The organism is Clostridioides sp. ES-S-0001-03 (assembly GCF_020676075.1).
GTDB lineage: Bacteria > Bacillota > Clostridia > Peptostreptococcales > Peptostreptococcaceae > Clostridioides.
In genome coordinates, this window is record NZ_JACVWJ010000005.1 from 346,029 (window position 1) to 403,699 (window position 57,671).

59 protein-coding genes are annotated in these 57,671 nt (G+C 27.2%); 26 read left to right on the forward strand and 33 right to left on the reverse strand.

Annotated features, from left to right (window positions below; translation table 11 throughout):
* Nucleotides 1-837 precede the first annotated feature (837 nt).
* The gene (locus IC174_RS12630) at nucleotides 838-2,244 is read right to left on the reverse strand and encodes a sensor histidine kinase (protein ID WP_227483038.1); all 1,407 of its coding nucleotides are present in this window, start codon (nucleotides 2,242-2,244) and stop codon (nucleotides 838-840) included.
* Nucleotides 2,245-2,283: 39 nt separating this feature from the next.
* Complete coding sequence (locus IC174_RS12635; RefSeq protein ID WP_227483039.1) at nucleotides 2,284-2,991, reverse strand: response regulator transcription factor; 708 nt, start codon at nucleotides 2,989-2,991, stop codon at nucleotides 2,284-2,286.
* A gap of 193 nt (nucleotides 2,992-3,184) precedes the next feature.
* On the opposite strand from IC174_RS12635, the gene IC174_RS12640 reads away from it, so the two are divergent.
* The 9 genes from IC174_RS12640 (at nucleotide 3,185) to IC174_RS12680 (ending at nucleotide 8,809) form a co-directional block, all read left to right on the forward strand.
* Entirely contained in the window at nucleotides 3,185-4,099 is a 915-nt protein-coding gene (locus IC174_RS12640; protein WP_227433510.1) for an ABC transporter ATP-binding protein, read from the forward strand.
* On the forward strand, nucleotides 4,099-4,860 hold the full coding sequence (locus IC174_RS12645; RefSeq protein ID WP_227483040.1) for an ABC transporter permease: 762 nt from the start codon (nucleotides 4,099-4,101) through the stop codon (nucleotides 4,858-4,860). Before IC174_RS12640 ends, IC174_RS12645 begins: the two co-directional genes overlap by 1 nt.
* 11 nt (nucleotides 4,861-4,871) lie before the next feature.
* Nucleotides 4,872-5,609 carry an ABC transporter permease gene (locus tag IC174_RS12650; protein WP_227483041.1) on the forward strand — a complete coding sequence of 246 codons (738 nt, stop codon included), beginning with the start codon at nucleotides 4,872-4,874 and terminating at the stop codon, nucleotides 5,607-5,609.
* Between the two features lie 182 nt (nucleotides 5,610-5,791).
* Nucleotides 5,792-5,962, forward strand: coding sequence for a hypothetical protein (locus tag IC174_RS12655; RefSeq protein WP_227483042.1), 171 nt, complete (start codon nucleotides 5,792-5,794; stop codon nucleotides 5,960-5,962).
* A 200-nt stretch (nucleotides 5,963-6,162) separates the two neighbouring features.
* The gene (locus IC174_RS12660; protein WP_227483043.1) at nucleotides 6,163-6,654 is read left to right on the forward strand and encodes a GNAT family N-acetyltransferase; all 492 of its coding nucleotides are present in this window, start codon (nucleotides 6,163-6,165) and stop codon (nucleotides 6,652-6,654) included.
* Nucleotides 6,655-6,846: 192 nt separating this feature from the next.
* Nucleotides 6,847-7,563, forward strand: coding sequence for a hypothetical protein (locus IC174_RS12665; RefSeq protein ID WP_227483044.1), 717 nt, complete (start codon nucleotides 6,847-6,849; stop codon nucleotides 7,561-7,563).
* A gap of 117 nt (nucleotides 7,564-7,680) precedes the next feature.
* Nucleotides 7,681-8,196: a GNAT family N-acetyltransferase gene (locus IC174_RS12670; protein WP_255619085.1), complete on the forward strand. Its 516-nt coding sequence runs from the start codon at nucleotides 7,681-7,683 to the stop codon at nucleotides 8,194-8,196.
* A 55-nt stretch (nucleotides 8,197-8,251) separates the two neighbouring features.
* A complete protein-coding gene (locus IC174_RS12675) occupies nucleotides 8,252-8,509 on the forward strand; it encodes a TfoX/Sxy family protein (protein WP_227433515.1) in 258 nt (85 codons plus the stop codon).
* A gap of 15 nt (nucleotides 8,510-8,524) precedes the next feature.
* Nucleotides 8,525-8,809 carry a DUF3795 domain-containing protein gene (locus tag IC174_RS12680; protein WP_227433516.1) on the forward strand — a complete coding sequence of 95 codons (285 nt, stop codon included), beginning with the start codon at nucleotides 8,525-8,527 and terminating at the stop codon, nucleotides 8,807-8,809.
* 189 nt (nucleotides 8,810-8,998) lie between these two features.
* Here the strand turns inward: IC174_RS12680 and IC174_RS12685 are convergent, their stop codons facing one another.
* The 9 genes from IC174_RS12685 to IC174_RS12725 form a co-directional block, all read right to left on the reverse strand.
* Nucleotides 8,999-9,244 carry a helix-hairpin-helix domain-containing protein gene (locus IC174_RS12685; RefSeq protein ID WP_227483045.1) on the reverse strand — a complete coding sequence of 82 codons (246 nt, stop codon included), beginning with the start codon at nucleotides 9,242-9,244 and terminating at the stop codon, nucleotides 8,999-9,001.
* 432 nt (nucleotides 9,245-9,676) lie between these two features.
* Nucleotides 9,677-9,982 carry a hypothetical protein gene (locus IC174_RS12690; RefSeq protein ID WP_227483046.1) on the reverse strand — a complete coding sequence of 102 codons (306 nt, stop codon included), beginning with the start codon at nucleotides 9,980-9,982 and terminating at the stop codon, nucleotides 9,677-9,679.
* A gap of 342 nt (nucleotides 9,983-10,324) precedes the next feature.
* The gene (locus tag IC174_RS21395) at nucleotides 10,325-10,504 is read right to left on the reverse strand and encodes a hypothetical protein (protein WP_413927190.1); all 180 of its coding nucleotides are present in this window, start codon (nucleotides 10,502-10,504) and stop codon (nucleotides 10,325-10,327) included.
* Nucleotides 10,505-10,831: 327 nt separating this feature from the next.
* Complete coding sequence (locus IC174_RS12700) at nucleotides 10,832-11,440, reverse strand: class I SAM-dependent methyltransferase (protein WP_227483047.1); 609 nt, start codon at nucleotides 11,438-11,440, stop codon at nucleotides 10,832-10,834.
* Between the two features lie 447 nt (nucleotides 11,441-11,887).
* Nucleotides 11,888-12,670, reverse strand: coding sequence for a helix-turn-helix domain-containing protein (locus IC174_RS12705; protein ID WP_227483048.1), 783 nt, complete (start codon nucleotides 12,668-12,670; stop codon nucleotides 11,888-11,890).
* A 396-nt stretch (nucleotides 12,671-13,066) separates the two neighbouring features.
* A complete protein-coding gene (locus tag IC174_RS12710; RefSeq protein ID WP_227433521.1) occupies nucleotides 13,067-13,510 on the reverse strand; it encodes a GNAT family N-acetyltransferase in 444 nt (147 codons plus the stop codon).
* Nucleotides 13,511-13,744: 234 nt separating this feature from the next.
* Entirely contained in the window at nucleotides 13,745-14,671 is a 927-nt protein-coding gene (locus IC174_RS12715; RefSeq protein ID WP_413927191.1) for an SPL family radical SAM protein, read from the reverse strand.
* Complete coding sequence (locus IC174_RS12720; protein WP_227483049.1) at nucleotides 14,664-14,873, reverse strand: DNA alkylation repair protein; 210 nt, start codon at nucleotides 14,871-14,873, stop codon at nucleotides 14,664-14,666. Before IC174_RS12720 ends, IC174_RS12715 begins: the two co-directional genes overlap by 8 nt.
* Nucleotides 14,874-15,002: 129 nt before the next feature.
* Complete coding sequence (locus IC174_RS12725) at nucleotides 15,003-15,539, reverse strand: PadR family transcriptional regulator (RefSeq protein WP_227433523.1); 537 nt, start codon at nucleotides 15,537-15,539, stop codon at nucleotides 15,003-15,005.
* 124 nt (nucleotides 15,540-15,663) lie between these two features.
* Between IC174_RS12725 and IC174_RS12730 the strand changes: the two genes are divergently transcribed.
* From IC174_RS12730 to IC174_RS12755, 6 genes are all read left to right on the forward strand, one after another.
* A complete protein-coding gene (locus tag IC174_RS12730; RefSeq protein ID WP_227483050.1) occupies nucleotides 15,664-17,034 on the forward strand; it encodes an MATE family efflux transporter in 1,371 nt (456 codons plus the stop codon).
* Between the two features lie 361 nt (nucleotides 17,035-17,395).
* A complete protein-coding gene (locus IC174_RS12735; RefSeq protein ID WP_227433525.1) occupies nucleotides 17,396-18,073 on the forward strand; it encodes a Crp/Fnr family transcriptional regulator in 678 nt (225 codons plus the stop codon).
* Nucleotides 18,074-18,717: 644 nt separating this feature from the next.
* On the forward strand, nucleotides 18,718-20,130 hold the full coding sequence (locus tag IC174_RS12740; RefSeq protein ID WP_227483051.1) for a DASS family sodium-coupled anion symporter: 1,413 nt from the start codon (nucleotides 18,718-18,720) through the stop codon (nucleotides 20,128-20,130).
* A 36-nt stretch (nucleotides 20,131-20,166) separates the two neighbouring features.
* Complete coding sequence (locus IC174_RS12745) at nucleotides 20,167-21,306, forward strand: amidohydrolase family protein (RefSeq protein WP_227433527.1); 1,140 nt, start codon at nucleotides 20,167-20,169, stop codon at nucleotides 21,304-21,306.
* Nucleotides 21,307-21,320: 14 nt separating this feature from the next.
* Nucleotides 21,321-22,304: a hydroxyacid dehydrogenase gene (locus IC174_RS12750; RefSeq protein WP_227483052.1), complete on the forward strand. Its 984-nt coding sequence runs from the start codon at nucleotides 21,321-21,323 to the stop codon at nucleotides 22,302-22,304.
* 33 nt (nucleotides 22,305-22,337) lie between these two features.
* Nucleotides 22,338-23,036 (forward strand): RraA family protein, encoded by a 699-nt coding sequence (locus IC174_RS12755; protein ID WP_227483053.1) that lies wholly within the window; start codon nucleotides 22,338-22,340, stop codon nucleotides 23,034-23,036.
* 126 nt (nucleotides 23,037-23,162) lie between these two features.
* Here IC174_RS12755 and IC174_RS12760 read toward each other — a convergent pair whose 3' ends face one another.
* The 4 genes from IC174_RS12760 to IC174_RS12775 form a co-directional block, all read right to left on the reverse strand.
* Nucleotides 23,163-25,052: a sigma 54-interacting transcriptional regulator gene (locus tag IC174_RS12760; protein WP_227483054.1), complete on the reverse strand. Its 1,890-nt coding sequence runs from the start codon at nucleotides 25,050-25,052 to the stop codon at nucleotides 23,163-23,165.
* An 813-nt stretch (nucleotides 25,053-25,865) separates the two neighbouring features.
* Entirely contained in the window at nucleotides 25,866-26,780 is a 915-nt protein-coding gene (locus IC174_RS12765) for a hypothetical protein (RefSeq protein ID WP_227483055.1), read from the reverse strand.
* Nucleotides 26,767-27,522, reverse strand: a complete 756-nt coding sequence (locus IC174_RS12770; RefSeq protein ID WP_227483056.1) for an ATP-binding cassette domain-containing protein — start codon at nucleotides 27,520-27,522, stop codon at nucleotides 26,767-26,769. The genes IC174_RS12765 and IC174_RS12770 overlap by 14 nt, the downstream gene beginning before the upstream one ends.
* Nucleotides 27,522-28,214 (reverse strand): GTP-binding protein, encoded by a 693-nt coding sequence (locus IC174_RS12775; protein WP_227483057.1) that lies wholly within the window; start codon nucleotides 28,212-28,214, stop codon nucleotides 27,522-27,524. The genes IC174_RS12770 and IC174_RS12775 overlap by 1 nt, the downstream gene beginning before the upstream one ends.
* A gap of 190 nt (nucleotides 28,215-28,404) precedes the next feature.
* On the opposite strand from IC174_RS12775, the gene IC174_RS12780 reads away from it, so the two are divergent.
* Genes IC174_RS12780 through IC174_RS12795 form a run of 4 tightly spaced genes read left to right on the forward strand, consistent with a single transcriptional unit; the run spans nucleotide 28,405 to nucleotide 31,445 of the window.
* On the forward strand, nucleotides 28,405-29,055 hold the full coding sequence (locus tag IC174_RS12780) for a Crp/Fnr family transcriptional regulator (protein ID WP_227433534.1): 651 nt from the start codon (nucleotides 28,405-28,407) through the stop codon (nucleotides 29,053-29,055).
* Between the two features lie 49 nt (nucleotides 29,056-29,104).
* Nucleotides 29,105-30,112, forward strand: a complete 1,008-nt coding sequence (locus IC174_RS12785) for an ABC transporter substrate-binding protein (RefSeq protein WP_227433535.1) — start codon at nucleotides 29,105-29,107, stop codon at nucleotides 30,110-30,112.
* Complete coding sequence (locus IC174_RS12790) at nucleotides 30,081-30,848, forward strand: ABC transporter permease subunit (protein ID WP_227433536.1); 768 nt, start codon at nucleotides 30,081-30,083, stop codon at nucleotides 30,846-30,848. The genes IC174_RS12785 and IC174_RS12790 overlap by 32 nt, the downstream gene beginning before the upstream one ends.
* Nucleotides 30,849-31,445, forward strand: a complete 597-nt coding sequence (locus IC174_RS12795; protein ID WP_227433537.1) for an ATP-binding cassette domain-containing protein — start codon at nucleotides 30,849-30,851, stop codon at nucleotides 31,443-31,445.
* Nucleotides 31,446-31,646: 201 nt separating this feature from the next.
* Here IC174_RS12795 and IC174_RS12800 read toward each other — a convergent pair whose 3' ends face one another.
* The 8 genes from IC174_RS12800 to IC174_RS12835 form a co-directional block, all read right to left on the reverse strand.
* Nucleotides 31,647-31,796 (reverse strand): type I toxin-antitoxin system toxin, encoded by a 150-nt coding sequence (locus tag IC174_RS12800; protein WP_227433538.1) that lies wholly within the window; start codon nucleotides 31,794-31,796, stop codon nucleotides 31,647-31,649.
* 356 nt (nucleotides 31,797-32,152) lie between these two features.
* Entirely contained in the window at nucleotides 32,153-32,734 is a 582-nt protein-coding gene (locus IC174_RS12805) for a 4Fe-4S binding protein (RefSeq protein WP_227433539.1), read from the reverse strand.
* Nucleotides 32,727-32,957, reverse strand: a complete 231-nt coding sequence (locus IC174_RS12810) for a 4Fe-4S dicluster-binding protein (protein ID WP_227433540.1) — start codon at nucleotides 32,955-32,957, stop codon at nucleotides 32,727-32,729. The genes IC174_RS12805 and IC174_RS12810 overlap by 8 nt, the downstream gene beginning before the upstream one ends.
* A gap of 250 nt (nucleotides 32,958-33,207) precedes the next feature.
* Complete coding sequence (locus tag IC174_RS12815; RefSeq protein ID WP_227433541.1) at nucleotides 33,208-33,483, reverse strand: Mor transcription activator family protein; 276 nt, start codon at nucleotides 33,481-33,483, stop codon at nucleotides 33,208-33,210.
* Nucleotides 33,484-33,549: 66 nt separating this feature from the next.
* Nucleotides 33,550-34,851, reverse strand: a complete 1,302-nt coding sequence (locus tag IC174_RS12820; RefSeq protein WP_227433542.1) for a DnaB-like helicase C-terminal domain-containing protein — start codon at nucleotides 34,849-34,851, stop codon at nucleotides 33,550-33,552.
* A 272-nt stretch (nucleotides 34,852-35,123) separates the two neighbouring features.
* Nucleotides 35,124-36,518 (reverse strand): conserved phage C-terminal domain-containing protein, encoded by a 1,395-nt coding sequence (locus IC174_RS12825; protein ID WP_227483058.1) that lies wholly within the window; start codon nucleotides 36,516-36,518, stop codon nucleotides 35,124-35,126.
* Nucleotides 36,519-36,969: 451 nt separating this feature from the next.
* The gene (locus IC174_RS12830; protein ID WP_227433544.1) at nucleotides 36,970-37,227 is read right to left on the reverse strand and encodes a Mor transcription activator family protein; all 258 of its coding nucleotides are present in this window, start codon (nucleotides 37,225-37,227) and stop codon (nucleotides 36,970-36,972) included.
* 314 nt (nucleotides 37,228-37,541) lie between these two features.
* Entirely contained in the window at nucleotides 37,542-38,312 is a 771-nt protein-coding gene (locus tag IC174_RS12835; protein ID WP_227483059.1) for a nucleoside phosphorylase, read from the reverse strand.
* Nucleotides 38,313-38,735: 423 nt separating this feature from the next.
* On the opposite strand from IC174_RS12835, the gene IC174_RS12840 reads away from it, so the two are divergent.
* From IC174_RS12840 to IC174_RS12865, 6 genes are all read left to right on the forward strand, one after another.
* Entirely contained in the window at nucleotides 38,736-38,957 is a 222-nt protein-coding gene (locus tag IC174_RS12840; RefSeq protein ID WP_227433546.1) for a DUF1659 domain-containing protein, read from the forward strand.
* A gap of 309 nt (nucleotides 38,958-39,266) precedes the next feature.
* Nucleotides 39,267-39,491 carry a DUF2922 domain-containing protein gene (locus IC174_RS12845; RefSeq protein WP_227433547.1) on the forward strand — a complete coding sequence of 75 codons (225 nt, stop codon included), beginning with the start codon at nucleotides 39,267-39,269 and terminating at the stop codon, nucleotides 39,489-39,491.
* A 16-nt stretch (nucleotides 39,492-39,507) separates the two neighbouring features.
* Entirely contained in the window at nucleotides 39,508-39,657 is a 150-nt protein-coding gene (locus tag IC174_RS12850; protein WP_227433548.1) for a YvrJ family protein, read from the forward strand.
* Nucleotides 39,658-39,913: 256 nt separating this feature from the next.
* Entirely contained in the window at nucleotides 39,914-40,351 is a 438-nt protein-coding gene (locus tag IC174_RS12855; protein ID WP_227433549.1) for a LytTR family DNA-binding domain-containing protein, read from the forward strand.
* Nucleotides 40,352-40,602: 251 nt separating this feature from the next.
* Entirely contained in the window at nucleotides 40,603-41,376 is a 774-nt protein-coding gene (locus IC174_RS12860; RefSeq protein ID WP_227483060.1) for a CPBP family intramembrane metalloprotease, read from the forward strand.
* A 100-nt stretch (nucleotides 41,377-41,476) separates the two neighbouring features.
* Nucleotides 41,477-42,160: a MerR family transcriptional regulator gene (locus tag IC174_RS12865; RefSeq protein WP_413927192.1), complete on the forward strand. Its 684-nt coding sequence runs from the start codon at nucleotides 41,477-41,479 to the stop codon at nucleotides 42,158-42,160.
* Nucleotides 42,161-43,637: 1,477 nt separating this feature from the next.
* On the opposite strand, the gene IC174_RS12870 is transcribed toward IC174_RS12865, so the two are convergent.
* From IC174_RS12870 to IC174_RS12915, 10 genes are all read right to left on the reverse strand, one after another.
* Nucleotides 43,638-45,380 carry an ABC transporter ATP-binding protein gene (locus tag IC174_RS12870; RefSeq protein WP_227433552.1) on the reverse strand — a complete coding sequence of 581 codons (1,743 nt, stop codon included), beginning with the start codon at nucleotides 45,378-45,380 and terminating at the stop codon, nucleotides 43,638-43,640.
* The gene (locus tag IC174_RS12875; RefSeq protein ID WP_227433553.1) at nucleotides 45,367-46,038 is read right to left on the reverse strand and encodes an ABC transporter ATP-binding protein; all 672 of its coding nucleotides are present in this window, start codon (nucleotides 46,036-46,038) and stop codon (nucleotides 45,367-45,369) included. Before IC174_RS12875 ends, IC174_RS12870 begins: the two co-directional genes overlap by 14 nt.
* 39 nt (nucleotides 46,039-46,077) lie before the next feature.
* Nucleotides 46,078-47,067, reverse strand: a complete 990-nt coding sequence (locus tag IC174_RS12880) for a S8 family serine peptidase (protein WP_227483061.1) — start codon at nucleotides 47,065-47,067, stop codon at nucleotides 46,078-46,080.
* 47 nt (nucleotides 47,068-47,114) lie between these two features.
* The gene (locus IC174_RS12885) at nucleotides 47,115-48,359 is read right to left on the reverse strand and encodes a radical SAM/SPASM domain-containing protein (RefSeq protein WP_227433555.1); all 1,245 of its coding nucleotides are present in this window, start codon (nucleotides 48,357-48,359) and stop codon (nucleotides 47,115-47,117) included.
* A 38-nt stretch (nucleotides 48,360-48,397) separates the two neighbouring features.
* On the reverse strand, nucleotides 48,398-50,947 hold the full coding sequence (locus tag IC174_RS12890) for an ABC transporter permease (RefSeq protein WP_227483062.1): 2,550 nt from the start codon (nucleotides 50,945-50,947) through the stop codon (nucleotides 48,398-48,400).
* A 204-nt stretch (nucleotides 50,948-51,151) separates the two neighbouring features.
* On the reverse strand, nucleotides 51,152-51,313 hold the full coding sequence (locus IC174_RS12895) for a hypothetical protein (protein WP_227433557.1): 162 nt from the start codon (nucleotides 51,311-51,313) through the stop codon (nucleotides 51,152-51,154).
* Between the two features lie 55 nt (nucleotides 51,314-51,368).
* A complete protein-coding gene (locus tag IC174_RS21400) occupies nucleotides 51,369-52,385 on the reverse strand; it encodes a radical SAM/SPASM domain-containing protein (protein ID WP_227433558.1) in 1,017 nt (338 codons plus the stop codon).
* Complete coding sequence (locus IC174_RS12905) at nucleotides 52,382-53,680, reverse strand: radical SAM/SPASM domain-containing protein (protein WP_227433559.1); 1,299 nt, start codon at nucleotides 53,678-53,680, stop codon at nucleotides 52,382-52,384. Before IC174_RS12905 ends, IC174_RS21400 begins: the two co-directional genes overlap by 4 nt.
* A 443-nt stretch (nucleotides 53,681-54,123) precedes the next feature.
* Nucleotides 54,124-55,443, reverse strand: coding sequence for an ATP-binding protein (locus IC174_RS12910; protein ID WP_227483063.1), 1,320 nt, complete (start codon nucleotides 55,441-55,443; stop codon nucleotides 54,124-54,126).
* Nucleotides 55,437-56,147, reverse strand: a complete 711-nt coding sequence (locus tag IC174_RS12915; protein WP_227433561.1) for a LytR/AlgR family response regulator transcription factor — start codon at nucleotides 56,145-56,147, stop codon at nucleotides 55,437-55,439. The genes IC174_RS12910 and IC174_RS12915 overlap by 7 nt, the downstream gene beginning before the upstream one ends.
* Nucleotides 56,148-57,051: 904 nt before the next feature.
* On the opposite strand from IC174_RS12915, the gene IC174_RS12920 reads away from it, so the two are divergent.
* Nucleotides 57,052-57,633: a TetR/AcrR family transcriptional regulator gene (locus IC174_RS12920; RefSeq protein ID WP_227433562.1), complete on the forward strand. Its 582-nt coding sequence runs from the start codon at nucleotides 57,052-57,054 to the stop codon at nucleotides 57,631-57,633.
* Nucleotides 57,634-57,671 lie beyond the last annotated feature (38 nt).

Genomic DNA, 57,671 nt, shown 5'->3' on the forward strand with positions numbered 1-57,671 from the left:
CTAAAGTTAGCTATTTGTACATAATAAACATGTGTAAATAGTGTCAGAATTACTTTATATTGCTTAAGTTTTATGAAATATCTTGTACTCAGCTATATACTTCTGGATACTTGTCTCAGTAGCTCTCCCTTCTTTTAAATTTTTCTTTCTAGTTTTAAGCATTTATATTTTAGTAATCTTACTTCTTTTAATTTTGACTTATTGCTTCTCTAGCTTTTAAAAAAAGAATCTCTCATTTATGATTTTTATAATCCAAACCTTTTCCTCAACAGCTCTTTATAGCTCTAATTTAATTCAACATATCTAGACATCTATACTTTATATCACTAAAAATCAGACACCAAAACTCTACTTTAGTAGAGTTTATATGGTCAAAAAATGTCTATTTAAGATGCTCTTTCGCTCTAAATACAAGGTTCTACTAAAATATTCCTCTAATAATTACATAAAAGTTCTTCTAATTAAATCTGCTCTTAAAATCTGATTCTCTTCTTCTCAAAATTAAAAACTACTATATTATAATTCTATTTTAGTAGAATATTTTTGTCAATAATATTTTAAGTATTATTGAAAAATATTAAAAAAAAGGGAACTATTTAAAGAGTTTAACAGTCTTACAATAATTCCAAAATATATTATTCCTATGAAAATTTTGATACCATGAGTAACTTAGCTCTAAGCGCATAAAGCAAAAGTTACTATTTTATTTAATAAAACTTGACAAGAAAAGAATTTATATTTATTCTACTACGATAGAACATTTTTGTCAATAAATAATAAAATTATTTTCAAAATATTTTCATTGTTCACGCTTATTTATTATTTTATCATAAAGTTTTACTTTACTAGTGGTAATTTTAAAGTTATTTTTAGACCATGACAATCATCACTTGTGATATTTAATTTACCTTTATGTGCGTTTATAATACCTGCTACTATTAAAAGACCCAGACCATGATTCTGACCTTTAGCATATGCATCACTCAAATTATATTGATTATTCAATAAATAACTAATTTTATCTTTGCTCATACCTTTTCCATCATCTTCAATAGTTATATAACAAAAATCTAAATCAGACCTTGAAACTACATTTATATTACACCCATGTTGATTGTGAGTTATACTATTTTGTATCAAATTGCTAATAGCTCTTTTTAATAACTTTTTATCTGCATCTATAATAATATCTTCATCCAATATATTAATCTCAATATAAAAGTTATTATCCAAATTATTATTTATAAAATCAGAAACAACCTCTCTCAAGAAAACAGAAACTCTAATTTTACCACAATCCAATGGTTGCATATTGTATTCCAATTTAGAGACTAAGTTAAGGTCGCTTACTAATTCCCTAATCTTAATACCTTGATTACATATAATAGATACTTGCTCATGTTCTCTTTGAGAAAGATTTTTACTTTCCTCAAGCTCTCCAGCATATCCTATTATCATTGAAAGTGGTGTTCTTATATCATGAGATATTCCTGCAATCCAATTAGACCTAGCTTCTTCTCTTTTTCTAAGCTTTGCATTTTTTTCCTGTAATTCTCTAGATACAGAGTTAATAGATTTTGAAATATCACTAAGTATTCCCTTTTCTTGAAGAAATACTGGCTCGCCCTTTGAAATAAGCTTCATCCCTGTAATAATTGGCTTTATAGATTTTACCATTTTTAATCCTATGAACAAAGCTATTAAAAAAGTAATTATTGCATTAAGCAAAAGCATAACTAATATTAACCTTGGAAATTGCTCTATTTCTCTAATGGTATAAGTAAGGTTAAACCTAGTATACTTGTCTTTTGGATATCCTGTAACTAGAAGCCCCTCAGGATGCTCCCATACATACACAGGATAGTCTTTTAAAAAGAATTTTGAAAATTTAGCTACATCCGTTAAAGTATAATGCTTTGGTATTTCTTTGGGTAAATCATACTCCCATATTCTGTCCCCATTATCATCAATTAACATCGCCCAAGCTTGATTTTTATGTAACACATCTTTGCTAGATTCATCCAAAACAAATTTACCATCTTTTGAGGTTAACTTTTCTTCAAGCATCATTAAATTTGCTTTAGTCTCTCTGCTAGTGCTTATATCCGATTCTCCCAAGTATGGATATATAAAGGTTACGTATGAAAATATCAAAAATCCTGTTATGTTTAAGATAATTAGAAATAATGAAATCAAGATACTTGAACCTATAAATCGCCTCAATATATATTTTACACTATCCAAAGTTAAATCACTCCTCTTGAAATCTTCATATGGCATAAATCAATTAACAATTAATTTATATCCAAGCCCTCTTACTGTAAGAAGATGCTTAGGAGAAGATGGTGCTTCCTCTATCTTTTCTCTAACTCTCCTAACATGTACCATAAGAGTATTTTCATACCCATACATGTCATCTCCCCATATAGCTTGACATAGTGCATCACTAGTAACAATTCGCCCTTTATTTTCATACAACTTTAAAAGCAGGGAATGTTCTTTAGCAGTTAAAGATATTTCTTGTCCATCTTTTTTTACACATGCAGTATTTAAATTTACAACAACAGAATCTCCTAGTTTAAATACTGGCAACTCCTCTTCCTTCATAGGAATATATACACGATTTAGTATACCTATTAACCTTAAAGTAAGTTCTTTAGGTAAAAATGGCTTTACTATATAATCATCAGCTCCTAAACCCAAACCAATCAATCTATCTTCATCCTCTCCTCTTGCAGAAAGAAAAATAACTGGTATCTTAGACGTCTCTCTAATTTTTCTCATAATAGAAAATCCATCTCCATCTGGCAATACTACATCTAAAATTGCACAGTCTGGTTTTATATTTTTAAATACTTTCACAGCTTCTTCATAACTAGAGGCTAGAAAAATTCTATTAAATCCATCTTTTCTTAAGATTTCATCTATCATTTTTAATAATTCTTTATGGTCATCAACCACAAGTATTTTTTTATCCTTTATTGTTTCCATAATCATCACCCTCCATAAGTATATCATATACCCATTTTTATAACTTTACCCCAATAGACTATTTAAGGTTATCGTAAGGTAAACTTCAGCTATCTGAAATGTAAGTACTTTATTGTATTAATATAAGCTACAAACACTACTATATGTAAGTCATAAAAATTCATACTAAATTATAGAAAAGAGGATAAAGCATATGGAAATGATAGTTAAAACAAACAGACTTTCAAAAGAATACAATAAAATATTTAGAGTAAAAGACTTAGACCTTAGAGTACCAAAAGGAGCTGTATATGGCTTTTTAGGCCCTAATGGTGCTGGTAAATCTACTACTCTTAAAATGCTACTTGGACTTGCAAAACCTACACAAGGAAATATTAGTATTTTAGGTAAAGAGTTAAATGATAAAAACAGAATATCAATTTTAAATGATATTGGCTCATTGATAGAATCTCCATCATATTATGGACACTTGACAGGGCTTGAAAATATGACTATTATGCAAAGACTATTAGATTTACCTAAAAAAAATATACATGAAGCCTTAAAAATAGTAAGACTAGAAAATCAGAAAAATAAGAAGGTCAGTCAATATTCACTAGGTATGAAACAACGCCTTGGCATTGCCATGGCAATAATGAAGTTTCCAAAACTATTGATACTTGATGAACCTACAAATGGACTTGACCCAGCTGGAATTGAAGAAATTAGAGAACTAATAAAATCTCTTCCAGAAAAATATGGCATGACAGTTCTTATTTCTAGTCATCTTCTAAGTGAAATTGACCAAATCGCCACATCAATAGGAATAATAAATCATGGTGAACTTGTTTTTCAAGATAGTATAAAAGAACTTCATGATAAAGGTCAAAGTCATATTGCTATTAAAACACAAAATCCAATATCTGCTCAAAAACTTTTAAATACACAAGGATATATGTCACTTATACAAGATGGATATTTAACTATTGAAAATTTAAAAGATACAGATGTAGCTAAAATAAATAACATACTTGTACATTCAAATATGGATGTATTTAGAATAGAAGAACATAAAAAGAGCTTAGAGGATATATTCCTTGAACTTACTGGCAAGGCGGTGACTTTATAATGAAATATCTTAGTTTAGAATTTTATAAAATTAAAAGAAAGAAAATTATTTTGATGACATTTTTATTTGTAGCTGTTGAAATAATATGGTGTATCATGAATTCAAGTAGAGCTCTTACAAAGAATCCAGACATGCTAAGTGGATTTGAATATTCATACATGATTATGAGTTTTACAAGTTTAAATGGATTATTTTTTCCTATCTTAATATCAATAATTACTTCGCGAATAAGCGATATAGAGCATAAAGGAGATACATGGAAACTTTTAAAGTCTTCTGCTACACCCTTAAATAGTATTTATTTTTCTAAATTTTTATGCTCTACTATTTTGATATCATTATCTATACTTATACAAATATTGGCTATTTTAGGTTTTGCATCTTTTAAGGACTTTATCGAACCATTTTCTATGTCCTTAATTGTCAAATATACCTTAGGTACGATACTAGTTAGTATAGCTATAATAGCACTGCACCAATGGGTTGCAACTGTATTCCAAAATCAAATGCTTGCTGTTACACTTGGTATGTTAGGTAGCTTTATAGGTTTAACATCAGGACTATTTTTTCAAGGTATTCGTAGATTATTTATATGGTCTTATTACATAGAATTAACGCCTCTAAATTATGCTTATGACACTGCCCTTGGTTCATCAGTTTACAAAGTAAATATGAATTTTTCAATGACTGTTTTAATCTTCTTTGTTGGAATGTTAATTTATTATATTGGAAAAAATCATTTATTAAAAAAGGAAATATAGGAGGGATTTAAATGTTAAGAAAATCAGTTTTGGGAGAAATCCTAAAGTTAAAAAATTCTTTTATATGGTATATATTATTGGCTTTACCACTTCTAAGTGTGCTAATTGGTACTGGAAACTTTTATCTAAATCAAGATATCCTTAAGAAAGAATGGTATAGCTTGTGGACTCAAGTTAGTCTATTTTATGGTGAGTTTTTCTTTCCTATATTAATAGCAATCTTTTGTGCCTATGTTTGCAGACTTGAACATATGAATCATAATTGGAATAATGTAATGACACTTCCAATCAATTTAAAAAACATTTTTTTATCTAAACTTATAGTTATTTCAATACTTACGGCTATCACTCAAATTGTTTTCGTTATTTTTTACATAGTTGCTGGAAATATGATTGGATTTTCCCAAAGTGTACCTAATGAACTCACTGGCTGGATTATTAAGGGTTGGATTATTTCAATTTCAATAGCTTCTATACAACTATACCTATCTATAAAGATTAGAAGTTTTGCTACTCCTATTGGTATCAGTCTTTGCCTTTCTCTATTTGGAATGGGCTTACTAATAGCACAACCTTCTATTGGTATATTTTTCCCATACTCTATGTTAGGAAGTGCTATGGGTATTATAAAACAATCTGCTTTAAACGTTAATGATACTATAGTTACAATATGTGTTGCATTTGCCACTACTATAATATTTTCTGAAATCGCTAAGAGAAACTTTAGAAAAAATGATGTTATATCTTAGCCTTACAATAAAATTATATATGACAAGATGGTGTCATCCTATTGTATTATAATAAATCAAGGATATACGATAAATAATTCAAATCACCTCTTGACCATCTAATCAATAAAAAAGACTTTCATTATGTAGTATGGTAAAATATAAAAAAGCTTGCCTATATTTTATGAGGAGGAAATATAACTATGCTTACATTTAGTGGAATAATCTTTTTATTAATACTAATACTCATAGTAGGTATACTTGTAGGTATTATTAAAAAAAATAAACCAATATTAGTTACATCCTTAGTTACTTTATTAATTCTACTTACTACTATAATCATAATTTGGAATTCTATTCCAGATACATGGTAGTAAGATTATATAAAAATCACAACCGATAAAGTTGTAATCAACGAGTTATTATATTGGATGTTCTTTAATCTATAAACTTCTACTTTATATAGTATTACATAAATTTTTAAATATTAAAGTCAAGGAAAGCATTATACAGTTTCCGCATTATGTTAGCAAAGTATACAATTAGAAATTAGAATTGGTGAGGTGAATGAGTAATGTATTCATTACGAAAATTAGAAGAAAAAGATATTGAGATGGTTAAATCATGGTTATATCAAGAATATATTGTAAAATGGTTTGGGGATGCTTCTGATTGGTTAAATGAAATAAAAGGTAGAAATAATGAATATAACTTTATACATCATTTCATTGTTGAATCTGAACACAAAGCTATTGGTTTTTGCCAATATTATAATTATAATCAAATTCCCCTTGAGGATTCAGAAATTCCACAACCCAATGGAACGTATGGTATTGACTATCTAATTGGTGAAAAGAATCTGTTGGGAAAAGGCATTGGAAAGCAGTTGGTAAAATTGATTTCTGACAAAGTGATTGAAGAAAATAAAAACGTCGTTCGTATTGTAGCTGACCCAATAATCGAGGAAACAAGAACGAATGTAGCATCTATAAAAGTTTTAGAAGCAAATCAATTTTGTTATGATGAAAAATCTAATCTATATAAAAAAGATGTAAAAGATATATAAGTAAATTTAATTTTGTTCAATTGATATCTGTTTAAATAGCTTAGTATTTACATATCAATATTGGTATTTAATTATCGATAATATTTATATAACTGAATATTTACACATCAATATTAATGTATAACTATCTATACATGTACTAAATCTTGATACTTCTATTTAAAGATTTTTGATATAATTTGGAGGCAATAAATGAACACTATAGATTATGAAGATAGCAAAATAACAGAACTTTGGAATGAATATGCAAATACAAGAAATACAGGATTAAAGAAATTAGCAAACAAAAAACTAGACTTTTTAATCGACTACATATTAAAATTACCTGAAAATAAACAAAAGCATTTTGTTACATATATTTGTAAGGAGCGTTTTGATAAAAACAACATAAAAGAATTTCAACAACCTTTAGTGGTCAAATTAATTTTTCCAATAGTTGAAAAAGCTGTTTTAAATAAAGAAATGCCTTTTCTTAGGTGGGGATATCAATTAAATCTATTTATTTCTTTAAATAAAGAGAATTATGATAAATATAGATACTACTCTTCTGAGGATATGCTAAAAGATGCTTTAAAATTAGATGACACAGATATTAAATCTGTCGAACTATTATTAAATAAATATATAGATGAGTTATGGTTTGCTTCTCATCATATACAAGAAAGTGTAATTCTAAACCCTAAAAAAAATATTAAAGAAGATTTAGAGGAATTAGATAGACTACTTACAAAATATAAAGGAAACCTAGATTATTATGATGAATATTTAAAAGAAAAAACATACTATCAAGAATTATATGACTTATGGTTTCAATATGATGAAAGTAGCAAAAAAATTTCCTTTCCTGAATGGTTAAAAATTAGAGGATATAACTATTCTTGGTGTAATGCATTTTATTATGAAAAGTGATAAAACTATTGATAAGGCTATAGTACACTGCTATTTTCATTTTCTAGAATTAACCTTAATAGAATTAGCTTTAATATAACAGATAAAAAAATTTAATCCACAGGAGTATAAATTAAAATGATAATTAGACAAGAAAAAACCAGTGACAAAGATAAAGTATATGAAGTTATTAAAGCTGCATTTACAAATGAAGAATCTTCTGACCATGATGAACAAAACCTTGTTAATCGATTAAGAAATAGTACTAGCTTTGTTCCGGAACTTTCACTTGTTGCTGAAGATGATGGAGATATAGTTGGGCATATTCTATTTACAGAAATAAAGATTAAAAATGATGTACTACTTGCACTAGCACCAGTAGCAGTTTCTCCAAGTGTCCAAGGCAAAAAAATAGGTTCAAAGTTAATTGAAGAAGGACATAAAATTGCAAAGTCAAAAGGATATAAAGGTTGTGTAGTTTTAGGTCATGACAAATATTATCCTAAGTTTGGCTATCAAGTAGCAAGTAAGTTTAATATAAAAGCTCCATTTGAAGTGCCAGATGAAAATTTTATGGCTATAGAGCTACTAGACAATGGATTGAAAGAAGTGTCTGGTACTGTAGAATATGCAAAGGAATTTTTTGAACAGTAGTTATAAACTATGATTGGTAATTCTATTTAATATTTAAGATATAAGGAGTGATATAATGGGTGAACTTTCTAAATTACCAAATATAGGTCCTGTAGTTGAAGGTCAATTAAACCAAGTTGGAATCACAACCTATGAACAGTTAAAGGAAATAGGTAGCAAGCAGGCATGGTTAAAAATAAAATCTATTGATGCTTCTGCATGTATTAACCGTCTATATTCACTAGAAGGTGCAATTCAAGGCATCAGAAAAAGTCAATTATCTTCAGATGAAAAGGAAGAATTAAAAGAATTTTATAATATATTTAAGTGTTAGAAAAGGAGAGTTTATATGTTTGAATCAAGATGTGGTGTACTCTGTAACAGTTGTGCAAGAAAAGAGAAAGTAAATTGTAAAGGATGTACTCAAATGAAAGGTCCATTTTGGGGTGGTGAATGTAAGGTTAAGACTTGCTGTGAAAGCAAAGAACTTAATCATTGTGGAGAATGTGATACTTTTCCTTGTGATATGCTTTCAAATATGGGGAAAGAGCAAGGTTTTGACCCTACAATAAAGATTGAACAATGCAGAAAATGGCTAGCTGAAGAAAAATCTTTAAATGATTCTCTTAATTAATTTAATTCATTGATTGAAATACATATTATGTTAAGATACATATGATGAGTGAGGTATTATAAAGGAGCTAAATAATAGTTTTAATTATTATTCAAAACTGATATTTAACTCTTTTATAATCACTCTTTAGTCTTTTATAATTATTCTTTAATCCTTCATAATTATTCTTTAGTCTTTTATAATTATTCTTTAGTCTTTCCAATACCACCACTTTAGTTTTTCTGGGTCTGGGTTTTCTGTTGATGCAAAATATATTGCACAGCGGTATACATATAGTTGACATCTATCTATATGTTTCCCACTCATTAAACATTCTTTTTGGTACAACTCTTCTGGATTGGCATCTTTAAGGGATTCAATTGTTGTATATCCCAACATTATTAGGTCTTTTTCAGTTTCCTTTCCTACCCCAGAAATTTTTCTCAATTCTCCCATGTTATACCTTCTTTCTAGGATATGTGTTTTTATATTTTATTGTATATTAAATATTATTTTTATGCTACATCTAATATTAAAATTTCATAGTACTTAATTTATATTTTTTAATATAAATTAATAATGCTGACTAAATACTACTTTTTTGATATAAAATATTATTATTGTATGCTTTTTAATAAAATAAATTACTTAGTTACAACCTAAGTGATACCAAACACCAAGAACTTAGTATCTAAAGCCACATTTTTATAACGAAAGACCCCTTCTTTTATACCCTGTTCTACAATTAGAATTTTATTAAAGCTATTGCACTAAAAAAAGAAACCACATTCTGTTTTTGTATAGAATATAGTTTCTTGAACTTTAAATACTTAAAAGCAATATTTTATTTATTTTTTGAATTTTCTAATTTTATAGTAGACAACTTTATTAGTTAACTCTTAAATTTTTATCTTCTCTACAAAATTTTCTTCTTATTAAGAAATATGCAGAGATTACAACAAGCTCTATCGCTAAAAATATACCATAAGTAGCTATAGAATCTATGCTGTCTATACCATTTCTAAAGAAAATTAATGCTATTCCTGCTGCTATAATTCCTATAGCATTTTTACCTATAGCATTCTGACCAAAACCATAAAAAGAAGGGAAGTTTCCTTTTATCTCAACAAATGTCAAAATTAATCCAATTACTATAAACAATACTCCTACAACTTCCATAATCATACTAGCCATTTTACACCCTCCTCATTAGAGAATTAACCACTACTATAAAAATAGCTTGCTTTTATAATTACATTATATATTCAATTGAACATTTTTGGAAGTATTAGTTAAAAATAATTTTATATTCTATTTAAATATATCTTTTATATTAAAATCATCTCAATTTTTATATAAATATTAATCTAACCTTTATAGTTTTATAAATTAAACAGGTTTAGCATAACCATCTCCTATTATAACTTGACCAATATTTTTAAGATGGATGGTAACAATAGCTCAATAACTCCAGTAATAATCAATGAAAATATTATTGATACCAAAAACGAAGTAGAAATCAAACTTTCTGCTTTTTTATGCTCTTTTGCCCCCAATAGCTATAGATGTCAGAGTTAAAATAATTGGCGTGGAAGTTGTAAGTACTGCCATAGCAGTCTCTCCTAATAAATTACCAATCCATATACTGTCTACTAGATTATATGCCATGTTTAAAAACATAGCTACTATTAATAGCAAAGACATCTTATTAGACATTTCTTTGTGTCCTCTGTGATAAAATCCATTTTTGTACTCATGTGTCCTCCTCTTTATGAATGAATTTCATTCACTAATTAATTTTAAAAAATACCTGAGATTTAAACAGGTTTGAGTTAAAAATTTACAAAATTATAAAGTATCATATTTTTTATTTTTTATACTTTTTTATTTTTTATACTTTTTTATTTTTTATACTTTTTTATTTTTTTATACTTTTTTATTTTTTATACTTTTTTATTTTTTTATACTTTTTTATTTTTTATGTTTTATTTTATGTAATTTTCTTTATATGTTTTTCTCTATGTGTTTTTCTTTTATACTTTCTTATTTTATGCTAGTCACAATATATGAAGTATGATTCACGCTCTTCCACACAATGTTTCTAAAATCTACAGCTAACAATTTACATATTTCTTTTTCTGAGTACATTTTTACATCTCCATCTTTATTGTACTTCATAAAAATATTCATTATATGTCTAAATAAAAATGGTTGCCAGCAGTCACAAATTATTAAGGTTCCTTCTGACTTTAATACCCTACATACCTCTGACAATACCTTATTAGGTTTAGGATAATGATGAAAAGAATCATTACAATATACAACATCAAAAAATTCATTTTCAAATGGCAAATACTCTGAATCTCCTAAAACTAAGGTAGCATTCCCTTTTAGTTTATTTTTTGCTATATTTAGCATATTCTCAGAAATATCAATTCCATAAGCCTTCTTCCTACAATCTTCATTTAAAATAGCTTGCAATACTGCTCCTGTTCCACACCCTAAATCTAAAATAGTATCATATGAAATATCTGAAAGTGTTTTAAGTAAAACTGGATAAAGATTTCTTGCATGTTGTCCCTTTATATCTTGGTCATAGGTATCTGCTTGATTATTAAATGTTTTTCTTGATTTTTCTTTTATATTTGTCATATCTAAACCCCTCCTTTCTTGTATTGTTCACAGTATATCATGGGTAGTTCTTTATGTCAATGAATGATATTCATTCACTACTAATGTTAATATAACTATATTAAGTTCTCTATAGTTATATTAACATTCAATTTATACTATGTGTATTATGATTAAGTTATATTATGCATACGATTCTTAAATTATACTATGTGTATTATGTTTAAGTTCCATCATTCACATTTTTCTTAAATTATGCTATATATATTATTTTTATTTGGTCAATTTGACCTTTTAATATTTTTTCTTTCTTCTAACTTTTATAAAATAATACTAAAATAAAGTATCATAATAATTACTCATACTTATCATACATTTTGCTGTTTTATCGTGACCTTTTATCCTGTCTCTGTAAATTTCACAATTAATACCTTGCCCTAACTAGCTCCTACCTTTAAAAATTTACTTTTAGAACCTATCAATTTTATTCTTTAATTTTCTCTTTACTTTAAAGATAAATCGGTCACAATACTGTTCGTTTTTTACCAACAGCTCATATGCATCCATAATCCCAATGGATTGTACGAAACCAAAAATACCAACTGCCAATCCCAAAAATACAAGTAAATGATATTCTGCCCATTCAATGTACCCTCTAACTGTTACTGCGATAATAAGAATACCAACCACAAACAAAAATGTACTTGGGATAGCAACTAACTTATATTTTTTCTTGATTGAAATATATTCCTTTGATAATTCTTTCAAAAACTCATAATCAAATAACAGTGGCTCTTTTCTCAAGATTTTATAATCTTCTTGTTCTGCAAACATTCCAAGTATAACAGCACCAATACCTAAAACAACACAAACTGCAATTCCTAAAATACGCCAACTTGTATGAGTTGGAGACATTACATAAGGAATACCTGCTAATGCCCAAAACAAAAAACCTAACCCCAAATATTTGCATTCTCTTTTCTCATTGATAAGATAACCCCTTGCCACTTCCTTGCTTACATAATATCCCTTTTCATTTGCTCCTTTTATTGATTTCTCCTCTTTTAATAAAAAATCAGTTGATACTTCAAAAATATTAGATAGTAGTAAAAGTTTTTCTGTTTCTGGAAATCCCTGATTGTTTTCCCACTTACTAACCGCCTGTCTTGTTGTTCCAACTTGTTCTGCAAGTGCTTCCTGTGATAATCCTTTTTCTTTTCTTAACTTAAATAATTTTTCACCAAAATTCATATATTATTACCTCCTGTGATTTGATATCCAAATATTATCAAACTATACTGTTAAATTCTATATTTTAAGAAATGCACATTGTCAACTTTAAGTTGCACTCATGTAATTTGTTGCTAAAACATGATTTTGTAATAATTTTGCCTCTCTTTTTGTATTATAGCATCAATGGAAATCTAAATCCTTTCCTTTATATTTTGAAAGTAATATTTATCAAAATATGATTTTATTAAGTGTATAACCATTTGATTAACAATAGGTTTTTTGCAAACTATTCTCTAATATACTGTTTTATAGTAATAGAAAAGCACATCTTTTCAGACATGCTTTCTGCAACACTTTATCTACTTTATCACGATTCTTTATTTTATATATAACACTTTATCTTCTCATTAGCATCTAGAATTTATATTCTAAATACAGCATATCCACACATTGAGATTCCCCTTCAAAAATTGGCTCTGGATAATTATCTATAAAAAAGTTTTTAATCTTATGTGAATAAACAAATCCAAATTTCTCATAAAACGGGATTCCACTTTCAGCTGTACCCACAACCATTGATGAATACTGTTCACTATAAACATCTAAAATATGATTTATCATCTTTGATGCATAACCCCTATTTTGAAAATGCTCATATGTAGCAATATTTTTTAATTCACAGGTTTCTTTAGAAATTTCAATTACAACTGCTATACAAGTAAGTTCATCATTATCATATAGAGCATACATAATGCCTTTATCAAGATACTTATCAATCATTACCTCATATGGGTCAGCTCGCAACAAAAGGTCAATATGACCTTTTTTATTTTCATCTATAGTTTTTATTTCTATCATATATATTCCCCCTTCCTTTTAACATATATTTCCTTTATGTATTTAATACACTTCACTATCCTTTACATATTTGATACACTTAACTAAATGATAATACAATTGAAACATTGAATAATTATTACTATCTAATTTCATTGTATTTATTGTTTTTTAGTTTTTACTTTTTACTTTTTGCTATTTAATTTATAATAGAATAAATTTTTAGAAGAATGAATAGTAATTGCAACTTATAGCTTAAAAAAACTTTAATTGCATATCTGATTTCTTATACGCTTCTATAATATCTTTCATCTCTGTCAAAATACCATAACGAGCACATTCTTTTTTTAGCACTTGTTCACATCTCTTTCCATTCAAGCTAGGACATACATAATTTAAGCCATACGTTTTTTGATACTGAAATACTAGTTTTGGTGATATATTCTTTAAATGCTTATAGAAAAATTCTCTCTGACCATTACGCATTGTCATTCCATACATACAATAGATAAACTTTGCATTAGCCTTATGTGCTTTTTCAACAATTGCTCTTATTTCATTCTCATTGTCAGTCAAAAATGGTATCAAAGGTGTCAATAATATACCACAAAATATTCCAGCATCATTGAGCTGTTTTACTGCTTCAAATCGTTCAGAACTTAGACTCACATTAGGCTCGATTTTCTTTGCTAATTCATCATTTGCAGTGGTTATAGTAACTTTGACAATAGCAGAATTGTTTCTTGTTATTTCCTTCAAAATTGGTATATCTCTAACTACCAAACTACTTTTTGTATCAATAGATACTCCAAAATGATTTTCTGAAATTAAATTCAAGGCTTGTTGAGTAATGCAAAGGTCTTTTTCAAAAGGATTGTATGTGTCAGACATAGCTCCAATACCAACAACTCCTTTTTTTCTCTTTGAACGTAGCTCCTTTTTTAGAGTTTCTATCACATTTTCCTTATATCTCACTTGGTCAAAATTTTCTATGTTGTATACTGCGCTACGACTGTCACAATAAATACAACCATGAGGACAACCACGATAGAGATTCATATTATAATCAATCCCAAACCATCTTGAGTTGTCAAATTTAACTTTCTGTAAAATTTGTTTTGCTGGTATACTTTTAATCATTATCTTATCCCTAATTCCATCATATAATTTTTTGTTATCCATTAGGATATCTTGTAATCAATACAAATCCTACTCTTTTCAAGAAAATACTATTACACTTTGTCCATCTTGTTATAAGTGGCTGTACATAAGTAGTATTTTCAAATAAGTTTTGGCAGGATAAGTCGTAAATATCCAATGAATAAAATTCAGATGACCATTTTCTAATTTGTTTCTTAATTGCTTGTAGTAGGTCATCAATCATTTTAGTCAAAATCCTAGCTTCATAATATCCATTTTACCACAATGAGATTGCTAATTCAGATTGCTAATTCAGATTGCTAATTCATGATGACCTTTATATTACTTTGCAATCTCTCTTAGATGAGTGAGGTTAACCTCTTTCACTGTCAACATCTAGAATAGCCTTTAGAGAATTCACCCATGTTTCTAATGTTTGAGCTAATACCAATTGCTGGTCTAAAATAGCCTTACCTGTTTCTGGTACATTCGATTTTGTATTTATATTTTCCTCTATATACGACTTCAATACTTGTATATTTTCTTCAATACTATTAAGACACAACTTTTGCTTTTCTGGTGTAAGACTGTATAAATTTACTATTACAGCATTGAAATCCAGAAAAATATTTACTGGCTTTGAAGCTGTATCAAACATTAAGTCTAAAAAATGTTTTTCACCCAATTCTGTTAAAGAGTAAATTGCTTTTTCTGGCATTCTCCCCTCTCTTACAATTGTGCTTTGGATATAACCTTTTTCTTCTAGTTGAATTACCTTCTTATAAATTGATGGTGTACTGATTTTAACCCAACGTGATATATTTCTATATTCCACCACTTTTTGAATATCATAAGCACTCTGAGGCTGTTGCTTTACTATACCCAGTACAATTAAATCTATTGTTGCCATAAAAATTCTCCTCTCGTTTTCTCTCTATTGACAAATACTATAATTTATAGTAGCATTTTCTTTATTACTATAATTTATAGTATTATATTTTAGAGCTAATGTCAATAGAAAGGGAGTGTTTAGCATGAAAGAAAGCAACAAAAAAATTGAATTATTAGGGTCTGCCCCAATACCAAAAGCCTTGTTATCTATGGGATTACCTACTATGATAGGTATGATGATAACTGCATTGTACAATTTGGTAGATGCATACTTTGTAGGTGGTCTTGGAACAAGTCAAATGGGTGCTATATCCGTTGCATTTCCACTAGGTCAGATTATTGTGGGATTAGGATTATTATTTGGAAATGGAGCTGCTTCCTACATTGCCAGACTCCTAGGTCATGGAGATAAGGAAAAAGCAGGCAAAGTTGCTAGTACAGCTATTTACAGCAGTATAATAGTTGGTATATTATTTATTATTGTCATTATGATTCTTCTCAATCCTGTTTTAAAATTATTAGGAGCTACAAAAAGTATTATGCCTTATGCAATGTCTTATGCTAGTATCTATGTCGTATCATCTATTTTTAATGTATTTAATGTCACTATGACTAATATTGTCACAAGTGAAGGAGCTGCTAAAACAACCATGTGCGCTATGCTATTAGGTGCATTGCTTAATATAGTTTTAGACCCAATATTCATTTATACCTTTGGCATGGGTGTAAAAGGTGCTTCCATTGCAACTGCTCTTTCTCAGATGATTTCAACACTTGTTTATATCAGGTACATTTTTAGCAAGAAAAGTATGTTTAGTTTTAGAATTAAAGAATGTTGTTTTTCAAATGAAATAATGTCAGAAATTTTAAAGATTGGTGTACCTACTTTAATATTCCAGTTATTGACTAGTCTCGCTATTACATTAACTAATATGGAAGCTACAAAATATGGTGACTCTGTGATAGCTGGAATGGGTGCAGTAACACGAATAATGTCTTTGGGAAGTCTTATCGTATTTGGGTTTATAAAAGGCTTCCAACCAATTGCTGGTTATAATTTTGGCTCAAAGAACTATGATAGATTACACCAAGCAATAAAAACATCTATAGCATGGACTACTCTATTTTGTGTAGTACTTGGTCTTGTAATGGTGTTTTTTCCAACAGCTATAATTTCACAATTTACAAGTGGTGATGTGTTATTAATTGAAAATGGTAGTAAGGCTCTTAGAGCAAATGGATTTTCATTTATGTTATTTGGTTTTTATACAGTATATTCTACATTGTTCCTTGCACTAGGAAAAGCAAAGGAAGGTGGGTTACTGGGTATGTGTAGACAAGGTATATGTTTTATTCCTATAATCTTGATTTTTCCTATATTTTGGGGATTAAATGGTATTTTATATGCACAACCAATAGCTGATTTTGCTGCTGCAATAATCGCAGGTTTTATGGCAATAAAACTACATAAAGAGCTTCATATTTTAAAAATAAATTCTATTTCTTCTAAATAAATATACTTCAAGATATGTTCTAGTTATACAAATCTAATATATATATTAGTTATACAAATCTACCATCAGAAAAGATATAAAATTATTTCATGCATTTTGTATGCTCAAAGAATTGTATGATAAATTCTTTATCAAACAGCTCTTTCAGCTTACAAGATATGTATATTATAATTCATTAATTTACATGCTTAATATGACTTAATCTACTTACAAATAGGCAATAATATATATTAACATATATTTTCTACACAAATCATACTATTAATATACAATTGAATAATCCTTTTTCACAAACTACTTGTTATTTTATCTATTCACTTGTATTATTGGATTATAATTATTTTAGGAAAGGAATCACTATATGCTTTCACAAAACGATATTGATATACTTACACAAAGTTTATCTTTTTGGGATAAACTCACTGACTCACAAAAAAGCTTATTAATCTCTTCAGCCAATATATCCCACTTTAAAAAAGGAAACTCAATTCATTGTGGTGATAGTGATTGTATTGGTATTTTGATTATAAAGTCTGGAACAATACGTACATACATACTTTCAGATGAAGGGCGTGAGGTGACACTTTTCCGTCTTGATAATGGTGATGTATGTATCTTATCAGCATCATGCATTCTAAACACAATAACTTTTGATGTATATGTGGATGCTGAGACAGATTGCGATATTATACAAATTAGTTCTTCTGTTTTCTCAAAATTGTCTACAGAAAATATTCACGCAGAATTGTTCTCATATAAGCTAGCCACTGAACGTTTTTCTGATGTTATGTGGGCAATGCAACAAATCCTTTTTATGAGTTTTGATAAGCGTTTGGCATCTTTTTTAGTTGATGAAATAACTAAAAACAATAATACTACTATAAATATGACTCATGAGCAAATTGCTAAGTATATGGGAAGTGCTAGAGAAGTTGTGTCTAGAATGTTGAAATATTTTGCTAGAGAAGGTCTTGTATCTCTATCTCGTGGTGGTGTAAAAGTATTGGATAAAGATAGACTTCGTTCTTTAACATTATAAGGAGATGTTTCAAAATAAGAATTTGAATCATCTCCTTTTTATCTCCTTTTCATCTCTTTCTTCAACTTCTTCTTTAAAATTTCCACTTTTATTCATAATGTAAGTACCCTTTTTTATTCTATCGATTCTTCATTAATTTAATCTTATTCTCCATATAATTGCCTTCCACTTTTATAAATACTCATAAATTTAATTTGAACTTTTATTTGCTAATAAAATAGCTTAGTTTTACTTCTATTAGTAATATGAAATAAGTTTAAATTTTTTTTAAAGTTTACTCTTATGATTAGTATAACTTACCTGCGACTTTACCTGAAACTTCTCTATCCATTTCATCAAGAATATAAGAATATATATCTTTTATTGTTATGTTAACAATTCAAACACTATATTTCAATCGGAAATATTGCATTTCAAATTGAAATATTATATTTCTATTTGAAATATAATATAAAGAAATATAATGTTATTTTATCAAACTAGAAAAAAATATTTTAATAAAATTGTATCAAAGTAATTTGATTAACAGTTAAATTACAATAAATCACATAAAAAAACAAATAAAATATTATTAATCTAAAAAGTTGGCATATTTCGTGCTTTTATAATTTAGTATAAATCTAAAATTAAATAAGGAGAAGAAAATGAATAAAAAACAGTTGATGAAATTCTTACTTGTTGCAGCTATACCAATAATTATATGGAATTTACCTGCACCACAAGGATTAAAAAAAGAAACTTGGGATATTGTTGCTTTATATCTAGGTTTACTAGCAGGTCTTATTATTAAACCATTTAAAGAACCAATCATTACTTTAATCATTGTAGGTGTAGCACTTATGTTTATGGATGAGTCAATACTACTTCATGGATATTCAGATAAGATGACTTGGTTTTTAGTTGTTGTAACTATTGTCTGTACAGCTTTTGTAAAGACAGGATTAGGAAAACGTATGGCATACAACCTTTTGCTAAGAGCAGGAGATTCTACCTTAGGACTTGGATACCTAATGATGATAAGTGATTTAATACTTAGCCCTGCTACAGGTTCAAATTCATCTAGAACAACTATTATCTACCCTATATTTAGAAATATAGCAGAAGGTGCAGGTTCTAAACCTGATGATGAACCTAAAAAATTAGGTGCATATTTAACAGTATTAACATATGTAGTATCTCAAGGAACAGCAGCATTATTTTTGACAGGTATGGCAACCAATGCGATAACAGTTTCTTTGGCAGCAAGTATGTTAGGTGTTAACTTAACTTGGGGAACTTGGTTTATGGCATCAATCGTACCAGCAGGTTTATTCTTACTAGTAGCACCACTTATAGTATATAAGATATACAAACCAGGTTTAACTCATTTAACAGATATTAAACCACAGATAAGAAAAGATTTGGAATCATTAGGTGCTATTACAAAACATGAAAAGGTACTAGTTGTATTCTTTATTCTTGCAATTCTTGGATGGATGTTTGGTGAAAAAATACCTTTTGTAAACTTAAATATGCAAGTAGTAGGATTTGTATTCTTAGCATTAGTTCTTATAGCAGGCATTTTAGATTGGGATGATGTTATTGGTGCTAAAGGAGCATGGAATATATTTATATGGTATGGTGCATTTTATGGTATTGCTGGCTCATTAGCTGATGCAGGTTTTTACACTTGGTTAGCTGATAAATTAGGTACAGTATTAAATCTATCAGATGTAAATGGATTATTAGTTACAATAGTACTATTGTTAGTGAGTTTGGCAGTTAGATACTTCTTTGTATCAAACAGTGCATTTGTAGCATCTTTTTATCCTGTACTATTTGCAATAGTTTTATCTACTAAGGCAAATCCGATGGTAGTTACATTATTACTAGCATTCTTTGCAAGTTATGGAGCTTTATTGACTCATTATGGAAATGGAGCTGGTCTTATAGCCTTTGCATCAGGATATGTATCTCAAAAAGATTTCTGGAAAGTAGGCACTATCATGGTAATGGTTGCATTAGCAATATTCTTAGTAATAGGCTTACCTTACTGGAAAATAATTGGATTATGGTAAGTACACATTAAATTTATATATTGGAGATGAATAATTATGCTAGATTTACTTATTGTAAATGGACACGTAATAGACCCTAAAAATAATGTAAATGGCAATAAAACAATTGCTATATACAATGGAAAAGTAACTGAATATAAACATGGTGATAAGGCAAAACACACAATAGATGCAAGAGGTAAATTTGTTTTTCCAGGGCTGATTGATGCACATGCTCATATGTTTGCAGATGGAACTGAAATTGGTATATATCCAGATAGCACATATCTTCCAACAGGCGTTACTAGTGCAATTGATTGTTCAGCAGGAGTAGCAAACTACCAACTCTTTAAATCTTCAATTGTGGCTAGAAGTAAAGTAAATATAAAAAGTTTCTTACAAGTTTGTTCAGCTGGATTAGTAACTACTAGCTATCATGAATGTATTGACCCAAAGTATTTCAATCATGAAAAAATAGAACGAATATACAATGAAAATAAAGATAATATATTAGGTCTAAAAATAAGATTAAGTGAAAATTTAGTAGAAGGTCTAGGAATAGAGCCATTAAAGGAGACTATTAAAATAGCTGAAAAAATAGGATGCCCTGTTGAGGTGCATTGTACAAATTTACCAGTTCCTACAGAGGATGTGTTAAATATCTTAAGACCAGGAGATATATTTGAACATGTATATCAAGGTGTTCAAAACACTATCCTCGACTCAAATGGCAATTTATACGAATGTGTAAAGAAAGCAAGAGAAAGAGGAATCATATTTGATACAGGAGAAGGTAGAAAACATGGTGATTTTGAAGTCATGCAAAAAGCAAAAGAACAAGGATTTATAGCTGATATTTGTAGTACAGATTTGGTATTGGAAAGCATGTTTAGAAGACCTATATTCTCTCTACCAAATCTTATGTCTAGATACATATGTATGGGAATAAGTCTATATGATGTTGTAAAAATGACAACACAAAATCCAGCTAAACTTATGAAAATGGAAAATCAGATAGGATGTCTATCAGAAGGTGCAAATGCAGATGTAGCAATATTTGACATTATGGATGTTAAACAAACTTATACAGATTGGAAAGGTAGTAAATTCGAGGCAGATAAATTATTAAAAACAGAAATGACAATTAAAAATGGATTTATAGTATATTGTGCCCCAGATTACATATATGAAAATTAATTAGGAGGAAAAAAATGGGTTGGAAAATATTATTACCACAAGAAATAATGCAAGAAGGAAGAGATTACTTAGAAAGTAGAGGACATGAACTGATAACTGGTTCAGGCATGGAGACTAAAGATATAATAAATGATATAAAAGGTATTGATGCAATTATAGTTAGGTTATCTAAAATAACAAGAGAGGTATTTGAAGCTGCTGATAACTTAAAAGTAATAGTACGTCATGGAGCAGGATTTGATACTGTAGATTTAGATGCAGCAAAAGAATTTGGTGTTCAAGTATTGTATTGTCCAGTAGCAAATAGTACTTCTGTTGCAGAAGTAACACTAATGTATATGTTATACTGCTCTAGAAATTATACAAAAGTAAGAAAAAGTTTTATAGAGGACTATTATAAAGCTAAGCTGAGAACTCCTAAATGTGAGCTTGATGGAAAAACTGTAGGAATTATTGGATGTGGAAACATAGGTTCAAGAGTTGCTAAGATGTGTATGGATGGATTCAATATGAAAGTGGTTGCATATGACCCATATAAACCATCTAAAGACTTCCCACAAGGTGTAGAAGTAACTAGAGATATAAGTAAAATATATAAAGAAAGTGATTTTGTTTCTGTTCACTGTCCAACAACTTCTGTCACTAAACATTTTATAGGAAAAGAACAGTTTAATATGATGAAAGAAACAGCATTTTTTATAAATGCAGCAAGAGGAAGTGTTGTAGATGAACAAGCTTTATATGAAGCATGTAGAGATAATATTATAGCAGGTGCTGGCTTAGATGTATTACAACAAGAGCCAGTAGATTCTAAAAACCCTATATTGTATTTAGATAATGTTGTGGTATCTCCTCATATAGGAGCAGCAACTAAAGAAGCTACTAATAGAGCCTCTTTACACTCTGCAATTGGAGTTAATGAGGTATTTGAAGGCAAAAAACCTACTTGGCCAGTAAAATCAATAGATTGGGACAATGCAACGATATACAATGATTAGTAAACAATAAACACTTATTAGGAGGAACTTAAAATGACAATAGGAAATAGAGTATATTTAAAAAGAGATTTACCAGATAAAGAACTTGTAAAAAGATTTAGTGTATTACCAGCAGCTAATGTAGGAGATTGTATGTATAGGTCAAGTGCATTAAGTTCAGAAATAAAGTTAATGTCTTCACCAAAAAACAAAATGTGTGGAGTTGCGTTAACAGTAAAATCAAGACCAGGAGATAATTTAATGCTTCATCAAGCTCTTAATATAGCTCAAGAAGGCGATGTAATAATACTATCTAATAATGGAGATAGAACACAAGCCATCATGGGAGAAATCATGTACAAATATCTTGCAGATTTCAAAAAAGTATCAGGAATTGTAATAGATGGTCCAATAAGAGATATTGATGTTATATCAAAGTCTAGTTGTCCAATATATGCTACAGGAACTACTCCAGGTGGCCCATATAAAGAAGGTCCTGGTGAAGTGAATGTACCTATATCTATAGGAGGAATTGCTTTTAATCCAGGAGATATAATATTAGGAGACAAAGATGGTGTAATCGTAATCCCTAAAAATGATGCAGTAGACCTTATTGATAAAGCAGAAGCAAATGCTAAACAAGACCATGCTAAAGTGGTAAAGGCTTCTGAAGGAACTGCAAATAGAGAATGGGTAAATGAGACATTAGAAAAAAAAGGTGTACAAATTATAGATGATGTTTACAGAGTTTAGTAATAAATGACTTCTACTCTATGTATATAAAATATTTATATATAAAAATTTTAAAATAACAGGTGCTGTTACATAACGATTCTAAATTGTTATGTAACAGCCTCTTTTATTTTATTCAATAAATATTTAATCTGAAAGTTGATACTTTTTAAGTTTACGCCAAAGAGTAGTAGTACTGATACCCAACTGACTTGCAGTAACAGATTTTACTCCATTATTTTTCTCTAACGTCTCAAGAATTAATTTTTTTTCATAATCTACGATTTTATTCTCTTCCAAAATAGGAGAATAATCTATTGTAGGAGTTAAACTTATATCCTTTCGAAAATGTGGCTCAGAAGTTAAAATTTCAGAAACTAAGTACTCATCTATAAAATTATCATCACACATAACTACTAGTCTTTCTACTATATTTTTTAATTGTCTTATATTACCAGGAAAGTCATATCTACTTAAAATTTTAAGTGCAGAATCAGATATTGACACTGGTTTGTTATAATGAGATATAATAGCATATGTAAGTTGTTCGATATCTTCTTTTCGCTCTCTAAGAGGAGGTAAATCTAACTTCAACACACAAAGTCTGTAAAATAAATCTTCTCTAAAATTATTATTATCAATCTGCTCCACTAAATCTTTATTAGTAGCTGTTATAACTCTTACATTAATAGGTACAACTTTAGTATCCCCTATTCTAGTGACTTCCCTCTCCTGTAATACTCTAAGTAGTTTGACTTGAACATCTTTAGAAATTTCTCCAATTTCATCTAAAAATATAGTCCCATTATGTGCCAATTCAAAGACACCTGCTTTCCCTTCATTTCTAGCACCTGTAAAAGCTCCCTTTACATATCCGAATAATTCACTTTCAAGTATATTTTCAGGTATAGCTGCACAGTTTATAGCCACAAAAGGTCCATTAAATCTATTGCTATAGTTATGAATACTTTGAGCAAATATTTCTTTTCCAGTACCAGATTCACCCGTAATTATGATTGTAGAATTAGATTTAGCAAATTTCTTAGCCATGTTTACCGAGTGCATTAATGCATCACTTGAACCCAATATATCGTTAAAATTGTTCTTTGCACAATGAGATTTTGAAATTAAACTCTCTCTTATTTCTTTTTCTGTTGATTGAATATTTTCGATATCTTGTATGGTTGCAACACATCCAAAATGCAAACTATCAATTATAATCGGGAAACAATCAAATGTAAGGGAAGAACCTTTAAAATTAATTATATTGTTACATATAGAGTGCCCATTTTTTAGTGAATCTGAAATATCACCAGAAGTTAAATAATCTTTTATAAATTTATCAACTTGGTTAAATAGTAACCTTTTTGCTTGATTATTTATAAAAAGTGGTGAGTGATTTTTATCAATGGCAATTATACCACTATGTGTACATTCTAGAATTTCTTCTGTAATAGAGTTATTTATTCTCTTTTCAATTCCTATGTTATATAGATGAATTGCTTCATTGATAGACGCATGAATAGAAGACTTTTCAACTTCAGTCTCTATACAGAGTTTATTGTATTTAGAGGTGATTTCTTTTGTTGTTTTACCACCTATGAAAATCTCAGTTCCATTATCAATTAATTCTTTTATTGTATCTTCAAATTCAGAAAGAGAATTTAACTTAGGTATTTCTAAATCAAAATTGGAGATTTCTTTAAATCGTTTAGCAGTTTTATATGATGATTCTAAACCTATAAATCCTATTTTTGAAGAATACTTAAGTGCTTTTTTATATGAATAAAATATGTCTTCGTATTTGTATCCAACATCCACTATAGGAATTGAGACATGTTTACGCAATAAATCAACATTTTGTCCACGAGTAATTATTACTTTAGTGCCTAAGTTAATTATGTTATCTGCTAGTTCTATAGTTTCTTTACCTGTAGCAATGTATGATGGAATTTTTATATGTAATTCTTCAAGTACTTCATATACAGTATCTGAAAATAACTTAGAGGGAGCAATGACTACTATCTCATTTTTCATATCATAAAACCTCCTTTTGTTAGTCTATTTTTTATATTATTTTTTCACACAAAATAATGTCTTCAGAGTGACACTCAATTTTCTACTCACAGGATTTTAAAAATATTCACCTCAGAATTACTTTACTATTTACTTTTGCAGTAATTTTCTCAATTGAAATTGTTTTTCTTTCAAAATCTACATTCCCCCATGACGGACGTAATATTTTGGATGTTCTCATACCCAGACTAATATTTAAGTTTATGTGAAGTTCTAATTCAGTATCTTTGCATACTTCTAATAGTTTTATTATTTACTCTTCATCATAATTTTTATTTTAAATTTGTTTTGATTTAACTAAATCTACTCCTTTAGTTGGATTCTTATCATTTTTAAATCAAAAACACTTTCAAATACAAGCTTCATTATATTGATGTAAATTTTTAATGACTTGAAACTTAGTATATCTGATAAATTATTCACATAACGATATATATGTATTGTATCAATATCTTATACTCTCATTTTACCATGATAAAAGGTGATGTCTCAAAATAAAAATTTGAATCTTCTTCTTTTTTTATATAAAAACAGAAAAGGAGTTCCTAAGAACCCCTAATCTATATGATAATTGCTCTGTTAAAAAACAAAACTCACATTATAATTATATCGACTATGAATATTATAATTAATCGACAGTACCATTAGACATTGAAACAATTCTCCTCTAAGATGATTCAATAAGATTACTTAGCCTAATTATATATATCCATAAATATAAAATACTATTAGTCACAAACAATAACATACAAACAATAAGTAAAAATAAATATATTATATATACATATTATAAACCTCAAAAAATTCTTCAGTCGTAACTGTATCTAACCATTTTTTAGAAGGATATAAAAACTTATACTGATTATCTTTAATAAGACTATCATCTATAGTATCATAGATGCAAGATAGTAATGATGCAGACTTCACAAAAGAATTACAAAACTCCTTAGATACAAGAGATTTTAATACCTCTAACATAGTCTTTTCGTCTAATGATTTACTTGCAGTAATATAAGATGGCAATGCTATAGCCCCATCATCAGGATATGACATAAATAAATCTTCATTATTAGCACGCTTTGCATATATACTAGGAGTTATAGCTAATCTATCCGAACCATTTTTTACATCATTAAATGATTGTATTGGCATATCTAGTATAGTTGAATTGGACAAAAATCTCTCTACATACTCTTTTCCATACCTACTCCAAATGGCTTTAACAACAGATTTCGCACCAGAGTTATTTATACCACCAATGACAGTTTTTGTATCAGTGTCAATTACGTTTTTTATAGAATCTATCAAACCCTTGTAATTCTGGTTATAAGAAAATACTAATGGTATAACTAAAAATGGAAGTAATCTTTCATCAAAATATATAGATGATGATTTAATCTCACTCTTAATATTGAAATAATTCGATAATGGATATAAGTTACTTGAAAACCTTGAATAGATATTCTTGTCTTCATACACTTCTAAATCTGTAGAAACTATAATATCTGGAATTAAAGCGTCTGTTTTTTTTAAATATTCATTAAGTTTGTAAGGATAACCTATGCCAAAATAAGTTACCTCTAAATTAATATCCTTCTCTTTTAAAGACATAATTAAATTATCTAAATAGTTTTTCTCATATTTATGAAGTATACAAATATTGCTCCAATACAACCTAACATTTTTCATGAAGAGTCTCTCCTTTTCTTAATTTATATTGACATTCTAGTTGAAATTCATATATATCTTTAAGTTTGCCTAAGATTTCTTTTTCTTCGTTAGTCTTATTGATTACTTTGAAGATTGAACCATTTTTCATTATTATACGCTTCTCTGCTATAAGTGCTGTATGAGGGTCATGAGTAACTATAAAAATCAGTTTATCACTTTTCAATAAGATGTCTAAAGCAACATTTTTATTTATTCCAGCATTCTCTATTTCATCTATCAAAACAATAGGATTATTTGAAATGAGAGCAACATCTGCAATCATTAAGGCACGTGTCTGTCCCCCACTCAATGATGTAAGGTCTTGAGATAGGGAAATAGGTTCTGCTGTTATGGAATTTGCTACATCTAGTACTTCTTTTATTGAGACAGAAGTATTGTTTTTACATTCTTTATGTATAACTAAAAATTCCTCGACTGTAGAATCAAGAACAAACCTCATATTTTGGCTAAGATGAGAAATGAGATTTGTAGAAAATTTATTTCTTTCCTCAATAGCAACTTCCATATTATCAATGACTACTTTTCGATTAGTCAAAGAATCTTTATTGACAAACTGCTCTATATCTTTGATTAACCTGCTTTTACCAGAACCAGTATTACCTACAATGGAATAAATATGACCTCTATAAAAAGTTAGAGATTCAAAGTTCTCTGTATTACCAAGTTTGTTTTTTCCAGGATATATGGTTATACTTTTCATTAAAATTCACCTCTAAAATTCATTTTAGAAACTATGCCTTGTTGGAATTCATCACCAATTCTACATTCTCCAATACAATAAGAACACACCCCACTTGGCATTGTATGTCTCAATAAATGTTCGTCATTGTTTAGAATATTAGCATTGTTTATATAGTTTGAAATTAGCTCTACACCAAAACCAACTAATCCATCTATAAAGAATATATTAGAATTAGGATTTATTTTTTTTATATTGAATGATATTATCTCTCTTTCTGCTTGTGATACCATGTCTATTTTACTTAGAACTATGGCATCACTTTCACTTAACATAGGACCTAGTTTTTGAGGAGTCTTAAAGCTAGATGTACAATCACATACACATATGTGTAGTGTTTTATTTGTTGCAGGTGAACACCTATTGCAAAGCCCAGCAGTTTCTATTAGTAAAATATCGCTACTTTTATTTTTAGCCCAAAGCATAAGTTCGTTTATGTTTGATATAAGAAAATGGTCTGGACATATGTCTTTACTAAGTCCAACAATATAAGGTATATTCAATTTTTTATATATTAAATCATCATCAGTAGCTAGACAATCTATCTTACATATTGAAGGGTTAAGCCCATTAGACTTAAGATATGGAATTAAATGTTTTATTAAAGCGGTCTTCCCTACAGAGGATGACCCAGAAATTAATATAGTTTTCATGGCTTATGTAAAGTCTCCTTTCATATTTTGTTAAGAGATATGATAGCATTAAAAACTACTAAAAATTGTATCAGATGAGACAATTAATAAATAAACTTGATTGAAAATAATTATCAATATTATTGAATTTTGGTAAATACTGTGATATTATTGCAATCAAAGTGAATATTTATCAGAAAAGGTGATGACTTTGAATGAGAAGGAAGTACTAATAAATAGTAAGTTATTTTCTGAAAGATACATTGTAGAAGATAAGATAAAAGCAAAGAGTTATAAAAAAGGTCAATTTATAAGTGATTTTTTTGATAAAGAATATTATGTAGGTGTAGTTAAAGCAGGACAAGTATCCATCTATTGTATATCGAGTGATGGAACTGAAGTTAACATGTCTATTCTAAAGGAAGGAGATGTTTTTGGAATTTCTAATATATTTGATGAAGAATCCTTAGATACTGTACTAAAATGCAAAAGTGATGTTTATGTAGTTTTTTATCCAAAAAAATGCTTTATAGATATGATGAAGTTGGACATTTCTGTAGCTTTAGAGTATTCAAGATATTGTAATAGAAAAATACAATTTTTACTGAGAAAGATAGAGTTTTTAAATATACAGTCTAGTAAAAAGAAAGTTATTGAATATTTACTAGAAAAAACTAGTAAAAATGACACTATCCTATTAGAATGTTCTAAAGAGGAGTTAAGTAAAAGGATTAGTGTAAGTCGAGCATCTTTATATAGGGAATTACAATCATTACAAAATGAAAATTGTTTAGAGTTTGGTAAAAAGTGTATAAAAATATTGAATAAAGAAAAGTTAACACAAATTCTATATGAAATATAAACTTAAATAACAGATTCTATATAAAATTAAATACTAGGAGGAAGGTTTTATGAAAAAGAAATTATCAATATTATTACTGGCATCATTAATAATAATTTCATTGGTAGGTTGTGCATCAAACCCACCAGAAAAACAAACAAAAGAAGAAACTAAAGTGGTTGCAAAGGTGACAGCACTAAAAGGTCCTACAGGAATGGGAATGGTTAAGATGATTGGCGATGAAAAGGATAAAAAAGAAAAAGATTATGAATTTTCAATAGCAAATTCTGTTGACGAAATTACACCTAAGCTTGTGAATAAAGAACTAGATATTGCTGCTATTCCCGCAAATCTATCATCTGTTTTATATAATAATAGCAATGGTGAAATAGAAACACTAGCCATTAATACTTTAGGAGTTTTATACATAATTGAGAATGGAAATTCTATAAACAATGTAAATGATTTAAAAGGCAAAACTATTTATTCTAGTGGTAAAGGCTCTACTCCTGAGTATGCTTTGAATTACATATTGAAAGAAAATGGAATTGACCCAACTAAAGATGTCAACATAGAATACAAATCAGAACATACAGAATGTTTGGCGGCATTATTAAACGATAAAAATGGAATAGCACTACTTCCCCAACCTTTTGTAACAACAGCATTGACTAAGAGTGATAACTTAAGAGTAGCTTTGGATTTGACAAAAGAATGGGATACTTTAAATAAAGATAAAAATACTGAAAGTGCTTTAGTAACAGGAGTTGTTGTTGCACGAAAAGAGTTTGTTGATAAATATCCAGAAAAGGTTAAAAGTTTCTTAGAAGAATATAAGAAATCAGTTGATTTTACAAACAATAATATAGAAGAAGCTTCAAAACTTATTGAGGAAAATGAAATAGTTCCAGCACAGATAGCAAAAAAAGCAATTCCAAAGTGTAATATAACATTTATAGAAGGTAATACAATGAAAGATAAATTAAGTGGATACTTACAAGTACTTTATGATGCTAATCCAAAGTCAATAGGAGGAAAGATGCCAGGTGAAGATTTCTACTATACACAAGAAAATTAGTAAAACTCATATACTAGCAATAATCTTTTGGCTTATCGTTTGGCAAATAAGTAGTATGATAATTGGTCAGGAGATACTTTTAGTATCTCCTTTTTCATCTTTGAAAAGGTTATTCGAATTATCTATGAAGTTTGAGTTTTGGCAATCTATACTCTTTTCTTTTCTGAAAATAACAACAGGATTTATATTAGCCTTTATCATTGGAATAATATCTGCCATAATAGCATCTAATAAAAAAAATTTTAGGATACTTATTGAACCCTTAATACTTACAATACAATCTATACCAGTAGCTTCGTTCATAATATTATCTCTAATATGGATATCTTCAAAGAACCTGTCTATTTTTATATCCTTCTTGATGGTATTGCCAGTAGTATATAGAAATATCCTAGATGGAATAAATAGTATATCTAGAGAGTTAAATGATATGGCAAAAGTATTTAAAGTCAGTAAGATAAAAAAAATAAGGTACATATATTTGTCTGAGGTAGCACCATATCTAAGAGCAGCATGTAGTGTTTCTTTAGGTCTATGTTGGAAATCTGGAATAGCAGCAGAGATAATAGGAATGCCTGCTAATTCTATAGGTGAAAACTTATACAAAGCTAAAGTATACTTAAATACACCAGATTTATTTGCATGGACTATAGTTATCATTATAATAAGTATTTGCTTTCAAAAGGGATTTTTATCATTAATAGACTATTTATTAAAAAGATTGGAGATAAACTAAATGGATATAGTAATTGAGAATCTAAGTAAAAAATATAATGATAAGGTTGTTTTAGATAATTTTAATAATGTATTTAAAGATAATGCTATCTCATTTATAACAGGAACCTCTGGTATTGGTAAGACAACATTGATAAGAATATTAATGGGTTTGGAGAAAGCAGATAGCGGAAAAATTGTAGGTATTAGTAATAAAAAGATTAGTGCAGTATTCCAAGATGATAGTTTGTGTGAAAATCTAAGTGTGTCATTGAATATAAAGTTGGTATGTGAAAATCTGGGTAATTCAGAAATTGAAAGTGCCTTAGAGGTATTGGGCTTAAATGGTTGTATGAATAAAAGAGTAAGGGAATTAAGTGGTGGTATGAAAAGAAGGGTTGCAATATTAAGAGCTTTATTATATGATTTTGACTTGCTTATAATGGATGAGCCATTTAAAGGGCTGGATACAGAAACTAAGTATAAGGTTATGGATTTTGTAATAAGAAAGATGGAAAACAAGAGTGCTATAATAATTACTCATGATATGGATGATATAAAATACTTTAGAAATCATGAAAAGTTAATAATTGATTTTAAAATGCCTTCAATATATTGATTTTAAAATCAACTAAAGTTTTTATATGAATGTTATTTCAAACTTACTAATTCTGTATACCAAAAAGGCTGTAGGCAAATTTATTTTTACATAAAAAAGTACCTGCGATTAAAACAAGTACTTTACATATTTTTTCTAATTTGTGATATAATAAAAGCAAGAAGAACTACAATCTATTTGCAGTAGAGTGGAGTTCGTAAATTAGTGTTTCTTTTTGAACTTAATCTTTAGTTCAAAACTAAAGTCACTCCTGCCAGAGTGGCTTTTTACTTTTTTAAACAATTTATCAGTTAAGTAAACTATTAAACTGGCAACTAAACTTGCTAGTACACCTTGTAAAAAATTATCCACACATACTCACCTCCCTTCTATACGTTGGGAGGATAACCTTTTGTATGAACTCCACTCTATAAATTGTAGATTACATCTTCTTGCTAAAACTATTATAACATATAATTCCTACATATTTTACCTATTATATAGTTATTTTCCTATCTCCTTCACCCTCTTTTTCTTTCCCTTTCTGCCTCTTTCATTGCTTTATATTCTATCTTATTATTTAATTATTATTGCTATCTAAATTCCTTGTATCTACTCTTTTTAATTTTTCTACTTAATTAATGCTCTTACACATAAAAAAGAAGCATAGACAAGTTTATTTTGTACAAACTCTATCTATACTCCTTACATATTCACATAAACTCTATCTATATAGACTTACTCTTTGCCTTACATATCATCTGAGTCATAGTACCCATAGGACAATAAACACACCATGAACGAGGCTTAAATAGTATCATCGTAATCAATCCAAGAACAGTCGATGTAAGCATAACACTATAAAAACCAAACGCAAACTGTACCACCCAAGGTGAAACTAAAGTCCCATGATATGCCCATTGCCAAGGCATCTTTATAGTCCAAAGCAAAGTCACTACCTCTTTAAAATTTCTACTACCCTCAAACACTAGATAAGTTGAAAAAAGCATATTAGCGAACATCACCATAAAAAACGTCAAAAAACCATATCTAAACCACTTACTTCTAATAAATTTAGGAATATCTTTATTTCTTGACAACTTTAATTTATTTCCAAGCAAATTAAACAGCTGTCCTCTTCCACAATACTTATTGCAGTACGCTTTATTTCCTTTAATAATAGAAATAAGTAATGGAACAAAGAAACAAATTAACCCAATCCAAGCGAAAATAATATTTACAAATCCCAATATCAAATATATAGAAGAAAAAATCCATAAATAGTCATACCAGTGTTTTTTATTATTCATGACACTTACCTTCTTCCTCTTTTAATATTGTTATAATCTCAATCACAGATGCTGGACATACCTTCTTACAAATACCACATCCAACACATAAGTCTCTATCAATTTTTGCACTAATACCATATGGTACTGAGATAGCTCTCCTTGGACAGACTTTTATACAGCTACCACAGGCTACACACTCATTTTCTAAAATATTTGCATACTTCTTTTTTTTATTAGACATAATAACCTCCCTGTATTATTAATCTATAAGAATTATAACAATATATTTACTTTTTATCTGTGACTTAATCACATAAGATATCGAGATTAGAAATTATACTCTAATTGTAGAAGGATTTTAAGTAAATAAGCGACATTGAGTTGTTCAAATAATCATAACTTTATACACATTCTTACTCTATTATTCACAGTTTAAACTTAATTATAGTCGTAACTTTATACACATCACACTTACCTTATCCACAATATATCTATTTTTTTCTAACAATGTACCTGACATTAATAACACTCATATCAAACATTCTAGCTAATTCCATATAATTTTTTCCATTAAACAATTTAATCATAAGCTCATTTCTAGCCTCTTTTAAAGCACCCTCCACTGTCTTAATATAAAAATATGTTCCCCCACTTTGTTGACACAATTTCAGATACTCCAATAAATTATACTTATGTAACTCCTTTGGAATACTCACTTCTATATTGTGTTCTTCAAGCAATTCTATGATTTCCTCTAATTCTAACATCTTTTCACCTCATATTTTATATTATTTTTCGACTTTCAATAAGCTTGTTATGGCTATCTCATTACTCTAATAATTTAGTTCTTGAAAATGCAACCTATCCCCATAGTAACAAAAATGCTTATGCCTAGTCTGTCCATCCCTACACTTCGCAACTATTAAATCAACAATCTTAATTCCCCTGTACTCTGCTTCTCTAACTAATTCCTCACTTTCTCTTATATCTTTTACTGCTTCTTCATAATCACTCCCTTTTAATTGATGTATATAAACCACATTGTTGCTATCGTGGTAGATGGCTTTACTATCCCTCATAGGTCTATCTCCATAAGGTCTAAAATCTTTCATTTCATCATTTAATTGACTTAACTGAATTATTGGTATATCAAAATCCAAAGTCATACTTTTTAATTCTCTAGAAAAAGTGGCTACTTCTCTTTCTCTTTTTTCCATACTTTTTTGAGATGTAAGAAGTTGCACATAATCAACAATTAATAAGTCTGGCTTTATTTGCCTTATCCTCTTTCTAATTGCACTGATTGTGTCTATCTTGTCATTTATATAAATTAAGTTATTCTCACGTAAATCTCCTATTGCATTTACAATTAGTTTCCAATCACTTTCACTTATCTCTTTAGATTTCATATTTCTTGTACTTACTCCTGTTATCTTGCATATATTTCTCATAAACACTTGCTCACTTGTCATTTCTCTACTTATAAATAGAGTCTTTTTCCCTTGCTTGGCCGAATTTAACATTATTTGAAGAGCTAAAGCAGTCTTTCCAACCCCTGATTTAGCTGCTATTGTCGTTAGCTCTCCTTTAAAAAGACCTCCTATAGTCGAATCAAGCAAACTTATCCCAAACTTAAATCCAACATCCTTTTTACTTTCTAAAAAATCAAGGACTTTTTCTGCTATGCTATGTACATCATCATTTTCATAAGTATCTTTATCCAAGATTTTTCTTATATTATTTTCAAATTTATAGATGCAAGTATCAATATTTTCTCCAAAGTTTATGCCTTCCAAGAGTCTTTGACAATTTTGATTTATGCTTCTTCTTGCTAAGTTTTCTTTTAAAATTTTTATATAACCATCAATACCAAAAGTTTGACCCCATGTAATTACACTAGTTAAACTACTCATTTTAATTGCTAAAGATTTCTCATCTATCTTTGATTTTACAGTTGCTACATCAATTATTATATTTTCTTTTCTAAGTTCTTTCATGATTTTAAATATTTCAATGCATGTAGAGTTCATAAACATATTTTCATTTAAGTCATCTAGTTTGTAGTTTAATTTATTGTCTAAAATAATTGTGCCTAAAATAGCCTGCTCTATTTCAACAGCTTTTGATTTAACCATATAAATTAATCTCGCTTTCCTCTTAAGTTTTATATTTTAATATTATTAAGTCTTTTATTTTTATATTAGATTTCAACGATATTGTCAGTTAGAAATATACTTTTAATTATAAAAGATATAAATATATTACTAGTTAGAAATGCATTATCAGCTATAAAAAGGTATAAATGCATGGTCAGTTGTAAAATGTGTAAATACATGTTAGCTAGAAACACATTATCAGCTATAAAATATATAAATTCATTCCACCTATAAACGCATTATCAGACTAATTAAAATTCACAGATTGGATTCCAATACCTTGCATTTTCATGTTTTTTTCTTTCACGATTGCTGTCGTCATACGTGGTATAGTCAGAATACATATAATTATTACTGCTATTATTGTCGCTCTTTTTACACTGGTAAACATCACTTTGATTTTTTACAGATATGTTTTCATTAACATAGGATTCAAATTTATGGCTAAATAAGGTCTCTGGTCTTATATACATTTCCATTATGGTATCTTTCCACTTAGCTACTTTTACCTCAATAACTTTGTAGAAATCTTCTAAGACATAACCTTCCTTTAGTCTTTCGTTGATAAGTTTTATGCTCGTTGGAGAATTGATTTTAAAGTTTTTTCCTGTTTTTTTATTTAGCATATTTATAATGCTTTGCTGTATATTTTTTTTATTAAATTTATTTAAGGATTCTTTTTTATTTGTTACAAACTTATCTTCTTTTTGTGTATCATGAATATTATCAAAACCACTCTTTTTACCATCTCTATTCATGCTACTAAATACTTTACTATTACTTAATTTTATAGCATTTTTACTTTGATTATCTTCTATGTCATTTTTAGTTATTTTATCTATGTCATTACATGTTTCATTAAATCTAACATTTGAAGACCTCGATTTTAAATTAGAGTTTTCGATTTTAAGTTCTTCTCCAATAAGTGTTTTTTTGGTATAATCTTTAATTTTATTAGTTACATTAGTAAAATTAATAACAGATTTTTCAGAGTTGATATTTTCATTGTTGATATTTTCATTATTAGAACTAGTATTTTTACCATGAGTTTTTATTCCACTAGAAGCTAAGTCATTGCTTTTTTTATTAGCAGAATTATTCTTACTACTTAATATACTACAGTCATCACAACTACTACATTCTGTATTATCATAAGCACTATTGTACTTTGACATTCCACCACCATAAATACAATCTTCATCAATACAACCTTTATTTTCAATATTTCCATAATTATACTCTAAATTACTGAATTCATAGTTCTCAACACTGTTATAGTTAAAATCTATAGCTTCATCACTATCAAATAAATTCTCACTAGTACTATCAAATAAATCTTCACTAATTTCTGAACTGATATAGCTATATATAGAATGCATCTTCCCCCTTGTTCCCTTAGACACAAGCCTTATTACTCCTAAATCTGAAAACTCTCTTACAAGCCTACTTATAGTAGAAATAGAAAGTTGTAAATCTGTAGCAGTTCTTCTTACTGTCATATAAAATTGACCTCTTGGTAAAGTACCTTGCAATCTCTGTATATTTTCTTTTCTCATTATATAATGATTAAATCTTATTTTATTAATATCATTTGTTATATCAAAGCCTAATACTACTGAATTCAATTTATAAAATCCATTATTCATATCTACTAACCCCTTTTCTACTAATAAGTAATCATTTCTCAATAATTATTACTTTATATAGATAACATAAAGTTTAAATTTAAATATATATTTATTTTAATATATTTTAAATATACTTATTAATCCCTTAAAATCCCTATTTATATTCTTAAATATGCAAATATATTATGTCATATTTATTTATATTTTTTTATTTATATAGCTTATTTATTGTTTTTTCCCCTTTATACAAGCAATTGTATCATTTTGTTTATTTTTTATCCAACAAATATTTTCGACTATTTTTTTGAATTCTCAATATATCTCCATTATTTAACAGAATATTTTATAGAATATACAATCTATTTAAATTAATAGGCAATAAATTTAGTAATTTTGTCTAAAAAAAACTTTATAAAATGTCTTTTACCTACTTCACACTTAATCTTTACAAAATACTTTGTATAACAACTTATATACTGTTTTCATTTATTATTCGCTTAATATTGCTTACACACATGTTGTGTTTAATGGCGAGTTCCCCATAATTAACCCCATTAAATTGTCTCACTATCTCCCTATTTCTTGCATATCTAAAAATCCCCTTACATGTAGGTATATAAGTGTTTGTACCTCCATACAATTTAGCAATCTCTACAAACTTATCAATCCCCACTATTTCCACCATTGCATGGAACTGAACTGGTATATCTTCTAATTTTACTTTCATAAACTACACTCTCCTTTAAAATATTTTTAATAACTTTAGTAGCTTTAATAAAGATTTTAATGGTTTAAGAGTAAAATGTTAATATTGGACTTTTAACTTTTTTATTTACAGATTAAATTTAATAATTTTTTTAACATAAACCTTAGACTAAAACGAACACTTTTAAAGCATTTTTAATATAATAATATTTTTCCAGAAGGAGCATATAGCTATATATCACTTTTAAATTCAACAATAAAAAAAGCAGTAAACCTTAATCGATTTACTGCTTTGGTAATTTTAAATTAAAAAATACAAGTTAAAAGACTTTAAATTTACAACTTAATAGCACACTCCATTGCAAGCTCAAAAGTATGTACTTTTTGTGAAATAGGATGTATAGTTAATCCTCGTTGTTCCCATACATCTGAGTTTAGATTATCACAAGCATAAACAAACTGTGAAAATATAACATTTCTAAAATGTGCTGCGACAGCTACAGCAGCACATTCCATATCAACTGCAATACACCCCTGTGTCTTCCGTGTAAGTATTTTATTAGGTGTTTCACGATATGGAGCATCAGTAGTCCATATTTTACCTTTTATGTATGATAATCCTTTTCTTTTAAATACAGATTCAATCACTTTAACTCCATGTGGGTTAAGTATAATTTCATCAGAGGCTGGTTGATAATGATAACTTGTGCCCTCATCATGGATAGCTGATGTTGGAATGATTAGATACGCATCATCAATAGAATTGTCTAACACACCACATTCTCCACAGATAAATATCTTCTTTGCTCCTAACTCAACTAATTCTTCAAAGTTGGTTACACATGCTGTTGCACCTACCATAACCTGACAAATTCCAATTCTTACATTCTTGAAAAATACTTCATAAATTGGTATATCTCTAGCAACATTAATTAAACGACCTATTTTTTTACCATTATACTTTTCAACAATTGTTTGTATCATAGATTTTGAAAATTCACATACGATAGTCTCAGGAAAATGACAATCAGGTTTTTCTATTACATATTCTGACATCAAAATCCCTCCCAAATCAGAGTCAAACTGTTCCAACAGAATTTCACTCACAATATAACCTCCTCTCAAAATTTAGTATAGCATATTGTTGTTCAATATCGTGTTCCTGTTCAACATATGGAGTATATTATATCACGATGAACTAGCTAAAATAATTAAAGGTATATACTTACAATCTAGCTACTGGACACAGATACTGGATACATCTAGATAGTTCATCCTAAACAAACATATTAAACATTTTATCCCCTCTAGAAAATATTCTAAGCAAAATCAATAAAAAACTATTGCACATAGAGCATACAAACATTCAATCAATCATTAAAATATATATACTTATAAAGTTTTCTATAAGATTTTAACAAAAAATCTTAAGAAATTACGGTTTAACTCCTATATTATCTTATATGATACTATAGATTTAACAAAGAAAGTCGACAAATCTTTGAAATTAAATTTTTAGGAGGTAGTTTTATGGCAGTTGTTTCAACAAAAAATTTATCTAGTATAAAACTGAAATTGGATGCTGGTTTTGATGATAAGGGTAAGGCAGTTATTAAAAGTAAATCTTTCGCAAATGTAAAGGCAGAGGCATCAAATGATGATGTTTATGCAGTTGCAGAAGCAATCGCAAATCTTCAAGAAAATCCTATTGTAGATATTTTAAAACTAGATAGCACATCACTATCTAAATAGTAACTTTCAAATATAGTCTATACTAATGATTATAGTCTACATTAAAATTCATCAACTATTTATATATCATGTTCAATATATAATACACTTGATATTATATAAATTTAACAAATTATACACTTAATATATTGATACTTTAAGCAGTTTAATATCTTAAGTAATTTAAATATGTTCGTAAATTAAACATGTTAGTTATTTTAAATACTGCTTTGCTTTAAGTATAACAATACCAGAGTATTTTCTACCCTAACAATAATTAAAATACTTAAAGCAATTAAAAAAATAAATTATTATCGTGGAGGTAACTGTATGGAGATTAAGAAAAAATTAGTCATGAGTTTCAAGAATACAAAGGATAAACAAGTTTCTTTTTCTATAGAAAATCCAAAGGAGGACTTAACTGAAGAAAATATAAAATCTGCTATGGATTTGATAGTATCTAAAAATGTTTTTTCAGTTGGAGGATTTGACCTTGCTTCTGCTGTTGAAGCTAAGATTGTAGAAACTAATACTACTCCTTATGACCTAGTTTAGGATGGGAGGTAATTTTATGGATGATAGTTTACAATTGTTAATAACTAATGTTGGTTTTCCTATAGCTCTATCCATGTATTTATTGGTTAGAATTGAGGGCAAATTGAACACACTATCTAACAGCATTGATGTACTATCTAAAAATATTTTGACATTTGAGAAGTAATTTGACAACATATGTAAGTCATAAGATAGGTCTATTTGTATAATAATTAGAGATATTCTATGAAAAGTACTACGATATTTGGATAACATTTCCAAATAGTCGTAGTATTTTTTCGAATTTTACCACTTTAAATTTGAATTTTACTATTTTAAATTTGAATTTAACTGTACTTAATTTGAAATTTAGCACTCATCTAGTTGGACTCAATAAAATATAATGCTATTCTAATGACAGTAATAAAATGAGGTGATAATTAATGAAAATACATGTCGAACAATCCACTAATTTTGATGATATTGAAATAATTATAAAATGCTCTGCCATTGACAATAATATTGAAAAAATAATTTCACTACTAAATACACCATTACTAGATATAAATGGTAAAAAAGCAGGAGAAATTTATAAGCTTAATATTTGCGATATTTTATACTTTGAGACAGTTGGCAATAAGACATTTGCTTACTATAAAGATGATGTATTTGAAGTTGACCTAAAAATATATGAATTATCAAACCGATTACACAATACATCTTTTTTACGAATATCTAAATCTATGATTTTAAATATGGATTACCTAGAAAGTATAAAAGTAATATCACATAATCGCATGCAAGCTACTTTATCAAATAATGAAAAAGTTATTATAAATCGCCGTTACATAAAAAATATTAGAGATAAGCTAAATATTTAATAAAAATTATAAAAATCGAAAATATTTTATTAATATCACTAATTATCTACTTATTAATCAACTTTATAGTCAAAATAAAATAAATATAAATTAAACCACTATTAACAAAATGAAAGGATAGTGAACATAAGATGCAATTATATAATCCCCATTTTAATTCAGATAAAAATTTAATTTTTTTCTTTACAAGCACTCTATTATGGACTTGGCTATTCAGCTTTACACCTGTATTATTAGGAGTTACAAATACCATGCTTGGAAAACTTCTTTTTTACTTCGCATATACAGCCCCTTCCGTCATAGGGCTACTTTTTATTTTCACAATATATCCAAATAGCGCAAGAAAAGATTTTCTTTACAGGAGCTTTAGCTTCAAAGAAATAGGAGTAAAATGGCCATTATTAACAGTACTCTTTTTTGCTTTAATTGTAATTTGTTCTTTACTAATAGGAAAATATTTTCATCTAGAAATTAATGATGTGGATTGGACGCACATAGCTATTTATACACCTTATAAAATACCAATTATGCTATTTATAAGCTTTATATTAAGTATACTTAGCCAAGGATTTGGATGGATAGGGTATTCTCTTGATAAATTATTAGTCAGATTTGGATTTACAGGTGCTTCAATTATTTTAGGTACTATTTGTGGAGTTTGGTATTTGGGATGGTATCTTACACCTGGTCAAATCCCATATAATCTACTGCAATACTCTTTATTTGATGCACTTTTATTTATACCATCTACTATACTTCTAAACTTTGTTATTACATTTGTATATATTAATACACATAGAAGTATTTTAGCAGGTGGATTTGTACATATGATGTGTGACTTCTTTACCATTCAACTATATTCTTACTACCCTATTGAAGCCTACGTAATGGCTCAATATGTAAAAATAATATTTTGCCTCATATTAATTATTTACATAATTTCTTCTACTAAATTTAAACAGAAAATTAATTCTGAAATTGAGAAGATAAAATCAGACGAATTTGAATTTGAGTTAGACTGCTGATTATAGATTAAACTGATAATTAAATGCATTTTCCTAAACACTTGAAGTATACAAAAACAAAATATATACTGATTATAAGTGAGAAGGGGGTCATATTTTCATGTTTAAAATTGGAGAATTTTCAAAACTAACACAAGTCTCTATTCGAATGTTACGTTATTATGATGAACTTGGTATTCTAAAACCAGCAAAGATAGATAAATACACAGGTTATCGCCTATACTCTGCTGACCAAATTTCAACTTTACAAAGAATTATTTTACTAAGAGATTCAAAATTTACTGTTTCAGAGATATCAAATATTATTCATAATTGGAACGACGAACTTGTGATTAAAGAATTGAATCGAAAAAAAATTGAAATACAAGATGAAGTTAAAAAAGAACAACAAAGAATAAATAATATTAATAAATTGATTAAGGCTATAGATGACAATAAAGATGAGATTCATTACAATGTTATCTTTAAGGAAATTCCCAGTTATAAGATTATCTCGCTTAGAGAAATAATTCCAGACTATCACCATGAAGGTATACTGTGGGAAAAATTATATGAATTTATTAAAGAAGAACATATAGAAATATCCCACCAAGCAAGCAACAATATAGCACTTTATCATGATGAAGAACTGAAAGATTGTGGTGTAGATATAGAGGTTGGAACGGTTGTAAAGAAATTAGGAAAAAACAAATCTGGATTTATATATCGTGAGACAGAGGCAGTTGATATGATGGCATGTAGTATGGTATATGGCCCATATGAAAATATAGCTGGTGGGTATTAGTCATTTGCTTACTGGCTGGATAAAAATAGTGATTATAAAATGTCTGGTATCAATAGGCAAATTGGTCATAAAGGGGTTCATAATGAGGAAAATCCTGAAAACTATCTTACAGAAATTCAGATACCAGTAATAAAAGTTAAATAGATTTCAATATAAATATTTACATATTAATGTTCAAAGGTCTTATTATACGTCTTAATAAGACCTTTAAACATTATATTATAGCTTACACCCACTTATGTATAGCTGTTATAGCTCAAACTTTGAAGTCAAAATCTCTCTCTAGACCTTTTTAATTTAGGTATCTCAAAGTAATATCTTTTTTTTGAATACGACTAATTCTCGAGTTAAATAAGAACTTAATTATGGTATATATAATATTTAGCAAAATAAAAATAAACAAAATTACAAATATATTACATTGAAAAGGAATATAGTCATTTGTTGATAAAGATAAACTTTTATGAATGAACTTACAGATTTCAATACTTGGTATAGGTAAAATGATAAAAGCAAACACCCAATAATACAGCCTAATATTTGGCATATTACAGCGCTAGTACGATTTGAAACATTATTCTCTTCAAGTTTAGCTATTCGTTCTGATATATTTTGTATATGGGCTTTTCCTATCTCTGGTATCTCTGTTATATTGTTTGTATAAATACCATTGTAAGAGTTTTGTGATAGATTTAATAGTTTTTTCAAATTACTTTTTGATGTGTATATAGAATCATTATCTGCATTTTGTGCAATATCGTAAACATGAAGTGATATTTCTATATTATTTTTATTATCTACAGAAAAATATCAAGTTGAATGAACTCCTGTAAATCATGTATTTAACAAGACAATTATAAAAAAACTGCCCCCTACTACCCTCCTTAAAAACTAGCACTCCATTGACATATAAAAGCTTTCGTGATAGTACCTAAACGTGTATTAAACACGTTTAATTTTTTTATGAGGAATTCTTAAGGGGAAAAATAAATCTGGATTTATATATCATTAGGCAGAAGCAGTTGATATGGTGGCATGTAGTATGTCTATGGTCTATATGAAAATATAGCTGCTGGGTAATAAGTCATTCGCTTACTGGCTAGATAAAAATAGTGATTATAAAATGTCTCTCTAAGCTCACAAGATACCTTCCTAAATGTAAAAAAGCTATACACATCCCAATACCGAGCAGATGTATAGCTTCTTTGTTTTAATTACTCTGTTTTTGTTTATTTATAACAACTATTTATGTAACTTTCAGACATTTACTAAAATATATTAATTATTTGTTTACATTTGTCTAAAATTAATATACAAACTCTTTTCTAGTTAAACCAGTTACATAATTTATATTTCATCAAATACTTTAGTAAGCATATATGTATACAAGATTATGTTTATCCTTAATATAACTTATTATGAACTTCACTCTATAGATTAACTTTAATGTATAATTTTTCTCTGAATATCATTATATTTATACGAAGTCTGCAGTTTCAACTAACCTATTATACAAACCATCTTCACTTAAAAGTTCCTTATCATTTCCAGATTCTATTACCTTGCCTTTATCTAATACATATATATTATCAGCACTCTTAATTGTTGAAAGTCTATGAGCTATTATAATAACTATCTTATCCTCTATATACTCTTTCAAGTTGTTCAATATCTCTTTTTGTGAAATATTATCTAATGCTGAAGTTGCTTCATCCAAAATAAGTACCTTTTTATTACTTACTAATGCTCTAGCAATTGATATACGTTGTTTTTGTCCTCCTGATATTTTGACCCCCTTTTCTCCTACTACTTCATCCAATCCCTTATCTAGATTCTCTATAAACTCATATAAACAAGTAACTTTTAATATCTTATTTAATTCTTCATCTTTTATTTTATTATTTAGTACTATATTATTTTTTATTGTATCATCAAATATAAATTGATTTTGAGTTACTATATCAATACTATTTCTTAATGATTTTAAATTAATATCCTTTATATTAACATCACCTATTAATATATCACCTTCATTTATATCCCAAAGTCGATATATTAGATTTGTTATTGTTGATTTACCACATCCACTTCCACCAACAATTCCAGTTACGTCTCCTTCTTCAAACTCTAAATTTATATTATTTAAGACAGTATTTGAATCATCATTGTATCTAAATGATACATTTTTAAAGTTTATCTTTTTAATTTCGTTATTATCTATTTTATATCCATTATTATCGACTTTAATATCTATCTCTTCATCTATTACTGAAAATACTCTATCAATAGATACTTTCGATTGTGCTATTCTAGTATTCGCCCTTACAATAGCTATACATGGTCCAATTAACATTCCTGTATATTGTTGAAATGCTATTAATTCTCCCATTGTCATCTTATTATTTATTATTTTATATCCACCAAGTCCATATATTAATATTGTTATCAATCCTGTTAGTACTTGGGATATAGCTATATTACTACTAATAATCAAGTTTAAATTTAAATCTTTTTTTATTAAAGCTCTTTCTCTTTTTAAATATTTATTAAAGAAGTTCATCTTTGAATTTAATATCACAATATCCATAATGTTAGATACATACTCTTGAATCAAATTTGATAAACTTCCCGAATCACTCCTTATCTCATAAATTTTCCTAGATATAAGTTTTGTCATTTTATTTTGAGAAAATGTTAATATCAACTGTAAAAATAAAACTACTAAAAATAAATCAAACTGCAAATTAACCAAGAAAACTAATGATATTAAAGCTTTAAACACATTGACTACAATATCAAATATAATCTCTGCTCCAAAGTTTTCTATCATAAATATATCACTTTCCATAATAGATAATATATTACCTGTTTTCTTACTTGAGTAATATCTCCCAGAAAGTTTTGATATATGGTTGAGTAATTTTACTTTTAGATTTATAGTAACTTTATTTTTTATTGAAGTATATAAATATGATAGTATAACATCAAATGTAGCTGATAATACCCTTATAAAAATATATATAAATACTAAATTTATAAGTAGCGAAATATTCTTATTTCCTATCCCATCATCTATTATATATCTAGTTATTTGAGGTATTATAATATCCACACCAGCAATTATAAAAACCATTATAAATGATGCTATTAGCTTAATCTTATTTTTATGTATTATTATATTTAGTATTCTAAATAAATTGTTATTACTAATTCTTTTCATCTATTTTACCATCTTTTATAGTTATAACTCTGTCAGCTGTCTTTGCAATATTATCATTATGAGTTATCATAACTAGTGTTTGTCTGTACTCTTTAACACACCATTCAAGCATATTCATAACTTCATTTGTTGTCTTACTATCTAAGTTACCAGTAGGCTCATCTGCAAATATAACTGATGGTCTATTGGATAATGCTCTCGCTATTGCAACTCTTTGTTGTTGACCTCCTGATAGCTCATTAGGATATTTCTTTATTTGTTTTTCAATCCCTAATTTGTTAATTAATCCCATAACATACTCTTTGTCTTCTTTCTTACCATCAAGTGATACTGGAAGTACTATATTATCATATACATTTATAACTGGTATTAAATTGTAACTTTGAAATATGAAGCCGAATTCTTGTCTTCTTATTTCAGATAGTTTATTATCATTTAACGTATATAAATCTACATCATCTAAGTACACATTGCCTAAAGTTGGCTTATCTAACCCTGCAACACAGTGAAGTAGTGTACTTTTACCAGAACCACTTGCCCCTACAATAGCAGTAAATTTGTGAGGCTCTATTTCCAAATCTACACCATCAAGAGCCCTAACTTCACTCTCACCTTTTCCATATATTTTTTTTAAATCTTTTACTCTAAGTATTTTCATAACATATCTCCATTCCTATATTCAAAAATCTATATTTTTTTAAATCAAATTTTCGTAAATAAGATCTACTGCCCTGGTTAAATCCTCTAATTGATATAAATATACTCCTTTGTAGTCAATGTCAATATTAAACTCTTTATTTAAAGTAGTTAAAAGATCATATGCATTATAATTTCCAATACATGTAAAGTTGTTAAATAAAGAATATTCATTTACAAAATCAAAATTTATCTTCGTTTTTGAGAAATCTCTATTTATCACATTCATTATTTGCTTTGCTATATCTAATCTTATCAAATTAGATCTATAACTTGGAATGTACAAATTTTCTATTTTTAAATCCTCTTTATTTTGGCTTCTTTGAATGAGTATTTCTTCTAATTCATTAAATTTAATATCAGGATTCTTTTTTAATATATTTGCAACAATACCAGTTGCCACTGCACAAGCTTTACTATTTTTACCAAAATGAGTTACTTTATCTTTAAATTTAATAAAATTATCTTTTGAGTTTGCATACATCTGAATCTTATTTCTCTGTTTATATATGTACTGATTATTTTTATATATATTTTCATTACCTACTACACCAATAACACTTTCAAATATAGTAGGAATACTTTCTTTCTCTTCATATCTATTATGTTTTGAACAAATAATAAATCTACCTTGGCTATTCAAAATATTACAAACTTTTTCTAATTCTTTTTCATATTTACTATTAATAGATGCAGCTGAAATATTTATTATCTGCATATCTGACATAGTCAACTTGCTCAATGTATTAAGAAGATTTAAAGAACTTGTTTTTCCAGAATCATTAAAGATATTAATAGGATAAATTTGGACATTCTTACTTATATTTAATATAGTTTTTGATACAAAAGTTCCATGCCCATTTATATCATTTATTTCCCTCCCCCCTAAATCTTCCAATTGAAAATTTGAATCATAAACATAATTTCCATTCATATCATCATCATTTATATCTAATCCTGTGTCTAAAACTGCTACTTTTACTTTACTCAATTAATAATCACCTCCAAAATACATTACTTTAGATATAAAACCAATTCTTACCATACTATAGGCTCTAAAATATTTTTCATTTTTTTACAATTTGAAGCAAACATTTTTTGGTCATTTTTCAAAGTATATATTTTTGATGGACAAGTTGTACAAAACAAATTTATTTTACAATCTTTACACTCTTCAATATTTACTGGTTTTAATTTATCAAATCTACTAAACATATCCATTTTTCTATTAAGAATATTCTCTAATATGTTTTCATTAAATTCCAATATATTGAACATCTTTAAATCCTTATATTCTAAGTTTGGACATGGATATACATCCCCCTTGTAATCTATACTTATCTGATTAACACCTGCTTTACACATATTTGAACATAAACTATTTTTATCTACATAATCATCTTTACAAATATAGTCAATATCAAGTTTGTTATTAAGATATTTGCTATAGTTCTCATTTCCTCTACCAATGTTCATAAAATTTCTTATTATAGATGTTGTGCCCAAATCTTCATTCAATTTATTAAATTTATCTATGTTTTTTTCATTATTCTTTCCTACAACCATAGATAAACCTATGTTCTCGAACCCTTTTGATTTTATAAGTTTAATCACATTTAATACTTTACTGAATACACCTTTACCCCTTACTTTACTACAACTTAATTCATCATAGCCGTCCAGACTAATTTCTATTGCATATAAATCATTAATTATATTATCAATCTGGCTCTCTTTAATTAAAGTTGCATTTGTAGATAAAATTATCTTCCCTTTAAATTTTTCTTTTACATAATCCAATATTTCTAAGAAATCATCTCTTATTAATGGTTCTCCACCTGTAATTGTTAATATTCTTGGATTTAATCGAGCTACATTATCTATTACTTTTTTTACTTGAGATGTCTCTAAATAATCATTATTGTCTATTTTAGAGTCTACACAGCAATAATCACAACTTAGATTACATCTATTAGTTGGAGAAAATGAAATTTTGTTTATTCTCTCTAGTCTAAATTCACTTATAATAGAATCACTTATAAGCCCTATAGATTCCAATTCATTTATAACTCGTTCATAATATTTTTTATCTTCATTTTCTTGGAATACATCATATAAATTATCAAGTTGTAATTCATTATCTACTGAATACTTTATAACTTCATAACATTCTATTGGAATTTTAATCCACCTTCCATTTACCTTATTACTAAGAATAACTTGATTATTATTTATTATTTTTTCGCATATACAATTTAAAAAATATTTATTTGAGCTATTCATTTATTTCACTCCTTTCCAATATATTTAAATTAGCAATTTTATTCACTTTCTTTTATACCACTTACTATACTAAGTTTATTTATCATTCTATTAGAAAAGTAAACTGCAATAACACAAACGAAAACAGATATTGAGCCAAATATTAAAATTTCAAATGTTGGAATTTCAAATTTAACAGAATTACTTATACCATATATCTGTTGATTAAGTTTATTAGTTTCAGAAACCATTTTATAATAATTGAAACTAGATATAATTCCAGCCACAATCATACTTAATATTCCATATATAATATTTTCTTTTATTAACATTCTTTTTACATGTTTTTTAGGCATTCCTACTGCCCTGAATGTACATATCTCACTCAATCTTACAATTATATTTGATCTAACTATAAAAATAATATTTATAGATGATATTAATAAAACTCCAAATACACAAATCATTGCTAATTTATATGAAGAATCATTATAGTGATCACCAAAGTGATTACGTACATATCTTCCCTCTATATCTGAAAACCCATTTTTTTCTATTATATTGTTTATTTTTTTTATTACTTTTTCATCTGTTCCTTTTTTTATCTTGACGAAAGCTTTATTATAATCATTTATCCCTGTCAATTCTTTTAAATCCTTTTCATTAAATATAACTTGAATTCCACCTGATTGAGATTCTCCATCTTGCTCTGATATATAGCTATTTTTCATTATTCCAGCTATTCTTACTTTTGTATTTATATATTTATAATCTCCATCTTTATATACAGGCATTTTTATATCTACTAAATCTCCTACTTTGGGTGACTTTATAATTTGAGCGTTATTTGACATTTCAATTCTAGAATAAAAATTATTTACTAACAAAATATTTTTATAATCACTCTTTGTATAACTATATACATTTTCACCTTTGTCTATATACTTATCTATATTATTTAACAACTCTTTATTGTAACCCCTAATTAAAACTGTAGATTCATTTTTATTATTTATTCCAGTTCTGTCTAATTCATCCAAATAACTTTTTTCTAGTTCAGCATTTCTTAGATATCCATCTAAATAAATATTAGGTTCAATATCTGTTACATCATCAATAGCTTTTATTTCATCTAATAAAGAGTTGTCGTACTTAGAAAAGGTATAATTTGCATTTATTGGTGAATAGCCCAAATAAATATCAAAATTACCATATGATTTACTTGTTATATTAGCTGCTTCTGACTCTTTTCCATATATGAACTTTGTAGAAGTTAAGCTCCCTATAAATAAAATTCCACATAGCGCTATTGTAATAATAATTATTATTGATGTAACCTTATTCCTAAATATATTTTTAAAAGCTATCTCATTTATAATTCCAACAACTTTTTTATTTGATTTTAACAACAAAAACTTAGGAACATAATTTAATTTATCTGTCTTTTTTATAGCATCAATTATAGATAAATTTCCAGCCTTATATATAGGTACTATAGAGGCTAATATAACTGCTATAATCGACATAATGATAGATTCAATTATAGAATTTGTATTTATAGTTAATTCTGCACTTTTATCATATACAATCATAAGACCTAAATAAGAAAAAACTATACCTCCAAGTAAACCTATTACTATACCCACGGATAAAACTACAATACTCTGAATAAAAAATATACGTCTAATATTTTTCTTATTGGCTCCAACAGCTCTAAGTAAACCAATTTGCTTGGTCATATCTAATATTATTATGTTAAACATGTTATATATTACTAATATTGCACATAATAAAGGTAATAATCTTTGTTTTATTGAGTAAGTTGTTGTTTTTGAAATATTTTTCATAGACATAGCCATACTTACTTCTGTATTTGGATAAAATTCATTATTTGTTAACTTATATTTTACCCCTAGATTCACTACTTTTTGAGTATCTAAATCTTTTGTATTAAGTTTTAATGTCCCCATATGATTTATTAATTCAGATGGAACAATATCTTTGCCATCCTTTGAATATGTAAAAGCTCTTACCTTATATTCATTTAAACTTTCATAGTATTCATCTGGTTTACTTAAAATCCCAACTATTTTAAATTTCTTATCTTTACTGTAAATAGCATTTTCATTATTTTTATTTACATACTCATTAACAATTTGAAAATCAATAGTTTGATTTAATTTAACATCTAGTTTCATTTTATCTAAAACTTTTTGCTCTATTACTAATTCATTAGAATTTCTAGGTTCCCTACCTTTAACCAATTGATATCTAGTAGAATCTAAAAAATTTTTATTGTAAGAACACAAATTTATAGATGCCCCATTGTTTTTACTTACAATTTCTCCAAATTTAAGTACATCATTGAATTCCTTTATATCTTCTTCACCATTAAGTTTTTTTACTATATCACTACTTACATCTTCATAAAAAGCATGATAATTGCCTGAGTTTTTGTATGCATGATTTATATCTGATTGTCCTTGAGACTCTTTAATAACACTTAATGAAAAAACTAGCATAACAGCAATCCCTATACTAAGTATTAATGATAAAGTTTTTCCTTTTTGTCTTTTTAAATATGACACTGCAAGTTTAATATTAATCATAATTAGAATTCTCCTTATTCACATTTACAAGAAAAACTCTATAATCTAAAATGATAGATTATAGAGTCCTATTCATTAAATACTAACTAACTTGTTGCGCTAGTTAAATTTAATTATTAAAAATACTAGAGTCTAAAAAAGCATATTTCATTCATGAAAACTACATCTAGTACTTTCAATATTTAATAGATTGATTAGTATTTTTTAATATGCTACTGTTCCTTTTGGAGTTTTTCCTGCACAATCCTCCATACAGTCTATTTGCGAAATTATTCCATGTGTGTCATAATACCATTTGCATGGATCTGCTTGCACCTCAACATCTTGAAGTTCTATTTTTTCTTCGATTTTTCTTATATGTATCATAATACATATCCCCCTTTACTTTTATATTATATTTATTATAACTAGTTAAACTAGGTTATAAACTACATAGCTTTTTTGTTGTTTCTACATAAACTCTTTCTAATCCACAGTAAATTGGAACTGGAGTATAGAATCTACCTGTTACCTTTTTATTTATAAGTTTACATCTAGTTGACATACAATAATCAAATCTAGTACATCCATCACACTCTTCATTCTTAGATGTATAAATTTTTATAAGGCTCTTAATTTTTTTATCATCCAATCCATCATATATATTTCCTAGTAAAATATCCTGTTCTCCAACACATACTGTACATGGATATACATCTCCTCTAACATCTATTGCATAACTATTTATACCTCCAAAACAGTCTCCTTTTTTCTTGTTTATAAATTGTTTATCTAAAATGGAGATATCTATATCAGGATAATTTTTTTTAATATCCATAATTTTACTAATTTGTTCATTTAATATTTTAATATGAGAATCATCCCAATTTTTATCCATAAAATCTGAAATTGGAGCTATATTTTTAAATCCTTGCTTTGCTATATCATATACACTCTCATAAAGATACTTAACGGTATTTGAGTTATATGTCATTCTTGCCCTAACATATATACCTTTCTCTATAAGTCTTTTTCCATTTTCTATTACTTTTTCATAAGTACCTACTCCATTAGCATATATTCTATTTGTATCATGTATATTCTTTGTTCCATCAATACTTATTGATATATTTTTTACATTCTTTGCTATAAACTCTATTACTTCATCATTTATAATAGTTCCATTTGTAGTTATATCAAATAATATTTCTTTGTCATTCAATCTATCTACTAACTCTTTATGTATATACTTAATCAAATCAAAATTTATAAACGGTTCTCCTCCATGTAAAACAATTGTTGTATAATCACTATCACTTTCTAATTCCTTATTACAAATAAAATTTATTGTTTTATCAGCAGTTTCATAACTCATATTTTCTTTTTTTTTATCATTTCCTTCATAGCAATATGTACATCTCAAATTGCAGTCTTCAGTTACAAATATGGTAAATTTCACTTAACTTCTTCATCTCCCCATATAGCTATATTTAAATTATGTTTCATCATCCTACACCATCTATCCAATTCTAGTTCATTATCCTTAACTGAATCTAATATCGCTGGGCAATGCCAACAAAAAATATTTACATCACAATTTTTACATTTTTCAAAGTTATATGGATAAATGCTTTCTAATTTAATCAAAGACTTTAAGCTCCTTGTTTTATTTCCTTTTATGACTTGTACAAATTCATTGTCAAATATATTTCCCATTTTATATTCATTCTTTATCAGTGAAGGACAAGGATATACATTTCCATCATAATTTATAAATATTTGAGAATTTCCTGCATTACATGCGCAACATCCCATTTTTTTATTTTTTTTATCTTTAAATTTTTTTAATTCATTATCTAAAATATAGGGAATCGTAATTGGAAGAACTGTATCTTCAAACAGATAATTTTCTTTATTTTCTAAACCTCTTCCTGTTGGAATAAAACATCTTTCAACGAATTCTGTACCAAGTTTTTTATTTAAATCTTTAAATTGTTGATTTAAGTGAGCATTTTTTTGACCAAATACCATTGATAACTTTATATTATTGAATCCATTCTCTTTTAATAGATTCACAGAGTTTATTACTTTATTAAATACACCTTTTCCTCGTGTTTCACTACAAGTATTTTCATCTACTCCATCAATACTAATGTCTATTTTTTCAAAATTATCTATAATAAAATCAATGTTATGTTCATCTACTAAAGTTCCATTTGTAGATAATATTAATTTAGTATTAGGTAATCTTTGTTTTATATATTTAATTATCTCAAAGAAATCTTCTCTTACTAATGGCTCTCCTCCAGTTACAACTATATGAGAAGCATTTAAAATTGATATTATATCTACTATATTTTTTAAATCATATGTGCTAAGTAAATCTTTCTTATTAGAGGACGATTCAACACAACAATGTTTACAAAATAAATTACATCTATTTGTTAAACAAAAATAAATTGCTATTTCATTGCTTAATCCTCCAATGTTTAAATTATTACTTTTAAAAATTTCATTTTTATTCATAATATCTATAAGATTGATAATATATTTTCTATCACTTTCATCATCAAAACAATTTACAAAATCATAGGCATTCATTTTATTTTCTTGGCTTAAAAGAAAATACTTATATATTTCCTCCGATAGTCTAATATATTTTCTAAATTTTTTATTATAAATTATTACTCGTTGATTTTTTCTATAAATAATTAAATCTTCTATATTAAAACTCATTTCTTCAGAATCTATCATAATTAAGTCCTCCTTAAGCTAATAAAACGTTTTCTTTCGAGTTTTTTTAATAAATATTTATTGCCAATATCAATTCCACTATATATCAATTACTACATTACTATTTTTATATTACTCAATATAAGCTTTACTAAGCTTATATTTTAAGATTTTTTCATTTTTTACTCCCCCCTTTTCTACTTAAATTTATTTAGCATATATCCTGTTAACAATATGACTATTATATCAACTATAAAAGTTATCAATGTTTTAAATCTTTATAAATATAAATCATATTATTTTTGTTCTATGCTCTTATTTAGAATTAAAAAGATGTTATCTTATTAGCGCAAGATTCGATTATTTTTATTGCCTCCAAATCTTATATGCTTAAAAGATAACATCCTCTATATCATTTTTCAATGCTATTTATCCAACTAGGCATTTTAAAGCTCCAACTGGAATTATTTTCTAGATAATGGTATATAAATAGTAGTTGTAAACTTATTTTTATCTGAATATATTTCTATATTTCCATTATATTTTTCTACTGAGCTTTTTATACTGTTTATTCCTATTCCATGTAAAAATGAGTCTTTTTTATCTGTAATAATTTTATTATTCTTTAATATAATCTCATTTATTTTTGTATTTTCACATTTAATTACAAATAATCTATTTATAATAGTTCCTCTTAATTTAATCTTTTTTTGTATATTTGTATCGTAAATCTTATTACAAGCTTCTATTGCATTATCTATCATATTTGAAAATATGCTACACACATCCGCCATTTCTATAAAATTGCATTCTAAAAAATTAATATCTACTAAAAAATCTATGCCATTTATATCACAAATAGATTTTTTCTCACTTAAAATAACATCTAAAATCATACTTTGTGTATTAAATATAGTATTACATTCATTTATTTGCTTATTTATATCTTTAATATACTTCTCTGCAATCTCATTTTTACCATAAATATTCTTAATACAAATAATATGATTGTTCATGTCATGGTATAGTTTTCTTATTTTCGACTGATATTCCTGTAAATTTAAATAGTATTTATATTGCATATTTATCTTTTCTTTTGTAATTTCATGTTCCATCTTTAGGTTATTGTCTTTTATTATTCTACCTATAATACTTACTAACGAAATATTTGAAAGTAAAAATACAATTGATATAACAAGTATTGTCAAACTTTCAGTTGGATTAATACTCTTATCTTTAAAAATAAATCCAAATACAACTATTATGCTAACAATATTTGCTATTAAGGGGAAAAATAAATAGATACAATCCTTCTTGTTTATTTTTATTTTTAATCTAATAGCTTTAAGTAATGGTATTAATCCTATTAGTAGTGATTTAGATATAATTATTAATTCTAGTTTTAATAAATTATTATTTAATAAATCACTCATCTCTTGTATAGAGTTAAGTGTGCCTACTATACTTAATCCAGTACTATCAAATCCGATTAATAACATCCAATATAATAAACTTATAAACACACTTTTCCATTGGTCCACCACATAATTACTTCTATACAATAGATATGTAATAAATATACATATAAATAACTTAACCTTTATATCAAATTCAATTATAGTCAAGGTAGTAATTATTATAATTGCAATTAGTAGACTACTATTTAAAACTGACTTGCTCTTTCTTAGCTCACTAAGTTCATCTAATATAAATTTTAATACAATCCATTCTATCATTGTAGAAAATAAAGTTAGAATAATCCCCCATACATCTATCCCTAACATAATACATCTCCCAATACATGTGTTAATTTTGTCTTTAAATCAGATATTCTATATTTACTGACTGGAATATTTTCATTATTAATAACTACAGTATTTTTGCATATAAGTTGAATATATTCCATGTTTATTAAATAGCTTTTATGACATCTAAAAAAATTATATTTTTCTAATTCTAACTCTATTTTATCCATACTATTATTAGTATTATAAATACCATCTGTAGTATGTATAGTCAAAACCTTTTTCCTGACCTCTATATACATAATACTATTAATTAAAATTTTGTTGATTATACCTTTATTTTCTATCAGCATAAAGTTTTCTCTTTTTTTAATAATATCTGATATACAATTTAAAATATTTTCATTTAAATCCTCAAAATCTATAGGCTTTAATAAATATCTATAAGCCCTTACCTTATAACCTTCTTGTATATAGTCGACTATTGAAGTTATAAATATTATTTCAGAAGTATCATTTGTTTCTCTAATTATTTTAGCTACATCCATCCCTGTTAGTTGAAGCATTTGAATATCTAAAAAATATATATCAACTCCTTCTAAAGCAGACTCCAATAACTCTTCTCCTGAATTAAACTCTAATAGTTCAATTTGACTAGAAACTCCCTCTAAGGATTTTAGTATACACTCTCTTAAGAAAACCATTTGTGTAATATCATCCTCACAAATAACTATTCTATACATAAAAATCCCCCCTTATCCCTTAGATAGAAAAACAGTTAAGGCTACACATTTATAAACTACAGTACCTCCTTACTATTCCTAAACTTAAAGAGTTGGCTATCCTATTTTTGCTTAATCCTTATTCCTTTAACTTTTTATATTCTCTATCTCCTTTTTTATTCTATTACCCTCTTCATTAATCCATTTTCATTTTTTCTTTTCACGCTTCTTTTTTCATTACTTATAGAATGTTTTTAATAAGTATCTATGATAGTTTTCATACATTTTTATTATCTTGATGTTACACTGAGTCTAACATCATATAAATGGTAACAAAACTTTGTCATTTACAACAAAAAATTCTCCTCTATTTTTAGCATGTTTGCACTAAAGATAAGGAGATTTTACAGATTTATTAATAACAATCAATACTTAATATGGTTTAAGCTTATTGCCTCATTAATAATTTTGTATACTTTTTAAATATCGAAATTATTAATGTTTTATGATTGTTATGATAATATTAAAAGATGATAACAATATAAAAAGCTCCCTAACTAGAGTACTCTCTTACCAAGAATGACTGTATAAAAAGCTAAGAGTAAGTCGCCAAACTTAAGAACTCATGACTTTTTTTATTTATTTTTTATTTCATTATAATATAAATTTTAACATAATTCTATTTATTAGTATACAATCTTTAATAATTATATATATTAATACATGATTGATAGAACACATCTTAAACTTAGTATCATATAACCTTATTTGTCATGTATTTAACAATGCAATTATAAAAAAACTTCCCCCTACTATCCTCCTTAAAAACTATCCCTCCATTGACATATAAAAGCTTTCGTGATAGTATCTAAACGTGTATTAAACACGTTTAATTTTTTTATGAGGAATTCTTAAGGGGAAAAATATGAAAATAGATTCAAAAAAAGAGCAACTAATTAACACAACAGTTCAGCTATTAACTTCAAACAGAGATATTTCAAGTATCACAGCTAGAGAAATCATAGCTAAAGCAAATGTCAATTTGGCTATGATTAATTATTATTTTAAATCTAAAGAAGCACTAATTAATACTGCTATTAAGAGAATTTTAAAATGCCATATGGATGAATATAAAACTACACATGATAAGCAAAATCTAACACCTAAGCAAGAGTTAAAAGAAATGTTAATGACATTTTGTGATGTTATAATTTTATATAGTCAATTTATAGAGATTTCTGTACCTTACATATTAGTTCAAGAAGACATTATTTATCCATTTGAAATATTGCCTTTGATTAGAGCTCATTATAAAAATCACGACAACAATAAAACTGAAGAAGATTACAAGGTTATTGCATATCAAATAACTTCATTTATACAGTTAGTTCTTCTTCGTTCTAATGCCTTTTTAAGATACAGTGGTATTGATATTATGGATGCAGAGAAAAGAAGTGCTTTAATTGACTCTCAATTAGAGTTATTTTTAATAGACACCATAAAGTAGTACTATTTCAGTTTAGTATTTATATCTATTTAGTATTA

What these genes read in the sequence shown, in the direction of transcription:
- IC174_RS12740 (WP_227483051.1), top strand. Translation starts at nt 18,718, where the DNA reads ATGAATAAAAAACAGTTGATGAAATTCTTACTTGTTGCAGCTATACCA.
- IC174_RS12920 (WP_227433562.1), top strand. Translation starts at nt 57,052, where the DNA reads ATGAAAATAGATTCAAAAAAAGAGCAACTAATTAACACAACAGTTCAG.
- IC174_RS12795 (WP_227433537.1), top strand. Translation starts at nt 30,849, where the DNA reads ATGGATATAGTAATTGAGAATCTAAGTAAAAAATATAATGATAAGGTT.
- IC174_RS12785 (WP_227433535.1), top strand. Translation starts at nt 29,105, where the DNA reads ATGAAAAAGAAATTATCAATATTATTACTGGCATCATTAATAATAATT.
- IC174_RS12650 (WP_227483041.1), top strand. Translation starts at nt 4,872, where the DNA reads ATGTTAAGAAAATCAGTTTTGGGAGAAATCCTAAAGTTAAAAAATTCT.
- IC174_RS12675 (WP_227433515.1), top strand. Translation starts at nt 8,252, where the DNA reads ATGGGTGAACTTTCTAAATTACCAAATATAGGTCCTGTAGTTGAAGGT.
- IC174_RS12710 (WP_227433521.1), bottom strand. Translation starts at nt 13,510, where the DNA reads ATGATAGAAATAAAAACTATAGATGAAAATAAAAAAGGTCATATTGAC.
- IC174_RS12680 (WP_227433516.1), top strand. Translation starts at nt 8,525, where the DNA reads ATGTTTGAATCAAGATGTGGTGTACTCTGTAACAGTTGTGCAAGAAAA.
- IC174_RS12820 (WP_227433542.1), bottom strand. Translation starts at nt 34,851, where the DNA reads ATGGTTAAATCAAAAGCTGTTGAAATAGAGCAGGCTATTTTAGGCACA.
- IC174_RS12645 (WP_227483040.1), top strand. Translation starts at nt 4,099, where the DNA reads ATGAAATATCTTAGTTTAGAATTTTATAAAATTAAAAGAAAGAAAATT.
- IC174_RS12670 (WP_255619085.1), top strand. Translation starts at nt 7,681, where the DNA reads ATGATAATTAGACAAGAAAAAACCAGTGACAAAGATAAAGTATATGAA.
- IC174_RS12730 (WP_227483050.1), top strand. Translation starts at nt 15,664, where the DNA reads ATGAAAGAAAGCAACAAAAAAATTGAATTATTAGGGTCTGCCCCAATA.
- IC174_RS12750 (WP_227483052.1), top strand. Translation starts at nt 21,321, where the DNA reads ATGGGTTGGAAAATATTATTACCACAAGAAATAATGCAAGAAGGAAGA.
- IC174_RS12655 (WP_227483042.1), top strand. Translation starts at nt 5,792, where the DNA reads ATGCTTACATTTAGTGGAATAATCTTTTTATTAATACTAATACTCATA.
- IC174_RS12660 (WP_227483043.1), top strand. Translation starts at nt 6,163, where the DNA reads ATGTATTCATTACGAAAATTAGAAGAAAAAGATATTGAGATGGTTAAA.
- IC174_RS12760 (WP_227483054.1), bottom strand. Translation starts at nt 25,052, where the DNA reads ATGAAAAATGAGATAGTAGTCATTGCTCCCTCTAAGTTATTTTCAGAT.
- IC174_RS12770 (WP_227483056.1), bottom strand. Translation starts at nt 27,522, where the DNA reads ATGAAAAGTATAACCATATATCCTGGAAAAAACAAACTTGGTAATACA.
- IC174_RS12640 (WP_227433510.1), top strand. Translation starts at nt 3,185, where the DNA reads ATGGAAATGATAGTTAAAACAAACAGACTTTCAAAAGAATACAATAAA.
- IC174_RS12825 (WP_227483058.1), bottom strand. Translation starts at nt 36,518, where the DNA reads ATGAATAATGGATTTTATAAATTGAATTCAGTAGTATTAGGCTTTGAT.
- IC174_RS12915 (WP_227433561.1), bottom strand. Translation starts at nt 56,147, where the DNA reads ATGTATAGAATAGTTATTTGTGAGGATGATATTACACAAATGGTTTTC.
- IC174_RS12845 (WP_227433547.1), top strand. Translation starts at nt 39,267, where the DNA reads ATGGAGATTAAGAAAAAATTAGTCATGAGTTTCAAGAATACAAAGGAT.
- IC174_RS12870 (WP_227433552.1), bottom strand. Translation starts at nt 45,380, where the DNA reads ATGAAAAGAATTAGTAATAACAATTTATTTAGAATACTAAATATAATA.
- IC174_RS12875 (WP_227433553.1), bottom strand. Translation starts at nt 46,038, where the DNA reads ATGAAAATACTTAGAGTAAAAGATTTAAAAAAAATATATGGAAAAGGT.
- IC174_RS12700 (WP_227483047.1), bottom strand. Translation starts at nt 11,440, where the DNA reads ATGACAAATATAAAAGAAAAATCAAGAAAAACATTTAATAATCAAGCA.
- IC174_RS12860 (WP_227483060.1), top strand. Translation starts at nt 40,603, where the DNA reads ATGCTTGGAAAACTTCTTTTTTACTTCGCATATACAGCCCCTTCCGTC.
- IC174_RS12905 (WP_227433559.1), bottom strand. Translation starts at nt 53,680, where the DNA reads ATGATAGATTCTGAAGAAATGAGTTTTAATATAGAAGATTTAATTATT.
- IC174_RS12765 (WP_227483055.1), bottom strand. Translation starts at nt 26,780, where the DNA reads ATGAAAAATGTTAGGTTGTATTGGAGCAATATTTGTATACTTCATAAA.
- IC174_RS12805 (WP_227433539.1), bottom strand. Translation starts at nt 32,734, where the DNA reads ATGAATAATAAAAAACACTGGTATGACTATTTATGGATTTTTTCTTCT.
- IC174_RS12635 (WP_227483039.1), bottom strand. Translation starts at nt 2,991, where the DNA reads ATGGAAACAATAAAGGATAAAAAAATACTTGTGGTTGATGACCATAAA.
- IC174_RS12810 (WP_227433540.1), bottom strand. Translation starts at nt 32,957, where the DNA reads ATGTCTAATAAAAAAAAGAAGTATGCAAATATTTTAGAAAATGAGTGT.
- IC174_RS12865 (WP_413927192.1), top strand. Translation starts at nt 41,477, where the DNA reads ATGTTTAAAATTGGAGAATTTTCAAAACTAACACAAGTCTCTATTCGA.
- IC174_RS21395 (WP_413927190.1), bottom strand. Translation starts at nt 10,504, where the DNA reads ATGTCTAATAAGATGTCTTTGCTATTAATAGTAGCTATGTTTTTAAAC.
- IC174_RS12775 (WP_227483057.1), bottom strand. Translation starts at nt 28,214, where the DNA reads ATGAAAACTATATTAATTTCTGGGTCATCCTCTGTAGGGAAGACCGCT.
- IC174_RS12890 (WP_227483062.1), bottom strand. Translation starts at nt 50,947, where the DNA reads ATGATTAATATTAAACTTGCAGTGTCATATTTAAAAAGACAAAAAGGA.
- IC174_RS12685 (WP_227483045.1), bottom strand. Translation starts at nt 9,244, where the DNA reads ATGGGAGAATTGAGAAAAATTTCTGGGGTAGGAAAGGAAACTGAAAAA.
- IC174_RS12830 (WP_227433544.1), bottom strand. Translation starts at nt 37,227, where the DNA reads ATGAAAGTAAAATTAGAAGATATACCAGTTCAGTTCCATGCAATGGTG.
- IC174_RS12755 (WP_227483053.1), top strand. Translation starts at nt 22,338, where the DNA reads ATGACAATAGGAAATAGAGTATATTTAAAAAGAGATTTACCAGATAAA.
- IC174_RS12885 (WP_227433555.1), bottom strand. Translation starts at nt 48,359, where the DNA reads ATGAATAGCTCAAATAAATATTTTTTAAATTGTATATGCGAAAAAATA.
- IC174_RS12720 (WP_227483049.1), bottom strand. Translation starts at nt 14,873, where the DNA reads ATGATTGATGACCTACTACAAGCAATTAAGAAACAAATTAGAAAATGG.
- IC174_RS12855 (WP_227433549.1), top strand. Translation starts at nt 39,914, where the DNA reads ATGAAAATACATGTCGAACAATCCACTAATTTTGATGATATTGAAATA.
- IC174_RS12840 (WP_227433546.1), top strand. Translation starts at nt 38,736, where the DNA reads ATGGCAGTTGTTTCAACAAAAAATTTATCTAGTATAAAACTGAAATTG.
- IC174_RS12850 (WP_227433548.1), top strand. Translation starts at nt 39,508, where the DNA reads ATGGATGATAGTTTACAATTGTTAATAACTAATGTTGGTTTTCCTATA.
- IC174_RS12910 (WP_227483063.1), bottom strand. Translation starts at nt 55,443, where the DNA reads ATGTTAGGGATAGATGTATGGGGGATTATTCTAACTTTATTTTCTACA.
- IC174_RS12705 (WP_227483048.1), bottom strand. Translation starts at nt 12,670, where the DNA reads ATGAATTTTGGTGAAAAATTATTTAAGTTAAGAAAAGAAAAAGGATTA.
- IC174_RS12665 (WP_227483044.1), top strand. Translation starts at nt 6,847, where the DNA reads ATGAACACTATAGATTATGAAGATAGCAAAATAACAGAACTTTGGAAT.
- IC174_RS12715 (WP_413927191.1), bottom strand. Translation starts at nt 14,671, where the DNA reads ATGGATAACAAAAAATTATATGATGGAATTAGGGATAAGATAATGATT.
- IC174_RS12745 (WP_227433527.1), top strand. Translation starts at nt 20,167, where the DNA reads ATGCTAGATTTACTTATTGTAAATGGACACGTAATAGACCCTAAAAAT.
- IC174_RS12815 (WP_227433541.1), bottom strand. Translation starts at nt 33,483, where the DNA reads ATGTTAGAATTAGAGGAAATCATAGAATTGCTTGAAGAACACAATATA.
- IC174_RS12895 (WP_227433557.1), bottom strand. Translation starts at nt 51,313, where the DNA reads ATGATACATATAAGAAAAATCGAAGAAAAAATAGAACTTCAAGATGTT.
- IC174_RS12690 (WP_227483046.1), bottom strand. Translation starts at nt 9,982, where the DNA reads ATGGCTAGTATGATTATGGAAGTTGTAGGAGTATTGTTTATAGTAATT.
- IC174_RS12735 (WP_227433525.1), top strand. Translation starts at nt 17,396, where the DNA reads ATGCTTTCACAAAACGATATTGATATACTTACACAAAGTTTATCTTTT.
- IC174_RS12725 (WP_227433523.1), bottom strand. Translation starts at nt 15,539, where the DNA reads ATGGCAACAATAGATTTAATTGTACTGGGTATAGTAAAGCAACAGCCT.